54 protein-coding genes and 1 tRNA gene are annotated in these 55,347 nt (G+C 65.6%); 16 read left to right on the plus strand and 39 right to left on the minus strand.

The genetic code is table 11. The features are described from left to right. Positions 1-152: 152 nt before the first annotated feature. From WNM05_RS07525 to minC, 4 genes are read right to left on the minus strand one after another with little or no spacing between them, the layout of a single operon-like run. On the minus strand, positions 153-1,091 hold the full coding sequence (locus WNM05_RS07525; protein WP_434633856.1) for a LysR substrate-binding domain-containing protein: 939 nt from the start codon (positions 1,089-1,091) through the stop codon (positions 153-155). Positions 1,092-1,094: 3 nt separating this feature from the next. Then, positions 1,095-1,352 carry a cell division topological specificity factor MinE gene (minE, locus tag WNM05_RS07530; protein ID WP_043620835.1) on the minus strand — a complete coding sequence of 86 codons (258 nt, stop codon included), beginning with the start codon at positions 1,350-1,352 and terminating at the stop codon, positions 1,095-1,097. Positions 1,353-1,354: 2 nt separating this feature from the next. Next, on the minus strand, positions 1,355-2,167 hold the full coding sequence (minD, locus tag WNM05_RS07535; RefSeq protein WP_434633858.1) for a septum site-determining protein MinD: 813 nt from the start codon (positions 2,165-2,167) through the stop codon (positions 1,355-1,357). Positions 2,168-2,188: 21 nt separating this feature from the next. Next, a complete protein-coding gene (gene minC, locus WNM05_RS07540) occupies positions 2,189-2,908 on the minus strand; it encodes a septum site-determining protein MinC (RefSeq protein WP_434633859.1) in 720 nt (239 codons plus the stop codon). Positions 2,909-3,294: 386 nt separating this feature from the next. Here minC and WNM05_RS07545 point away from each other — a divergent pair, with 386 nt between their 5' ends. Then, complete coding sequence (locus WNM05_RS07545) at positions 3,295-3,861, plus strand: phasin family protein (protein ID WP_434633860.1); 567 nt, start codon at positions 3,295-3,297, stop codon at positions 3,859-3,861. A gap of 243 nt (positions 3,862-4,104) precedes the next feature. Here the strand turns inward: WNM05_RS07545 and WNM05_RS07550 are convergent, their stop codons facing one another. From WNM05_RS07550 to ppa, 3 genes are all read right to left on the minus strand, one after another. Beyond that, positions 4,105-5,640 carry a hypothetical protein gene (locus tag WNM05_RS07550; protein ID WP_434633861.1) on the minus strand — a complete coding sequence of 512 codons (1,536 nt, stop codon included), beginning with the start codon at positions 5,638-5,640 and terminating at the stop codon, positions 4,105-4,107. A 279-nt stretch (positions 5,641-5,919) separates the two neighbouring features. After that, positions 5,920-6,627, minus strand: a complete 708-nt coding sequence (locus tag WNM05_RS07555) for a hypothetical protein (protein WP_434633864.1) — start codon at positions 6,625-6,627, stop codon at positions 5,920-5,922. A 169-nt stretch (positions 6,628-6,796) separates the two neighbouring features. Next, positions 6,797-7,324 (minus strand): inorganic diphosphatase, encoded by a 528-nt coding sequence (ppa, locus tag WNM05_RS07560; protein WP_434633866.1) that lies wholly within the window; start codon positions 7,322-7,324, stop codon positions 6,797-6,799. 128 nt (positions 7,325-7,452) lie between these two features. Between ppa and coq7 the strand changes: the two genes are divergently transcribed. From coq7 to WNM05_RS07575, 3 genes are all read left to right on the plus strand, one after another. Next, a complete protein-coding gene (gene coq7, locus WNM05_RS07565) occupies positions 7,453-8,073 on the plus strand; it encodes a 2-polyprenyl-3-methyl-6-methoxy-1,4-benzoquinone monooxygenase (protein ID WP_434633868.1) in 621 nt (206 codons plus the stop codon). Positions 8,074-8,354: 281 nt separating this feature from the next. Further along, the gene (locus tag WNM05_RS07570) at positions 8,355-9,002 is read left to right on the plus strand and encodes a hypothetical protein (RefSeq protein ID WP_434633869.1); all 648 of its coding nucleotides are present in this window, start codon (positions 8,355-8,357) and stop codon (positions 9,000-9,002) included. A gap of 169 nt (positions 9,003-9,171) precedes the next feature. Beyond that, entirely contained in the window at positions 9,172-9,828 is a 657-nt protein-coding gene (locus tag WNM05_RS07575) for a hypothetical protein (RefSeq protein ID WP_434633871.1), read from the plus strand. Positions 9,829-9,897: 69 nt separating this feature from the next. Here WNM05_RS07575 and WNM05_RS07580 read toward each other — a convergent pair whose 3' ends face one another. From WNM05_RS07580 to WNM05_RS07590, 3 genes are all read right to left on the minus strand, one after another. Further along, positions 9,898-10,920 carry a DUF475 domain-containing protein gene (locus WNM05_RS07580; protein ID WP_434633873.1) on the minus strand — a complete coding sequence of 341 codons (1,023 nt, stop codon included), beginning with the start codon at positions 10,918-10,920 and terminating at the stop codon, positions 9,898-9,900. Positions 10,921-11,029: 109 nt separating this feature from the next. After that, on the minus strand, positions 11,030-12,238 hold the full coding sequence (locus WNM05_RS07585; protein ID WP_434633875.1) for a DUF1615 family protein: 1,209 nt from the start codon (positions 12,236-12,238) through the stop codon (positions 11,030-11,032). Positions 12,239-12,303: 65 nt separating this feature from the next. Continuing rightward, the gene (locus WNM05_RS07590) at positions 12,304-12,993 is read right to left on the minus strand and encodes a peptidoglycan DD-metalloendopeptidase family protein (protein WP_434633877.1); all 690 of its coding nucleotides are present in this window, start codon (positions 12,991-12,993) and stop codon (positions 12,304-12,306) included. A gap of 61 nt (positions 12,994-13,054) precedes the next feature. Here WNM05_RS07590 and WNM05_RS07595 point away from each other — a divergent pair, with 61 nt between their 5' ends. Beyond that, positions 13,055-13,792, plus strand: coding sequence for a substrate-binding periplasmic protein (locus WNM05_RS07595; RefSeq protein ID WP_434633878.1), 738 nt, complete (start codon positions 13,055-13,057; stop codon positions 13,790-13,792). 48 nt (positions 13,793-13,840) lie between these two features. On the opposite strand, the gene ettA is transcribed toward WNM05_RS07595, so the two are convergent. From ettA to gpmI, 9 genes are all read right to left on the minus strand, one after another. Continuing rightward, the gene (gene ettA, locus WNM05_RS07600; protein WP_434633880.1) at positions 13,841-15,508 is read right to left on the minus strand and encodes an energy-dependent translational throttle protein EttA; all 1,668 of its coding nucleotides are present in this window, start codon (positions 15,506-15,508) and stop codon (positions 13,841-13,843) included. A gap of 356 nt (positions 15,509-15,864) precedes the next feature. Beyond that, a complete protein-coding gene (locus tag WNM05_RS07605) occupies positions 15,865-16,290 on the minus strand; it encodes a BLUF domain-containing protein (RefSeq protein WP_434633882.1) in 426 nt (141 codons plus the stop codon). Between the two features lie 221 nt (positions 16,291-16,511). After that, positions 16,512-16,991 carry a DUF456 domain-containing protein gene (locus WNM05_RS07610; RefSeq protein ID WP_434635132.1) on the minus strand — a complete coding sequence of 160 codons (480 nt, stop codon included), beginning with the start codon at positions 16,989-16,991 and terminating at the stop codon, positions 16,512-16,514. Positions 16,992-16,993: 2 nt separating this feature from the next. Further along, positions 16,994-19,066 carry a polyphosphate kinase 1 gene (gene ppk1, locus WNM05_RS07615; protein WP_434633884.1) on the minus strand — a complete coding sequence of 691 codons (2,073 nt, stop codon included), beginning with the start codon at positions 19,064-19,066 and terminating at the stop codon, positions 16,994-16,996. A gap of 69 nt (positions 19,067-19,135) precedes the next feature. Beyond that, entirely contained in the window at positions 19,136-19,408 is a 273-nt protein-coding gene (locus tag WNM05_RS07620; protein WP_101707338.1) for an oxidative damage protection protein, read from the minus strand. Between the two features lie 97 nt (positions 19,409-19,505). Next, positions 19,506-20,813 carry an amino-acid N-acetyltransferase gene (gene argA, locus WNM05_RS07625; RefSeq protein ID WP_434633886.1) on the minus strand — a complete coding sequence of 436 codons (1,308 nt, stop codon included), beginning with the start codon at positions 20,811-20,813 and terminating at the stop codon, positions 19,506-19,508. Between the two features lie 143 nt (positions 20,814-20,956). After that, entirely contained in the window at positions 20,957-22,369 is a 1,413-nt protein-coding gene (locus WNM05_RS07630) for a S41 family peptidase (RefSeq protein WP_434635133.1), read from the minus strand. Between the two features lie 43 nt (positions 22,370-22,412). Next, complete coding sequence (locus WNM05_RS07635) at positions 22,413-23,750, minus strand: murein hydrolase activator EnvC family protein (RefSeq protein WP_434633888.1); 1,338 nt, start codon at positions 23,748-23,750, stop codon at positions 22,413-22,415. A gap of 72 nt (positions 23,751-23,822) precedes the next feature. Continuing rightward, the gene (gene gpmI / locus WNM05_RS07640) at positions 23,823-25,346 is read right to left on the minus strand and encodes a 2,3-bisphosphoglycerate-independent phosphoglycerate mutase (protein WP_434633890.1); all 1,524 of its coding nucleotides are present in this window, start codon (positions 25,344-25,346) and stop codon (positions 23,823-23,825) included. A gap of 106 nt (positions 25,347-25,452) precedes the next feature. Between gpmI and WNM05_RS07645 the strand changes: the two genes are divergently transcribed. Next, on the plus strand, positions 25,453-25,749 hold the full coding sequence (locus WNM05_RS07645; RefSeq protein ID WP_043574449.1) for an ArsR/SmtB family transcription factor: 297 nt from the start codon (positions 25,453-25,455) through the stop codon (positions 25,747-25,749). Positions 25,750-25,828: 79 nt separating this feature from the next. Here the strand turns inward: WNM05_RS07645 and WNM05_RS07650 are convergent, their stop codons facing one another. Continuing rightward, positions 25,829-26,287 (minus strand): DUF4442 domain-containing protein, encoded by a 459-nt coding sequence (locus WNM05_RS07650; RefSeq protein WP_434633892.1) that lies wholly within the window; start codon positions 26,285-26,287, stop codon positions 25,829-25,831. 278 nt (positions 26,288-26,565) lie between these two features. On the opposite strand from WNM05_RS07650, the gene WNM05_RS07655 reads away from it, so the two are divergent. The 7 genes from WNM05_RS07655 (at position 26,566) to trhA (ending at position 31,037) form a co-directional block, all read left to right on the plus strand. Then, on the plus strand, positions 26,566-27,180 hold the full coding sequence (locus WNM05_RS07655) for a MotA/TolQ/ExbB proton channel family protein (protein ID WP_434633895.1): 615 nt from the start codon (positions 26,566-26,568) through the stop codon (positions 27,178-27,180). 2 nt (positions 27,181-27,182) lie between these two features. Beyond that, entirely contained in the window at positions 27,183-27,596 is a 414-nt protein-coding gene (locus WNM05_RS07660) for an ExbD/TolR family protein (protein ID WP_434633898.1), read from the plus strand. Positions 27,597-27,616: 20 nt separating this feature from the next. Further along, on the plus strand, positions 27,617-28,636 hold the full coding sequence (lpxK, locus tag WNM05_RS07665) for a tetraacyldisaccharide 4'-kinase (protein ID WP_434633899.1): 1,020 nt from the start codon (positions 27,617-27,619) through the stop codon (positions 28,634-28,636). Continuing rightward, complete coding sequence (locus tag WNM05_RS07670; RefSeq protein ID WP_101707348.1) at positions 28,626-28,808, plus strand: Trm112 family protein; 183 nt, start codon at positions 28,626-28,628, stop codon at positions 28,806-28,808. Before lpxK ends, WNM05_RS07670 begins: the two co-directional genes overlap by 11 nt. Beyond that, positions 28,805-29,560 carry a 3-deoxy-manno-octulosonate cytidylyltransferase gene (gene kdsB / locus WNM05_RS07675; protein WP_434633900.1) on the plus strand — a complete coding sequence of 252 codons (756 nt, stop codon included), beginning with the start codon at positions 28,805-28,807 and terminating at the stop codon, positions 29,558-29,560. The genes WNM05_RS07670 and kdsB overlap by 4 nt, the downstream gene beginning before the upstream one ends. Before the next feature lie 57 nt (positions 29,561-29,617). Beyond that, positions 29,618-30,274 carry an adenylate kinase gene (adk, locus tag WNM05_RS07680; RefSeq protein WP_434633902.1) on the plus strand — a complete coding sequence of 219 codons (657 nt, stop codon included), beginning with the start codon at positions 29,618-29,620 and terminating at the stop codon, positions 30,272-30,274. A 145-nt stretch (positions 30,275-30,419) separates the two neighbouring features. Beyond that, entirely contained in the window at positions 30,420-31,037 is a 618-nt protein-coding gene (trhA, locus tag WNM05_RS07685; protein ID WP_434633903.1) for a PAQR family membrane homeostasis protein TrhA, read from the plus strand. A gap of 50 nt (positions 31,038-31,087) precedes the next feature. Here the strand turns inward: trhA and WNM05_RS07690 are convergent, their stop codons facing one another. The 15 genes from WNM05_RS07690 to WNM05_RS07760 all read right to left on the minus strand — a co-directional run bounded on the left by WNM05_RS07690 (position 31,088) and on the right by WNM05_RS07760 (position 45,117). After that, complete coding sequence (locus WNM05_RS07690) at positions 31,088-32,689, minus strand: DUF3369 domain-containing protein (RefSeq protein WP_434633906.1); 1,602 nt, start codon at positions 32,687-32,689, stop codon at positions 31,088-31,090. After that, positions 32,686-34,197: a sensor histidine kinase gene (locus tag WNM05_RS07695; RefSeq protein ID WP_434633908.1), complete on the minus strand. Its 1,512-nt coding sequence runs from the start codon at positions 34,195-34,197 to the stop codon at positions 32,686-32,688. The genes WNM05_RS07690 and WNM05_RS07695 overlap by 4 nt, the downstream gene beginning before the upstream one ends. Positions 34,198-34,342: 145 nt before the next feature. Then, positions 34,343-35,266: a DMT family transporter gene (locus tag WNM05_RS07700; RefSeq protein ID WP_434633910.1), complete on the minus strand. Its 924-nt coding sequence runs from the start codon at positions 35,264-35,266 to the stop codon at positions 34,343-34,345. A gap of 80 nt (positions 35,267-35,346) precedes the next feature. Then, complete coding sequence (locus WNM05_RS07705; protein WP_434633912.1) at positions 35,347-36,813, minus strand: NAD(P)H-hydrate dehydratase; 1,467 nt, start codon at positions 36,811-36,813, stop codon at positions 35,347-35,349. A gap of 1 nt (position 36,814) precedes the next feature. Further along, positions 36,815-37,423 (minus strand): flavin prenyltransferase UbiX, encoded by a 609-nt coding sequence (locus WNM05_RS07710; protein WP_434633914.1) that lies wholly within the window; start codon positions 37,421-37,423, stop codon positions 36,815-36,817. Positions 37,424-37,488: 65 nt separating this feature from the next. Beyond that, positions 37,489-38,331, minus strand: a complete 843-nt coding sequence (rapZ, locus tag WNM05_RS07715; RefSeq protein ID WP_434633916.1) for an RNase adapter RapZ — start codon at positions 38,329-38,331, stop codon at positions 37,489-37,491. After that, a complete protein-coding gene (gene hprK / locus WNM05_RS07720; protein ID WP_101707362.1) occupies positions 38,312-39,268 on the minus strand; it encodes an HPr(Ser) kinase/phosphatase in 957 nt (318 codons plus the stop codon). The genes rapZ and hprK overlap by 20 nt, the downstream gene beginning before the upstream one ends. Beyond that, positions 39,261-39,722, minus strand: a complete 462-nt coding sequence (gene ptsN / locus WNM05_RS07725; RefSeq protein ID WP_434633917.1) for a PTS IIA-like nitrogen regulatory protein PtsN — start codon at positions 39,720-39,722, stop codon at positions 39,261-39,263. Before ptsN ends, hprK begins: the two co-directional genes overlap by 8 nt. 122 nt (positions 39,723-39,844) lie before the next feature. After that, complete coding sequence (gene hpf / locus WNM05_RS07730) at positions 39,845-40,183, minus strand: ribosome hibernation-promoting factor, HPF/YfiA family (RefSeq protein WP_434633919.1); 339 nt, start codon at positions 40,181-40,183, stop codon at positions 39,845-39,847. Between the two features lie 137 nt (positions 40,184-40,320). Further along, a complete protein-coding gene (locus WNM05_RS07735; RefSeq protein WP_434633921.1) occupies positions 40,321-41,721 on the minus strand; it encodes an RNA polymerase factor sigma-54 in 1,401 nt (466 codons plus the stop codon). Positions 41,722-41,727: 6 nt separating this feature from the next. Further along, positions 41,728-42,456 carry an LPS export ABC transporter ATP-binding protein gene (gene lptB / locus WNM05_RS07740; RefSeq protein WP_434633922.1) on the minus strand — a complete coding sequence of 243 codons (729 nt, stop codon included), beginning with the start codon at positions 42,454-42,456 and terminating at the stop codon, positions 41,728-41,730. Beyond that, positions 42,453-43,013: a lipopolysaccharide transport periplasmic protein LptA gene (gene lptA / locus WNM05_RS07745; RefSeq protein WP_434633924.1), complete on the minus strand. Its 561-nt coding sequence runs from the start codon at positions 43,011-43,013 to the stop codon at positions 42,453-42,455. The genes lptB and lptA overlap by 4 nt, the downstream gene beginning before the upstream one ends. Then, positions 43,003-43,572, minus strand: coding sequence for an LPS export ABC transporter periplasmic protein LptC (gene lptC, locus WNM05_RS07750; RefSeq protein WP_434633925.1), 570 nt, complete (start codon positions 43,570-43,572; stop codon positions 43,003-43,005). Before lptC ends, lptA begins: the two co-directional genes overlap by 11 nt. After that, a complete protein-coding gene (locus WNM05_RS07755) occupies positions 43,569-44,093 on the minus strand; it encodes a KdsC family phosphatase (protein WP_434633928.1) in 525 nt (174 codons plus the stop codon). Before WNM05_RS07755 ends, lptC begins: the two co-directional genes overlap by 4 nt. A 43-nt stretch (positions 44,094-44,136) precedes the next feature. Beyond that, entirely contained in the window at positions 44,137-45,117 is a 981-nt protein-coding gene (locus WNM05_RS07760; RefSeq protein ID WP_434633930.1) for a KpsF/GutQ family sugar-phosphate isomerase, read from the minus strand. A gap of 122 nt (positions 45,118-45,239) precedes the next feature. Between WNM05_RS07760 and WNM05_RS07765 the strand changes: the two genes are divergently transcribed. Beyond that, positions 45,240-47,210: a cation:proton antiporter domain-containing protein gene (locus tag WNM05_RS07765; RefSeq protein ID WP_434633932.1), complete on the plus strand. Its 1,971-nt coding sequence runs from the start codon at positions 45,240-45,242 to the stop codon at positions 47,208-47,210. 201 nt (positions 47,211-47,411) lie between these two features. Here WNM05_RS07765 and WNM05_RS07770 read toward each other — a convergent pair whose 3' ends face one another. Continuing rightward, entirely contained in the window at positions 47,412-49,562 is a 2,151-nt protein-coding gene (locus WNM05_RS07770) for an AsmA family protein (RefSeq protein ID WP_434633934.1), read from the minus strand. Between the two features lie 55 nt (positions 49,563-49,617). After that, positions 49,618-49,691: transfer RNA gene (locus WNM05_RS07775), tRNA-Gly, on the minus strand. Between the two features lie 388 nt (positions 49,692-50,079). Here WNM05_RS07775 and WNM05_RS07780 point away from each other — a divergent pair. After that, positions 50,080-50,655 carry a hypothetical protein gene (locus WNM05_RS07780; RefSeq protein ID WP_434633936.1) on the plus strand — a complete coding sequence of 192 codons (576 nt, stop codon included), beginning with the start codon at positions 50,080-50,082 and terminating at the stop codon, positions 50,653-50,655. 12 nt (positions 50,656-50,667) lie between these two features. On the opposite strand, the gene sgrR is transcribed toward WNM05_RS07780, so the two are convergent. After that, the gene (gene sgrR, locus WNM05_RS07785; RefSeq protein WP_434633938.1) at positions 50,668-52,353 is read right to left on the minus strand and encodes an HTH-type transcriptional regulator SgrR; all 1,686 of its coding nucleotides are present in this window, start codon (positions 52,351-52,353) and stop codon (positions 50,668-50,670) included. A gap of 86 nt (positions 52,354-52,439) precedes the next feature. On the opposite strand from sgrR, the gene WNM05_RS07790 reads away from it, so the two are divergent. Next, positions 52,440-52,667, plus strand: a complete 228-nt coding sequence (locus WNM05_RS07790) for a hypothetical protein (protein ID WP_434633940.1) — start codon at positions 52,440-52,442, stop codon at positions 52,665-52,667. A gap of 4 nt (positions 52,668-52,671) precedes the next feature. Here WNM05_RS07790 and WNM05_RS07795 read toward each other — a convergent pair whose 3' ends face one another. After that, on the minus strand, positions 52,672-55,062 hold the full coding sequence (locus WNM05_RS07795) for a chitinase C-terminal domain-containing protein (protein ID WP_434633942.1): 2,391 nt from the start codon (positions 55,060-55,062) through the stop codon (positions 52,672-52,674). Between the last annotated feature and the right edge of the window lie 285 nt (positions 55,063-55,347).

Genomic DNA, 55,347 nt, shown 5'->3' on the forward strand with positions numbered 1-55,347 from the left:
GCTCGCCGATCTCGATCCGGCACTCGCCGGCGAGGCGGGCCGGGCTCCTGCCGGATGGAAAAAACCCGCTCGGCGGCGCCGGGCGGGCTATTGTCGCTGCGAGACGTTTTCCGCGTCCCGCATCCGGCAGCAAACGGCCGGCGCCGCAAAAGTCAGGCCAGTTTCGGTTCGCCTTCCAGCATCAGCACGCCGGGCAGGCCGGAGCGGAAGACGGCCTGCTGCAGCGTGTCTATCGCCTTCTTGCGGAAGAACTGCTTGCGGGTGACCAGCAGCACGCGGCGCCGCGGCGCCGGCTCGCTGAACGGCACCACCGACAGCAGCGTCTCGTCGCCGGGGCCGACCGAGGTGGTCGGCATCACGGTCACGCCCATGCCGCTGGCCACCATGTGGCGTATCGTGTTCAGCGAGCTGCCCTGCAGCGTGCCGGCCAGGCCGTTGCCATGGTTCTGGCGGCTGGACAGTTCGCTGCAGGCCTGCAGCACCTGGTCGCGGAAGCAGTTGCCCTGGGTCAGCAGCAGCACGCTTTCCTCGGCCAGCTGGCAGGCGGCGACCTGCCGTTGCTTTTCCCAAGGATGGCCCTTGGGCATCGCGACGACGAAGGGCTCGTCGTACAGCGGCCAGGCTTCGACGCCGGTCTCCTCGAACGGATCGGCGACGATGATGGCGTCGACCTCGCCGCGCTTCAGCATTTCCGCCAGCCGGGAGGTGTAGTTCTCCTCCAGTATCAGCGGCATGTCCGGCGCCAGGATGCGCAGCGCGGGGATCAGCTTCGGCAGCAGATAGGGACTGATGGTGAAGATCACGCCCAGCTTCAGCGGCCCGGCCAGCTCGTTCTGATGCTCGCCGGCCAGCCGTTTCACCGCCTCGGCCTCTTCCAGCACCCGCTGCGACTGCTCGATGATGCGCTCGCCGATTTCAGTGACCGCCACCTCCTGGCCGCCGCGTTCGAACAGGGTGATGCCCAGCTCGTCTTCCAGCTTCTTGATCGCGATCGACAGCGTCGGCTGGCTGACGAAGCAGCTTTGGGCGGCGCGGCCGAAGTGGCGCTCGCGCGCCACCGCCACGATATAGCGCAGTTCGGTCAGCGTCATGGCTTAGCGCTGTTGCTCCGGCAGTACGATGTTGACTTCCAGGACTTCGTAATCGTCCTGGCGCTCCACCTGCACCTTGATGTCGTCCAGATTGACCGACACGTATTTGGAAATCACTTCCATCAGTTCGCGTTGCAGGGCGGGCAGGTAGTCCGGCGCGTGGCGGCCGTTGCGCTCGTGCGCGAGGATGATCTGCAGGCGTTCGCGGGCGATGGCGGCGGATTTCTGCCGCTTGCCGAAAATCATATCGATCAATGACATGCTCAACCTCCAAACAGGCGCTTGAGGATACCGACCTTGGGCGCGTCCAGGAAGCGCATCGGCCGCTGTTCGCCGAGGAAGCGCGCCACCACGTCGGTGTAGGCCTCGGCGACGTCGGAACCTTTCAGGTGGATGGCCGGCGTGCCGGAGTTGGAGGCCTGCAATACGCTTTGCGATTCCGGAATGACGCCCAGCAGCGGCACCCGCAGGATTTCCTTGACGTCGTCGACCGACAGCATTTCGCCCTTGTCGACGCGGCCCGGCGCGTAGCGGGTGATCAGCAGATGCTCCTTCACCGGCTCGCGGCCTTCCTCGGCGCGCTTGGACTTCGAGGACAGAATGCCCAGGATGCGGTCGGAGTCGCGCACCGACGACACTTCCGGGTTGGTGACGATCAGCGCTTCGTCGGCGAAGTACAGCGCCATCAGCGCGCCTTTCTCGATGCCGGCCGGGGAATCGCAGACGATGTAGTCGAAACCGGCCTCAGCCAGGCTCTGCAGCACCTTCTCGACGCCTTCCAGCGTCAGCGCGTCCTTGTCGCGGGTCTGCGAGGCCGGGATGATGAACAGATTGTCGCAGTTCTTGTCCTTGATCAGCGCCTGGTTCAGCGTGGCCTCGCCATTGACGACGTTGATCAGGTCGTACACCACGCGGCGTTCGCAGCCCATGATCAGGTCGAGATTGCGCAGGCCGACGTCGAAGTCGATCACGGCAGTCTTGTGGCCGCGCAGTGCCAGGCCGGAGGCGAAGCTCGCGCTGGTGGTGGTTTTGCCTACGCCACCCTTGCCGGATGTCACAACGATGATTTTTGCCACGGGGCTTTCCTCTGGTATGTGTTACTCGCCGAGCGCTGTCATCACCAGACGCTCGTTCTCAAGATAAATCTGGGTCGGTTTGCCCAGGATGCTGTCCGGCAGTGCCTGTTCTATCGTCCGGTACACCCCGGCGATGGAGACCAGCTCGGCCTCCATGCTGCGGGTGAAGATGCGGGCGGCGTGGTTGCCGCGGGCGCCGGCCAGCGCCCGGCCGCGCAACGGCGCGTAGACGTGGATATTGCCGTCGGCGATGACCTCGGCGCCGGCGCTGACCATCGCCAGCACCACCAGATCGCCGCCCTTGGCGTAGATCTGCTGGCCGGCGCGCACCGGGCGGTCGATGATCATCGCGGCGGCCGGCGCGGAGGCAGCAGCTTCGACGGCCGGTTTGGCCGCCGGTTCCTGCACCGGCTGCACCGAGCGCGGCTGGGCGGCATTGTTGGCGAAGGCGAGGCCGAAGCGGCTGGCCACCGCCGCCAGCGCATTGTCAGGATGGCGCAGCGCCACCGCGCGGATGCCGCGGCGGCTGAGCAGCGGCAGCAGGCGGCCCAGATCCAGCTCGGCCGGATTGGGCAGCGCCTCCACATCGAGCACGAAAGCTTCGGCGGGGGCGTCGTTGGTGTTGCCGAAGCGCGCGTCCAGCGCCTGGCTCAGTTCGTCCAGGTTGTCGGTGCGCAACAGGATCGCCAGCAGGTCCAGGCTGGCGGATTTGATGTCGAATGCGTTGGCCACAGGGCTCATTGGGGTAGCTTTAATATGGATAGATTTCTTCTATGGACCGAGTTTACTGGCTTGAGGCCCGCGTTTCAATGGCGGTGACGGCGCGGCCGGAGTGCGGGCGGCCGCGGCCGTCCAATGGCCGCGTCCAGGCTGTTGCGATGCAAAAAATTTGGTCGGCAATCATGTCTGTGGGGACAGGTGCGGCATTGTCATGAATATGGAATGATGGGCTGGTAAAAAGCTTGGCGGAATAGCCGCTTAGTTTATTGTGCAATGCAACATTGTCTTGACCGGACTGAAACTTTCACGCTACAGTATGGTTGTTGCAGTGCAACATCATTCGCGGTACCAGTCTTGCTCGCTGTAACACTGAGTCGTTGTCTACCGACATTCTAGGAGCTGATTACATGTTTACCACCACCCAGGAACTCTCCGCGCTCGGCCAGTCGCAGTTTGACAAGGCTGTCCGCCTGTCGTCCATCGTCCTCGCCGGCGCCGAGCGTTTCGCCAGCCTGCAGCTGGACCTGTCGCGCAAACTGCTGAGCGACAACGCCGAAGCGTTCAAGGCGCTCAGCGAAGTGAAAGACGCCAAGGCGCTGGGCGAGCTGCAAAGCGGCCTGACTCAGCCGGCGCTGGACCAGGCCTTCTCGGCCGCCCGCAATGTCTACGATGCCGCGCTGGCTACCCAGAACGAGTTGTCCGCCTTCGTCGAAGAGCAGATCGCCGAAAACAACAAGGCGCTGCAAACCAGTCTGGACCGCCTGTCCAAGAGCGCGCCTGCCGGTTCCGACATCGCCGTCGCCGCGCTGAAGACGCTGCTGAACACGTCGACCGCCGCTTTCGAGAGCGTGTCCAAGACCGCCAAGAAGGTGGGCGCCGAGATCGCCGAAGCCGGCGTCGAAGCCGCCACCAACTCGGCCAAGGCCGCCAGCGCCGCCGTGACGCGCAAGAAGAACGCCACCGCCGCCGCCTGATTCCGTTCCGCGGTTTCGCAGATCCGACCCGCCCTGGTCCGCCAGCGGCGGGTTTTTTATCAGGCTTGTCGAGAGCCTCAGCCCGTTCTGCGAACTTGCTGCCTTGTCGGGCTCGGTTGGCATATTCATGCCATTCGATGATTCTGTCGCTTGATTTTGGTCGAGCCGGAAAACTTGCCCACGCCTTTCCGAGCCGGGGCAAGTTTCATAGGTTCATTCAGATGGCCATCCGAGATGCGGTGTCTAATTTCTGGTTTCTGGGCGTGACCATTTTTTAGGTTGATACAAGTTCCAAGCCGTTAGAGAGAAGACATATTCTTGCGAGACGGGTTTGCCCTGTAGATAGAACTGTACGTTTTCCTTTATCGATGTGCTTTCTTTGTTTCTATACAGCCATCTCAGCTCCGATGCGGTAATCGCCCTTCCATAATCGCCTTGCTTTTTTGCAATCTCAGGAATGCTATCTATCAGGTGATCAACACAAAACAGGACTTTCCCATTTCTCACTTGTGTTTGAAATTCAAGTCCTGCCTTACTTGTTCTAATCCAGCCTTGGTCTCTGCTGTCCTGAGTGCTTACTTTTCTTTCGGTAACATTGTATTTTTCATGATTGAGCAAAAAGTTTTTATACTGAATGGCTCTATCCGAATCCATCAGTTTTTGTCTGATTTCCTCATCGGAATTGAAATGTGTCGAGTCTCTTTCCCAAACTGCATTGGTTATGTCATTTTGGATGCGAATCTCCTTCTTGCTATCACCGCTTGTCGAGAATAGCATATTCAGAGCTGCTTGACGCGGTCGCGCCAGGCCGTAAATCAAATCCCCTGGTTTGAAATCTGCGGCGATGTCGGTGCTTCGACCATTTATTTTGATGTCTCTGCGCTCTTTTATTAAATTCGGATTGATTTCTATATCTGCAATATTGATATTCTTCAGGCTGTTGGGAATATCGTTGATGGCTATTTCCCACTTGACTCGCGAAGGCGCGACCATTGTAATGTCGCGGAGGTTTGGGGGGAGGTTGATGGGCAGCGCCAGACTTTTGCAATAATCAATCGTTAAAGTCTTCAGGCTGGATGGTAAGGGCTGTGGCAGCTCTTTAATAGTGTGATTGTACTGTATTTGCAGATGGGAAAGATTGTCTGGCAGGTTTGGCAAGGATGTGAAATTATTGCAATATGTAATTTTTAGCGTATCCAGATGGTTTGGCAGGCTTGGGATGGCGTGAATTCCATCTATCCCATGAAGCTCAAGAATCGATAATGTATTGGGGAGTTCCGGAGCGTGTTTGATTTTCACAGAGTCTAGCTTCAATTCCAATAGCTTGGAAGGCATTGGAGGTAGGTTCTCTAATTCACAACTGCATATCTCTAGTTTTTTCAAGTGCTCAGGCAATTTGGGAAAGGGGGCTTCGCATTGACGGATAAAGAGAGATTGCAAACCTTCGGGAAGTTCGGGAATAGGGCCGTTGTAGTTTTCTATTGCGAGGTGTTGCAAGCTTTTGGGCAGCGGGGGCAGCGCTCTCAAGTTTAAGTAAATATCTATCTCCAGTCTTTCCAAGCCCGCCGGAAGTGGAGGAAGGGAGCTTACCGATTCGTTAAAATGCAGGGACGTGCGATTGTATTTGATGGCGTCTCTGATTTTTTCTGCGAGCCGTGATCTATCGTAGCGTTCTCTTTCCGGTCCACTTTGCTCCCATTCGGTCAAGGCATCTGCTGCATGGGGATCCGTCTCCGCTAGCTTTATATGGTTGTTTGAGGAGTTTATGCTGTTTAACATTGGCGTGGTCTTTTTGAATGAGAGAAATGTATTGACTGGATTTGAATGAGTATGAGCTGTAATAGGCCTGCTGCGGGTATAAAATAATGCAGTAAAAGGCCATGCATATTGTTATGGCAGGATTTATTTTATTGAGTTTGAAGAAGGAATCTTTCAAAAACCGCTTAACGGCATCGGGCGAACTCATTCAATCGAGTTGCGTAGGCTGAACGGTAGCGGCTGCCTGGTCCGTCGTTGGAAGCGACTTGTCAGCGAAGCGGAATATATCGGGGCCGCGGCTCAGCCTCGCTGCTGCAGGACCGCGTCGATGCGCTCCGCCCATGCGCGCAGCGCGGCCTCCTCCGGCAGCGTCAGCAGGATGCCGCGCGCCAAATTGGCGGCGAAGTGCCGGACTTCGTCCGGCAATGGCGACGGATAGGGCGGAGGGTGTCCTATTTGAGACGACAGATAGTCTTCGGCCAATTGCCGCAGTTTCTCGGCTATCAGCCATTGCGTCTGCAGCATTTTTTCCCAGTCCAACGGATGAGGCGATCCATCCGGAGTCGGGAGGGCGGAGAGCCCCTGATGCTGCATCGCGGCGAAGACGCGCTGGCAGAAGCGCGCGCTGTGGGTCGGCCCGCAGTGCAGCCAGCAGCCCGGACGGGGAGCCAGCGCGTCGAGAACCCGCCAAGCGGCGCTGGCCGGCGCGGGCGCGTTGCCGACCAGCAGCATGAAGCCATGTTCGGCGGCCGGCTCCAGCCAGTCTCCGGCCAGTTCGACCAAATCCAGGCCGGTGTCGCGGCAATGCGCCATGCGCTCGGCCAGCGGCAGATCGCCGTCCCGGCCCAGATCCAGCCAACAGTCGGCCAGCTCGATGCCGACCCAGTCCGGCGGCAGCCGCGCCGGCGGGGCGCGATCGACCGGCGCGGCGAGTCCTTGCGCCTCGAGGCGGCGCAGGAACCAGGAAAGGTGGGGGGCTTGCCCCCCGATGCGGCGGGAAACGACCATGTCAGAGACCACCAGGCCGCCGTCGGGCGGTGTTTGCTATCGGACAGAGTGGCAGAAGATGCCGGCCACGGCAAACCATTATCCGGTGTAATGCTGAAATTGTGCAATGCAGCATCGTCGGGCGGTAAAAAAACCGGCCACTCGGCCGGTTCTTCGATTGGCGCGGCGTTTACTTGCCGAAACGCGCGATGCCTTCGACCAGTTCGGTCTTGGCGTCTTCCAGCGTGCCCCAGCCCTGGATCTTGACCCATTTGCCCTTTTCCAGATCCTTGTAGTGCTCGAAGAAGTGCACCATCTGGTTGCGCAGCAGTTCCGGCAGGTCTTCCAGCTTCTGGATGGACTTGTACATCGGGCACAGCTTTTCGACCGGCACGGCGACCAGCTTGGCGTCGACGCCGCCGTCGTCTTCCATCTTGATCAGGCCTAGCGCGCGGCAGCGCACCACCACGCCCGGCGGCAGCGGGAACGGGGTCACGACCAGCACGTCCACCGGATCGCCATCGCCGGCCAGGGTCTGCGGCACGAAGCCGTAGTTGGCCGGATACATCATGGAGGTGCCCATGAAGCGGTCCACCACCAGCGCGTTCCAGTCCTTGTCGTATTCGTACTTGATCGGAGCGGCGTTGGCGGAGATTTCGATGACGACGTTGAAGTCGCCCGGCATGTCTTTGCCCGGGCCGATGCTTGCGAGATCCATGGACGGAAATCCTTCAGGGTTCGTTGAACATTGTTGTTTGACCGGGCGATTATATCAGCAGCTGCCGGCGCTGTGCCGGCCGGGTATAATCGGCTGTTTGACGCCATTTACGCTAGGAAGAACGCGCGATGCTGGACAAGCTGATCACCGAACTGGACAAGGGCCTGCGCACGCTGTGCGCGCCGGCGCACAGCGCCCGCGCCCACCCGGACCAGGATATCGCCGAGGCCGGGCTCAGCGCGGCGGAGAAGAAGCACGCGCTCGGCCTGATGCGGGTCAACCATTGCGGCGAAGTCTGCGCGCAGGCCTTGTACCAGGGCCAGGCGCTGACCGCGCGCGACGCGTCGGCGCGCGAGGCGTTGCGCCAGGCGGCGCAGGAAGAGGTGGAGCATCTGGCCTGGACCGAGCGCCGCATCCGCGAGCTGGGCGGTCGGCCCAGCCTGTTCAATCCGCTGTGGTACACCGGCTCCCTGGCACTGGGCGTCGCGGCCGGCGTGTTCGGCGACAAATGGAATCTGGGCTTTCTGCAGGAGACCGAGCGCCAGGTCGGCGCCCATCTCGACAGCCATCTGAGCGCCCTGCCGGAAGGCGACGAGCGCAGCCGCGCCATCGTCAGCCAGATGCGCGACGACGAGCTGCAGCACGCCGAAATGGCGCGCGAGCTGGGCGCGGCCGAACTGCCGGGCCCGCTGAAGGCCGCGATGAAACTGTCGGCCAGGCTGATGACCGGCAGCAGCTACCGCATCTGACAGCCTGTTCAAATTTGCGGCGGCGGGCCGGCTCCGTGTCCGCTGCGGTTTTCACTTAGCGACGGCTTCCCCGCCTGCCATTTCGGCCATCGCTTGAATTTCCTCCCGTTTTTTCCTTGCCGCGCCCCGTTTTTTTCCACCTATAGTGGACGGGGCGCTATGCGTTTCTCATGGCTGGCGCCGCCGTTGGAGCTGTGTTTGTCATGAGCTGGTCGGCTGCGATCCGGGCGGATGCGCATGCCGAGGTGACAGGTCTCTGGGCGCGATGCAAGGAGAACGAGATGTCGCTAGGCGCAGTGGGCAGTTCCCTTCCCGTTTCTTACCTGCCGGCAGCGTCTGCCGGCGCCTTGTCCCAGGCGGGGCAGGGCGGCGTCCGCACGGCCGGCGCCTCCCGCAACGGCCGGGACGAGGGCCCCGGCAGCGGTTTCGGCCAGGAGGTCGTGCTGGCCCTGCAGCAGTCCGGCGTCAATGTGATCGGCGCCGCGGCCGGCGCAGGATCGGCGTCGGGCAAGGCCGGCGACCGCGACGCGGGCGGCATCGGCGCGGCCGGCGCGCCGTCGGCCGGCGGCAATGTGCAGCAGGCGCTGCATACCTTCGTCCACGCGGTCTACCAGGCGGTGCAGTCGGAGGGCCTGTCCGGAGGCGGCGCCGGCAACGGCCAGCAGGGAGCGGCCGCCGGCGGCTACGGCGATTTCCAGAGCAATCTGCAGCAGTTGCTGCAGGATGTCAGGGAAGGCACCCGGAACAACGCCACCTCGGGCCTGAGCGCCGCGTTCAAGAGCCTGCAGCAGGCGTTGGGCGGCGATACGCCGACCGGCGCGTCGACGCAGGCCTCGCTGCATACCTTTCTGCAGAACCTGGTGACGCTGCAGAACGGCCAGCAGCTGAATGCGGGCGGCGTCGGCTCCTTGGTCGACACCAGCGCCTGAGACGCGCGGCGTCTATACTGCGAACAGCGATGCCGCCGCGGGCTGGCGGCGAAAATATCCTGAATTAACAGAAATTTGCAGTCCGGCGCTTAGTCCGGGAGGCGCGGTGCCGATATATTCCCGTCAGCGCAAGCGGTGGCGGGTAGATCAGTTCGTGAAGGAGAGCATCATGTCAGTCGGGTCGCTGGGCAGCAGCTCCATCTCTTTGCAATACACGCAGATCGATATCCAGGAAACCCTGTCGGGCGATCAGGGCCAGCAGGACGGCGGCGGTGCCGTCCAGGGGGCCGGCGGCGGCCATCACCGCCACGGCGGCGGCGGGCAGTTCGCGCAGAGCGTGTTGCAGGCGCTGCAACAGTCCGGTCTGCTGCAGCCGTCGACGGGCGGTTCCGCCGCATCGTCGACTGATGGCGCCGACGGCGCCGACGACGGAACGGTCGCCGCGGCCGGAAGCAGCCAGCAGCAGGCGGTCCACGCCTTCATGCATTCGCTGTTCCAGGCCTTGCAGCAGGAGGGATCGTCGTCGACGGACGCGACGGGCGGCAGCGCCCAGGACGGCAGCTCCGGCGCTTACGGCGCCAGCGGCTTGCAGAACAATCTGCAGCAGCTGTTGCAGGATATCAGCAACGGGACCCAGAACGACGCCACTTCGGCGTTGCAGACTGCGTTCCAGAATCTGCAACAGGCGCTGGGCGTCGGCGGCAGCGGACAGGCGTCGCAGTCCTCGCTGCAAAGTTTTCTGCAGAATCTGAGCAATAATCTGCAGCAGCAGAGCCCGTTCGGCGCCAGCGCCGGCGTCGGCGCGCTGCTGAGTACTTCGGCCTGACGGCCGGTTGCCCCGTGCGGGGCGCCGGACGGCGGGACGGGCAGGGGCCGGGGCAACCCGGCCCCTGTTTCATTCGCGCGCGGGCAGGCTGGTCAGCAAGCCCAGGCCTATGATGGCGATGCTGAGCAGGCCGGCGGTCACCTCGCCGAGCTCGACGCCCAGCGCGGCGGCGAACATGACGGCCACCAGCGCGGCGATCGCCCAGAAGGCCGAGACTTCCAGATACTTGAACCGGCCCATCATGTCGCGCTCCACCAGGTAGAGGGTCAGCGAGCGGACGAAGAGCGCGCCGACGCCGAGCCCGGCGGCGATCAGCCAGAAATCGTTGGTGATGGCGAAGGCGGCGATCACGCCGTCCATCGAGAAGCTGGCGTCCAGCACCTCCAGGTAGACGAAGCCGATCAGGCCGTTCCTGGCTGCGGCGGTCTGGATGTCGACGCCGCCGAACAGCTGCTTGAACATGTGCAGCACCATGAAGGCCACATAGCCCCAGAAGCAGCTGCTGACGAAGGCCATCCTCTGGCCGGCCGGCAGCAGCGCGGCGACGATGGCCACCAGCAGCACGGTCACCAGCGACTGCGCGTTTTCGACGCTGTCGAGCCTGGCCAGCAGCGGTTCGACGACGGGCACCCAATGCTCGTCCCTCTCGTGCTGGACGAAGTATTCGATGACCACCATCAGCAGGAAGGTGGCGCCGAAACCCATGATCACCAGATGGCTGTCGTGCAGGATGCGCTGGTAGCGCTCGGGCTGTTCGGTGGCCACGTCGAAGGCGTCGGCCAGCGACACGCCGCCGGCGGTGGAGACGATGAGCAGCGGGAAGAGGATGCGCATGCCGAACACGGCCACGGCGATGCCGACGGTCATGAAGGCGCGGCGCCAGCGGGGGCTCATCGCCTTCAGCACGCCGGCGTTGACGACGGCGTTGTCGAAGGAGACGCTGATTTCCAGCGCCGCCAGCACCGCCGCGGTCAGCAGGAAGGCGCCGGCCTGTTCGACGCCGCCGCGCGCGTGCCCGTAGCAGGCGACGGCGGCCAGCGCGACGGCGCCTAAGGCCAGCGAGCCGCGAAAATAGGAAAAAGTGGAACGCATGGCTTAACCTGAGCGAGTGCGGCGTCGCCGCTGTTTTTTTTTGAATGCGGCGACGGCCGGAGAACCGGCCGTCGCGTCGGCATTATATGACGTTGTCAGCGGCCGCGCATCAGCCTGCGCCGGCGGCTCGGGCCAGGCAGCGGCGGTAGCGGCCGTCCACCCGGCCGGCGAACCATTCCGTGGTCAGCTTGCGGCTGATCTTGGGGCTCTTCAGGTCGATCTGCGGCATAGCCTCGCGCGGCAGCGCGCGGCCGGCCTGCCTGTCGGCCAGCGCGAACACCTGCCGGTACAGCGGGCTCTGGCCGAAGGCGGCGTTCTTTTCCTGCGCGAGATCGCGCTGGATGGCGGCGGCGCTCATGCCCAGCCGGCCGGCCAGCGACAGCGCCGCCTGTTGGCTGCCGGAGGCGGCCTTGCCCTGATAGTTCAACAGGTCGCCGTCCAGCGCCAGCCTGCGGCCGGAGAGCCGGGTCAGCGCGGCCTGGAAGGCGGCGTTGCGGCTGCTGTAGCGGCCGGCGTTGAAGTCGGCGAAGCGGTAGCGCATGTCCTGGTACGGCGCCGGGTATTGCAGCAGGATGGCGGCGCCGAAATAGACGCCGCCGCGGCGGCTGAACACCTCGTGGCGTATGCTTCCCTGCACCGGGTACGGATAGGGCCAGATCCTGGCGTGGGCCTCGGCGAACTCCACGCTGACCTGCATCGGCCCGCCGGTGCGTATCGGATTCTTCATGTCCAGCGGCAGGCCCAGCTTTTTCGCTTCACGCGACATGTCCTCGTACAGCAGGTTCATCTCGCGTTCGGTGCGCAGATTGTCTATCCGCGTCTTGTAGCTCTGGCCGTTCGGCGAGGTTTTCATCAGCGCGCCCTTCACCACGGCCAGCGGCACCAGGTAGCGGTGCGCGCGCTCCTCTATCTTGCCCCAGACGATTTGCGGCAGGCCCGGCACCACCGGATCGGCCTGCCAGCTCGACTCCTGCTCGATCACCGCCGCCAGCGCGCAGGCGTTTTCGGCGGTGGAGGGAATCCGCAGATGGCGGAAGGCGCCGGCGATGTCGGCGATCCAGCCCTGGCGGTCGCGCACGCCCGGCGGCACCGCCGCGGCGATGAAGGCGGCGGATGCCGGCCGTGGCGTGGGTGCGCTGGCCTGGGGCTGCGTCGCGGGCGCGGCCGGAGACGGTTCGACGATAGGCGCTTGGGGGAGGGGTTCCGACGGCGGCGGCGCGATATCCGGCAGCGGAGCCGGCGCCGAGGACGGAAGGGGGCGGGGGCCGGCGCAGGCGGCCAGCAGCGCGCACAACAGCAGCAGGCTGAATTTTCTCATTGTGTTTGGAGCGAGGGTGCGACAGCGGCGAGCTTAGGCCAAGCCGCCGTCGCGGGCAAGCGGCGTCAGCGCGGCGGCAGATAGGCGGCAGGATCGACCACCCGGGTGCCCAGCCGCAGCTCGAAATGCAGCATGACCCGGTCGGCGGCGGAATCGCCCATGGTGGCGATCTGCTGGCCGGCGGACACCTGCTGGCCTTCCTGCACCAGCAGTTTCTGATTGTGGGCGTAGACGGTCAGCGTGTTCTCGCTGTGCTTGACGATCAGCAGATTGCCGTAGGCGCGTATGCCCTTGCCGGCGTACACCACTTTGCCGGCTGCCGCCGCGCGCACCGGATCGCCGGCCTTGCCGGCCAGATCCAGCCCCTTGTTGCGGTTGCCGTCGAAGCCGGCGATCAGCGCGCCGTCGGCCGGCCATTGCAGCTTGACGTCCAGCCTGGCCGGAGGCGGCGCCGGCTTGGTCTCCGCCGGTTTGGACGCGGACGGCTTGCCGCCGGCCGGCGGCTTGGCCGCGCCGGCGGGCGGCTGTACCCGCAGCAACTGGCCGGCCTGGATGCTGGAGCGGTCGGCCAGCTGGTTCCAGCGCGCCAGGTTGGCGACGCTCTGCCTGTTCTGGCGGGCGATGCGGTACAAGGTGTCGCCCGGCTGGACGCGGTAATAGCCGGCGGGCGCCGGCGCGTTGGACGCGGATGGCGTGGCGCAGGCGGCCAGCCATAAGCTGCTACAAAGAATAAGGGTAAGGGTTCGCAAGGACATGACCATGATTCTAGCACCGTCCCGCCGCGGCCATGTCCGCGGGGGAGGCCGGAGGGCGGCGATGATGAAACGGGTTTGGCTGGCGTTGGGCTGTTTTGGTTCCGGCCTGCTGTGGGCAGCGCCGGCGCCGGCGCCGGTGACGGTCAGTCTGTACACCTTGGGCTATCCTCCGTTCGTGATCCGCGACGGGAGCGGACCGCCGCGCGGCATCGCGGTGGAGCTGGTCGAACTGGCGATGGAGCGCGCCGGCCTGCGCGGCCAGTTCGCCGAGCTGCCGTGGAAACGGGCGCAGATGCAGGTGCAGAGCGACGATGGCAGCTGCCTGATGCCGCTGACCCGCTCGCCGCGGCGCGAAGCGCAGTACCGCTGGGTCGGCCTGGTCGACGACAGCAGCCAGTCCTTGTTCGTCGTCGCCGGCAAGCCGCTACGCATCCATGCGCTGGCCGATCTGAAGGGCTTGCGCGTGGTGACGCTGCTGGGTTCGTCGATGGCCGACTGGCTGCGCGCGCACCAGGTGGCGTTTTCCGAGCTGGCAACCACCGAGGAGGCCTATCGCGAACTGAGCCTGGGTGTGGCCGACGCCTGGGCGGTGCACAGCCCGGTGGCGCGCTATCTGGTCAAGAAGCAGGGCGTCAGCGCGGTGCCCATCCGCGAGGCGATGCGCTTGCAGGAAACCGGCATCTATCTCGCCTGCGGCAAGCATATGCCGGACGAGGTGGCGCAGCGGCTGGGCGCGGCCATCCGCCAGTTGCAGGCGGACGGGACGGCCGCCCGGATCTCCGCGCGCTATCTGGAGTGAGCGGACGGCAAAAGCCCCCGCGGGGCGGGGGCTTGGGAGCGAAGCGGATCAGCGGGTGATCGGCTTGTAGCGGATGCGCTTGGGCTTGGCGCCTTCCTCGCCCAGGCGCTTCTTCTTGTCGGCCTCGTATTCCTGGTAGTTGCCGTCGAAGAAGGTCCATTGCGATTCGCCTTCGGCCGCCAGGATATGGGTGGCGATGCGGTCCAGGAACCAGCGGTCGTGCGAGATCACGAACACGGTGCCGGCGTATTCCAGCAAGGCGTCTTCCAGCGCGCGCAGCGTTTCGACGTCGAGGTCGTTCGACGGTTCGTCGAGCAGCAGCACGTTGCCGCCCTTCAGCAGCGTCTTGGCCAGGTGCAGGCGGCCGCGTTCGCCGCCGGACAGCATGCCGACCTTCTTCTGCTGGTCGGCGCCCTTGAAGTTGAAGCGGCCCAGGTAGGCGCGGCTGGACATCTCGAAGCGGCCGACGGTCAGGATGTCGGCGCCGGCGGCCACGTCCTCGAACACGGTCTTGTCGCCGTCCAGGCCTTCGCGGCTCTGCTCGACGAAGGCCATCTGCACGGTCTGGCCTATCTTCACCGTGCCGCTGTCCGGTTGTTCCTTGCCGGCTATCATCTTGAACAGCGTCGACTTGCCGGCGCCGTTGGGGCCGATGATGCCGACGATGGCGCCCGGCGGGGCCTTGAACGACAGGTTGTCGATCAGCAGGCGGTCGCCGAAGCCTTTGGACACGCCGTCGAACTCGATCACCTCATTGCCCAGGCGCTCGGCCACCGGGATGAAGATTTCCTGGGTCTCGTTGCGTTTCTGGGTCTCGAAACTGGACAGCTCCTCGAAGCGGGCGATACGCGCCTTGGACTTGGCCTGGCGGCCCTTGGGGTTCTGGCGCACCCATTCCAGCTCCTGCTTCATCGCCTTCATCCGGGCGCCCTCGCTCTTGGCTTCCTGCGCCAGGCGCTCTTCCTTCTGCTCCAGCCAGGACGAGTAGTTGCCCTTCCACGGGATGCCTTCGCCGCGGTCCAGTTCCAGGATCCATTCGGCGGCGTTGTCGAGGAAGTAGCGGTCGTGGGTAACGGCCACCACGGTGCCGGGGAAGCGCACCAGGAACTGCTCCAGCCATTCGACCGATTCGGCGTCCAGGTGGTTGGTCGGCTCGTCCAGCAGCAGCATGTCCGGCTTGGATAGCAGCAGCTTGCACAGCGCGACGCGGCGCTTCTCGCCGCCGGACAGCGGGCCGATCTTGGCGTCCCACGGCGGCAGGCGCAGCGCGTCGGCGGCCAGCTCCAGCTGCAGCGCCACATTGTCGCCTGCGCCGGCGGAGATGATGGCTTCCAGCTTGGCCTGCTCCTCGGCCAGCGCGTCGAAGTCGGCGTCCGGATCGGCGTAGGCGGCGTACACCTCCTCGAGGCGCTTCTGCGCGCCCATCACGTCGCCCATGCCGCTTTCCACTTCCTCGCGCACGGTCTTGTCATTGTCGAGCTTCGGCTCCTGCTCCAGATAGCCGATCTTGACGCCGGCCAGGTGCTGAACCTCGCCGTCGTATTCCTTGTCCACGTTGGCCATGATGCGCAGCACGGTGGATTTGCCCGCGCCGTTCAGGCCCAAGAGGCCGATCTTGGCGCCGGGGAAGAAGGACAGCGAAATGTCCTTGATGATTTGTCGCTTGGGCGGGACGATCTTGCTCACTCTGAGCATCGACATCACGTATTGGGCCATGGATTCGTTCACATTGGTTGGATGGGACTAGGGTCTGTTGACGTTTGGTGAGTGGATCGCGTTTGCGCCGATTTGGGACGGAAGCAAGGCGCACAGTCCGACGCATAGTCATTCTATGCAAGGGCTGGGCAACGCGGTTTCCGTGCCAAAGCGGCCAAACCCGCAGGGCCGGGCGCTTCTCGCGACGACTCTTCGTTGTTCCGCGCTGGCAGAGAATGACTATGCGGCGCGCGAAACGCCTCGATTCGCCGCAAAACGCATCCCGGCGCGACCGCTCAGCAAACATCAACAGACCCTAAGCGTCGATTATAACGAAATCCGCGGCCCTGCTGCGGCCGGGATGCGCGGGGCGGAGGTCAGCGGCAGTTGGCGCGGAAGCTCAGCAGGATGTTCATCGCCAGCGTCGGCCGCTCCGCCAGCCGTTGGGGCAGGAAATCCGGGCCGTAAACGTCGATGAAGCCCGGATGCTTGCGGATGGCTGCGTCATCCAGCCGGGTGAAGCCCATGCGCCAGTTGGCGAAGCTGCGCCGCTCGATGTCCTCGAGGAGGATCTCTATCAGATTGTAGTGGCGGGGGTCGTCTAGGATGCGCTGGTAGGTTTCGGCGACGGCGTCGGCCTCGCCTTCCAACACCTGGATGAAGTTGCCGGGGCCGTAGAGCAGCACGCCACTGATGTCGTTTTGCAGATTGTGGCGCACGCAGGATTCCAGCAGCGCTTCTTGTTCCGCGTGGCTAAGTTCCTTGCGGGCGGTGCTGACGTAGATCAGATGCTGCAGCGGCATGACGGATGTCCTCGCTGAAGGGCGGATGCGATCGATCGCCGAAGCATAACAAAATCCGCCTCGGCGATGCGCGGATGGCCACGCCGGCCATCCGCATGGCCAGGGCTTAGACCCGCTAACAAAACCCCTGATCCTGCGTTGCGCCTCCTTGTCGTACTACTTGTACTGCCTGCGTCGGCGCGCCTTGGCTCAGGTACGCTGCGCGGTTTTGTTAGCGGCTCTTAGAAGGCCAGCGCCAGCGCGGCGGTGGCCAGCATCGCGAAGGCGCAGGCCACCTTGGCCACCGCGCCGACGAGGAAGCCGACGAAGGTGCCTATGCCGACCTTGCCGGCCTGGAACGCGTCCTTGCGGGCGATGAATTCGCCGACGACGGCGCCGATCAGCGGGCCGAGGACGACGCCGGCGATGCCGAAGAACAGGCCGACCAGGCTGCCGATGAAGGCGCCCCACAGCGCTTGCTTGCTGGCGCCGGTGGCCTTGGCGCCTAAGAGGCCGGCGACGAAGTCTATCAGCAGGCCCAGCGCCGCCAGCACCGCCAGTACGGTCAGGCTGATCGCGCCCAGGTGCTGGAAGTTGTCCAGCCACGATGCCAGCAGCAGGCCGCCGAACAGTAGCGGCAGCCCGGGCAGCGCCGGCAGCACGGTGCCGGCCAGGCCGGCGACCACCATCAGCGCGGCGGCGAGATAGCCGAGCAGCGCCATGCTCATTCGGCGTCCTGGCCGGTGTACAGCGCCAGCAGCTCGCGTTGCGCGCAGTGCGGCTTGCCGCGGTTGGCGCGGCGCTTGTAGCCGCCGTCCTGCTGCATTTCCCAGCTGTTGACGTTGTCCTCCAGGTAGAGGCGCAGCGTCTCCTTGATGATGCGGCGCTTCAGCTTGCCGTCCAGCACCGGCACGCAGGTCTCGATGCGGCGGAAGAAGTTGCGGCTCATCCAGTCGGCGCTGGAGATCAGCAGGTCTTCCTTGTGGTCGTTGTAGAAGTAGAACACGCGCGGGTGCTCGAGGAAGCGGCCGACGATGGAGCGCACCGAGATATTGTCGGACAGGCCGGCGACGCCGGGTCGCAGCGCGCAGACGCCGCGGACGATCAGCTGTATCTTCACGCCGGCCTGGCTCGCGCGGTACAGCGCGTGTATCACCTGCGGCTCCAAAAGCGAGTTCATCTTGGCGATGATCTGCGCCGGCTTGCCGGCCTGGGCGTGCTCGACCTCGCGCTCTATCGCCTGCATGATCATGCTGTGCAGCGTGAACGGGCTCTGGTACAGCTGCTTCAGGCTGCCGGCGCGACCGAGGCCGGTCAGCTGGATGAAGATGTCGTTGACGTCGCTGGCGATTTCCTCGTTGCAGGTCATCAGGCCTAGGTCGGTGTAGAGCCGCGCGGTGCGCGGGTGGTAGTTGCCGGTGCCCAGGTGCACGTAGCGGTGCAGGCCGCGCTCCTCGCGCCGCACCACCATCAGCATCTTGGCGTGCACCTTGTAGCCGATGACGCCGTAGACGACGTGGGCGCCGGCGTCCTCCAGCCGGCTGGCCCAGCCGATATTGGCTTCCTCGTCGAAGCGCGCCATCAATTCCACCACCACCGTCACCTGCTTGCCGGCGCGGGCGGCGGCGATCAGCGATTCCATCAGCACTGAGTCGGTGCCGGTGCGGTAGACCGTCATCTTGATCGCCACCACGTGCGGGTCGGTCGCCGCCTGGGTCAGGAAGTCGATCACCGGCTGGAAGCTCTGGTACGGGTGGTGCAGCAGGATGTCGCCCTTGCGTATCGTCTCGAACAGCGAGGTGGATTTCTTCTGCAATGGCGGCGGAAGCGTCGGCGCGAACAGCGCGAACTTCAGGTCGGCGCGGTCCACCAGGTCCGGCACCTGCATCAGCCGCACCAGGTTCACCGGGCCGTTGACGCGATAGACGTCGCGCGGCTGCAGATTGAACTGGGTCAGCAGGAAGGCTTCCATGTGCTGCGGGCAGGTGTCGGCGATCTCCAGCCGCACGGCGTCGCCGAACTGGCGCTGGCGCAATTCGCCCTGCAGCGCGGTGCGCAGGTTCTTGAAGTCGTCGTCGTCGACGGACAGTTCGCTGTCGCGGGTGACGCGGAACTGGTAGCAGCCCTTGACCGTCATGCCGGGGAACAGCTCGTGAACGTGCGAGTGCAGTATCGACGACAGGAAGACGAAACAGTGCGGGCGGCCGTCGCAGACGTCGGCCGGCAGCTTGATCACCCGCGGCAGGATGCGCGGCGCCTGCACGATGGCGGTGCCGGACGCGCGGCCGAAGGCGTCCCGGCCCTCGAGCTCCACCGCGAAGTTCAGCGATTTGTTCAGCACCTTGGGGAAGGGGTGGGACGGATCGAGCCCGATCGGCGTCAGTATCGGCATCAGCTCGCGGAAGAAATAGCTCTTCACCCAGTCCTGCTGCTGCTCGGTCCACTCGCTGCGGCGCAGGAACACGATGCCCTGTTCGCGCAGCGCCGGGAACAGCACCTCGCTCATCACCGCGTATTGTTCGCGCACCAGCTGGTGGCTGGCCTGGGACACCTTGACCAGCGCCTGCTCCGGCGTGGAGCCGTCGGCCAGCACGCGGTCCGGCGTCGCGTGGGCGGCGTCCTGCAGCCAGGCGACGCGGACCTCGAAGAATTCGTCCAGATTGGAGGAGACGATGCAGAGAAAACGCAGGCGTTCCAACAGCGGCAGGTCCTGATCCTCCGCCTGCGCCAGCACGCGGCGGTTGAATTCTATCAGTCCCAGTTCACGGTTCAGCAGCAGGTCTTGCGGTTGTGACATAACGGTTTGCGAGCCAATTGACGGTGATCGGAAACAATAAAGCCCTCGCTTGGAGGGCTTGGCTACGGCTTAGTTCTGCGGCGGCGTGTAACCGGCCGGCGCGTCGGCGCCCTGGCCGAAGAAGTAGGCGTCGAGCTGGGCCGCCAGATACTGGCGCGCGCGGGCGTCGGCCAGGCTCAGGCGGTTCTCGTTGATCAGCATGGTCTGGTAACGCAGCCAGCCCTGCCAGGCCTCCTTGGAAACGCTTTCGTAGACGCGCTTGCCCAGTTCGCCCGGCAGCGGCGGGAAGTCCAGGCCTTCGGCTTCGCGGCCGAGCTTGATGCAGTTGACGGTTCGGCTCATCGCTTGAATCCTTGCTTGAATGCTTGTATTGGAATGCGGCTATTGTGTCACAGCGGCCGCGCCGTTCCAACCGTGGCGGCATCATCTCCGCTATTTGTTACAGCTTCTTTACGAAGACCTTGGATCGGCGTTGGTAATTGTAAAACTGCTGGCGCGCCAGCGGCAGCGAACTCTTGTCGGCCTCGGCGAAGCCGCGTTCGACGAACCAGTGCGAGGTCTGGGTGGTCAGCACGAACAGCGATTGCAGGCCGCGGGTGCGCGCCTGGTATTCGACGTGCCTGAGCAGCATCTCGCCGAAACCGCCGTCGCGCTTGTCCGGCGACACCGCCAGGCAGGCCAGCTCGGCGGTCTCCGCCTCGGCGAACGGGTGCATCGCCACGCAGCCGTAGATCTTGCCGTCGTGCTCCAGCACCGAGTATTCGCCGATCTCCACTTCCAGCCGTTCGCGGCTGCGCCGCACCAGGATGCCCTGTTCCTCAAGCGGGCGGATCAGCGCCAGGATGTCGCCGACGTCGTCTATGCTGGCGTTGCGAACCCGGACCAGCGGGTCGCGGGCGATCATCGTGCCGTTGCCGCCGCGGGTGAAGTGCTCCAGCAGCAGCGCGCCGTCCTGGTGGCGGCTGATCAAGTGGGCGCGCGGGATGCCGTCGCGGGTCGCGCGTATGCAATAGGGCAGGTAGGCGGCGACGTCCTCGGGCAGGCTGCCGGACTGCAGCATCTGCTCGGCCTGGTGGGCGGTCAGCGAGCTGACCAGCTCGCCGTCATGCTCGACGACGCCGCGGCCCTCGACGACATAGATCAGCTTCTCGGCCTTCAGCGCGATGGCGGCGTGGGCGGCCAGTTCCTCCATCGTCAGATTGAAGCTCTCGCCGGTCAGCGAATAGCCCACCGGGGTCAGCAGCACCAGTTCGCCGGCGTCCAGCCGCTGGCGGATCGCCGCGGCGTCGACGCGCCGCACCTGGCCGGTGTATTGCATGTCCATGCCGTCCAGCACGCCCAGCGGCTGGGCGGTGACGAAGTTGCCGCCGGCCACCCTCAGGTGGGAGCCGTGCATGGGCGAGTGCGGCATGCCCATCGACAGCCTGGCCTCGACGTCGTGCCGGGTGGCGCCGGCCGCCTGCTTGACGATGTCCATCGTCGCGGCGTCGGTGACGCGGCGGCCGAGGTGGAACTGCGGGGGTATGCCCTGGCGCAGCAGCAGCGTCTCGATCTGCGGCCGGATGCCGTGGACCAGCACGATGCGCACGCCCAGGCTGACCAGCAGGTTGATGTCCTGCGCCATGCTGGAGAAGTCGCCGTCGAGCAGGCTTTCGCCGCCCATGGCCAGCACGAAGGTCTTGCCGCGGTAGGCGTTGATATAGGGCGCGGCTTCGCGGAAGGTGAGGACGAACTCGCGGGTCAGCATGGCGGCGGGCTCCGGGCAGGGCAGGTTGCGACAGCCGGAAAGCATATCAGGATTGCCGGGGGCGTGTGTTTCGGAACGTAAGCGAGGCGCGGCAATGAAAAAAGCCGCCCGGCGGCGGGCGGCTTCATCGGCGGGGAACGGCCTCAGTTGGCGCGCTTTTGCAGGATCTGCTGCACCTTCAGCACGTTCAGCGCCTGCGACAGCTGGTAGTCGTTCTTCGGGTTCGGATCGCGCGGGCCGAAACCGGTCTCGTCGGCGCCTGCCGGCTCCTTGCCCCTCTCCTGAGGCGGCGCGATCAGCTTCGGCGCCGGCCGGGCTTCGGGCTTGGCGGCCGGTTTGTCGTCGCCGTTCGGATTGGCCAGGTGGTTTTCCAGGTCGACTTCGCGCACGCGCAGCGCCTGGTCGGCGGCGGTCAGCGTCGCGTCCTCGACCACCACGTCCGGCGTGATGCCCTTGGCCTGGATCGAGCGGCCGCTCGGCGTGAAGTAGCGGGCGGTGGTCAGCTTGATGCCGCCCTGGCTGCCCAGCGGCAGGATGGACTGCACCGAGCCCTTGCCGAAGGTCTGGGTGCCGACCAGCACCGCGCGCTTCTGGTCCTGCAGCGCGCCGGCGACGATTTCCGACGCCGAGGCCGAGCCGCCGTTGACCAGCACCGCCATCGGCACATTGCGCGCCTCGGCCGGCAGCTTGGCCAGCGGGTCGGAGCCGTTCGGGCGGGCGTAGTTCTGCAGCGTGGCGGTCAGCCGCATCTTGGCGTCCGGCGTCCGGCCCTCGGTGTAGACCACCAGCTTGTCCTTGGGCAGGAAGGCGGCGGCGACGCCGACGGCGCCGTTCAGCAGGCCGCCCGGATCGTCGCGCAGATCGAGAACCAGGCCCTTCAGCGGCTGCTTGTTGTCCTTGTAAAGCTTTTGCAGGCCGGCGGCCAGGTCCTCGGCGGTGTGTTCCTGGAACTGGGCGATGCGCACATAGCCGTAGCCGGACTCCAGCATCTTGTACTTGACGCTCTTGGTCTTGATGACGGCGCGCGCCAGCGTGAAGACCAGCGGCTTGGCCTCGTTCTTGCGGGCGACGGTCAGCGTGACCTTGCTGCCCGGCTTGCCGCGCATCTTCTTGACCGCGTCGTTCAGCGACAGGCCGCGCACCGGCGTGTCGTCGATCTTGATGATCAGGTCGCCGCTCTTGATGCCCGCCTTCTGCGCCGGCGTGTCCTCGATAGGCGACACCACCTTGACCAGGCCGTCCTCGGCGCCGATCTCGATGCCGAGACCGCCGAACTCGCCCTGGGTGCCTTCGCGCAATTCCTTGAATTCCTCGGCATCCATGTAGTCGGAGTGCGGGTCGAGGCCGGTCAGCATGCCCTTGATCGCTTCGTCGATCAGCTTCTTGTCCTCGACCGGTTCGACATAGCTCTGCTTGATCAGGCTGAACACCTCGGCGAAGGTGCGCAGCTCGCTCAGGGGCAGCGGCGAGGCCTCGTTGTCGGCCAGGGCCTGCATGCTGAGTGTCAGGACGCCGCCGGCCATGGCTCCGGCCACCAACCAGGCGATTTTCTTCATTCTTTGGCTGCTCATGCTGTGCTGATTCTCCGTACCCGGCACCTTAGCGTGTCCAGGCCTGCGGGTTGAGGGGGCGACCGAGATGCCGGATTTCAAAGTACAGTCCGGCATCCCCGTTGTCCAGTGTTCCTGTGTTGCCGAGTGTGTCACCGGCCTTGACGCTGCTGCCGGACGACTTGGCGATGGCGGACAGGCCGGTATAGACCGTCATGTAGTTGCCGCCGTGGTCAATGATCACCGCCTTGCCGAATCCGCGCAACTCATCGGCATAAACCACGGTGCCGTCGGCGACGCTGCGCACCGGCTGGCCGACGGCGGCGCGGATGAACAGGCCTTTCCAGGTGGTGCCTTCGCGGCGCGGCTTGCCGTAGGCGCCGGCGATCTGGCCGGACACCGGCAGCTTCATCCTGCCCTGCAGGCTGGCGAAGGCGCGGCCGGAGGCGCTGCCGTCGGCGACGTCGTCGACCTGCTCGGCCGGTTCTTCCTTGACGACGACCGGCTTCTTCGCCTCCTCCGGCACCGGCCTGCCCTGTTTCTTCGCCTGTTCGGCCAGCTTGCGGCGGCGCTCGTTCTCCTTGCGCGCGGCTTCGCGGGCGGCCGCCAGCTTGGCCTTGCGGGCTTCGGCGGCCTTGCGCGCGGCCTCGGCGCGGCGGCGCTGGATTTCGCGGTTGATCTGGGCGATCACATTGCTCAGATGCTTCTCGTCCTCCTGCAGCCGGGTCAGCTTGCTCTGGCCCTGCTTGATCTCGCCGGACACCTGGCTCAACTGCTGCTGCTGCTGGGACTTGTCTTTTTCGAGCGCGCTCTTTTCCTGGGATTTGCGGTCGGACAGGCTGTTCAGCCGGGCCAGCTCCGCCTCGAGTTGCTCCGACAGCGCCTCCAGCTGCCGCTGCTGGCCGACCAGCTTCTGCACCAGCTGCTGTTCGGCGCGGGCGATGTGCTGGTAGTAGGCGAGGTCGCGGGCGTTCTGGTTCGGGTCGTCGGCGTTCAGCATCAGCTTCATCGCGTCGTGCTGGCCGTTCTTGTACTGGCGCAGCAGCATCTGGCCGACGCGCTGGCGCGTGCCGGCGAGCGAGTGGCGGGTCTGTTCTATCTTGGCGCGCAGCTCGGCCAGCTGCTGTTCCGAGCGGTTCTGCTTCTGTTCCAGCGTGGCCAGCGCCTGCCGGGTCTGGCTGATCGCGTGTTCCGACTCCTGGATCGCCGATTGCGCCTCTTTCTGCACCGACTGCTTCTGCGCCAAGTCCTTCTTCAGGCTGTCGATTTCCTTGCGCACGTTTTTCAGATCCTGCTGGTGCGGAGCCGTCGACAGCGCGGACGAGGAATTGGTGTTGGCGGCCTGGGCGGCGCCGGCCAGCAGGGCCATCAGGAGGTAGCGTTTCATTCGCTGGTTTTCTTCTGCTCTGGTCAAAACGGCGGCGGCCGCGCCGGGGCGCGGGCCGCCGCCGTTGCGGGTTTACTGGAGGTCGATCAGCGATTGACCGGTCATCTCCGCCGGTTGTTCCAGGCCCATCATCGCCAGCAGCGACGGCGAGATGTCGCGCAGCGAACCGCCGGCGCGGATTTTCGCCGGCCGGCCCACGTACAGGAAGGGCACCTGGTTGGTGGTGTGCTGGGTGTGCGGCTGGTGGTGTTCGCCGTCGTACATCTGCTCGCAATTGCCGTGGTCGGCGGTGATCAGCACTTCGCCGCCGGCGGCCAGCATCGCCTCGACGCAGCGTTCGACGCAGCCGTCCAGCGTTTCCACCGCCTTGACTGCGGCGTCGAAGATGCCGCTGTGGCCGACCATGTCGCCATTGGCGTAGTTGCAGAAGATGGCCTGGTACTGGCCGGAGGCGATCGCTTCGACGATCTTGTCGGTGACTTCGCCGGCGCTCATCTCCGGCTGCAGGTCGTAGGTGGCGACCTTGGGCGACGGCACCAGGATGCGGTCCTCGCCGGGATAGACCTGTTCCTCGCCGCCGTTGAAGAAATAGGTGACGTGCGGATATTTCTCGGTCTCGGCGATCCTCAACTGCTTCAGGCCGAGCGACGACAGGTACTCGCCCATGCCGTTGCGTATCTTCTGCGGCGCGTAGGCCACCGGCAGCGCCGAATAGGCTTCGCCATAGCTGGTCAGCGTCGCGTAGTAGCCGAAGCTGGGCTGGCGGGCCGGGAAGCCGTCGAAGGCCGGATCGGTCAGCGCGGTGGTCAGCTGGCGGGCGCGGTCGGCGCGGAAGTTCATGAAGATCAGCGCGTCGCCGTCCTGCATCTTCACCGGCGCGCCGATGCCGGTGGCCTTGACGAATTCGTCGTTCTCGTCGCGCTCGTAGGCCGCCTTCAGCGCCGCCAGGCCGGTTTCGGCGTGGAACAGGCCCTCGCCGTCGACCAGCAGCCGGTAGGCGGGCTCCACGCGCTCCCAGCGCTTGTCGCGGTCCATCGCCCAGTAGCGGCCGGTCACCGAGACCAGGCGGGCGTTCGGGCATTCGGCCAGCACCGCGTCCAGTCGCTTCAGATACGTCTCGGCGCTTCTGGGCGGCGTGTCGCGGCCGTCGAGGAAGGCGTGGACGTAAATCCTGGGCACGCCGGCGGCCTGGGCGGCGCGGATCAGCGCATGGATGTGATTCTCGTGGCTGTGCACGCCGCCGTCGGACAGCAGGCCCAGGATGTGCAGCGCCGAGCCTTGAGCTTTGCTCATGGCTTGTTGCAGTGTGTCATTCGATGCGAAACGGCCGTCCTCGATGTCGCAATCTATGCGGCTGATGTCCTGCTGCACGATGCGTCCGGCGCCGATGTTCAGGTGGCCCACCTCGGAGTTGCCGAATTGGCCGGAGGGAAGCCCGACAAAGTTTTCCGACGCGTTGATGGTGCCGTAGGCGTACTGCTGGCGCAGGCGGTTCCAGTTGGGCATGTCGGCGTGCAGGATGGCGTTGTCGTCGCCTTCCATGCGGTGGCCGAAGCCGTCGAGGATTAATAGCAACACCGGGGTGATTGATTTCATGGCATTCGCATTCAGAATATTAGAAAACCTTGATAGTATCGAATTTTGCCGATACTATTGTCCCGCAGTCAAATCAATAAAATGACGCTACATTAGGAGAAAAGCTTTGCTGTTCAACGACGACCAGATCGAACAGACCTCGCGGGCGATGAAGGCCATGTCGCACCCGCTGCGTCTGAAGATCATATCGGTGCTGGAAGACCGGGAGGTGAGCGTGCAAGACATTGTCGAGCAGGTTGGCACCTCTCAGAGCAATATCTCCCAGCACCTCGCCATTATGCGGGACAAGGGAGTTTTGCGCACGCGCAAGGATGCCAACCGAGTCTACTACCGGGTGGGGGACATCCGCACGCTGGAAGTGCTGCGGATGATGCGCGAAGTGTTCTGTGGATTCGGCGAGTAAGCATCGCCGACGGATCCGCCCGGAAAAGCCGCCTTTCGCGGCTTTTTCCATATGGGGCCGGGTTCCGCGCGGCGGGCGCTCAGCGCTTGCCGGGCTTGCGCCGCACATACAGCGTCTTGTACACGACGGCCACCCGCTCGCCGGCGTCGTCGACGATGTCCACCGTCATCTCCGGCAGGTATTTCTCGCCGCCGGCGGTATGGGCGCGGATGTCGTCCAGCATCTCGTCCGTCAGGTGGAAATGCGCGCGCACCGTGCCGCGGCCCGGCTTCAGGTATTCGATGCGGCCGGCCTGGTCCCAGACGTAGTGGTCGTTGCCCAGCTGGCGCAGCACCATCAGCATGTAGAACGGGTCCGTCATCGCGTACAGGCTGCCGCCGAAATGGGTGCCGACGTAGTTGCGGTTGCCGAATCCCAGCTTCAGCCCGACCTCCGCCTTGCGGAAGTCGGCTGACAGTTTGCGCACGCGTATGCCGGCGCCGAGAAAGGGCGGCCACAGATTGAACAGCAGTTTGATCAGCCAGGTGGGCAGGTTCATGTATTGATTCAAACAAGTGTTTGGATTACGGCATCGTCGACAAAGCTTTGAGCGATGTCAATGCCGGCGGCGCGATACGCTGCCGCGGCGACGGATTTTATCCACAGCAATCGCGGAATAACCTTGTGGATAACTTGCGGCCGGCGCCGGTGGCATCGGCTTTCGGCAGTCCTTGCCCAAAAAAGCGGCAATCGCCCGGATTTTTGCCGCCCGGTGCTTGTCTAGCCGCGGCCCAGGTAATAAAGTCTGTCGTTTGCATCGATTACGGAGAATGCTTCGTGTGGGCTATCGTTGAAGCGGCCGGCTGGCCGATCTGGACCATCATCGCGGCTTCTGTGGTATCGCTGGCCATCATCCTGGAGCGGCTGTTCACCCTCAGGCGCGGCGCGGTGGTGCCGTCCGGCCTGCTGGCGCAGACGCTGCAGGAATATCGCCGCGTCGGCGACAAGGACGAGCTGCTGCAGCGGCTGCAGGGCCATTCGCCGCTGGGCCGGCTGTTCGCGGCCGGCTTGCGCAATGTACACGGCAGCCGCGAGGTGATGAAGGAGTCGATAGAGGACGAGGGCCGTCAGGTCGCCCACCAGCTGGAGCGGCTGCTGACCTCGCTGGGCACCATCGCGGCGATGGCGCCGCTATTGGGCCTGCTGGGCACGGTGATAGGCATGATAGAGATCTTCGGCTCGCAGAACGCCAGCGGCGCCAATCCGCAGCAACTGGCGCACGGCATTTCGGTCGCGCTGTACAACACCGCCTTCGGCCTGATCGTCGCCATTCCCAGCATGATGTTCTACCGCTATTTCCGCTCCAAGGTCGACGGCCTGCTGGTGGAGATGGAGGCGCAGGCGGTCAAGCTGGTCGAAGTGGCGCACGGCGAGCGCAAGAACGGGAGCTGAGCATGGACTTTCGTCGCGGCCGCGGCCGGGAAGAGCCCGAGATCAATTTCATACCGCTGATCGACGTGCTGCTGGTGATCCTGATCTTTCTGATGGTCACCACCAGCTACTCGCACTTCTCCGAGCTGAAGATCAATCTGCCGACCGCCCAGGGCGAGCAGCAGAAGAACAAGACCGCCGAGATCAAGGTCTCGGTGGCGGCAGACGGCGCGATGGCCGTCGACGACGTCCGCCTGGCCGGCGCCGCCGATTTGCTGCCGCGGCTGAAGGCGGCCGCCGCCGGCAAGAGCGACGTGGTGGTCGTCGTCAACGCCGACGCCAAGTCCACCCACCAGTCGGTGGTCGCGGTGATGGAGGCGGCGCGCGAGGCCGGCCTGTCGCAGCTGACTTTCGCCACGCAGCATACCCAACCCTGAGCGGAGCGCACCGTCCCCGAATGAGCTTGATCGAGAGACACTGGTACCGGCCGCGAGGCTGGCTGACAGCCCTTCTGGCGCCCCCGGAAGGGCTTTTTGCGCTGCTGGCGGCCTTGCGCCGTCTGGCGTTCCGCCGCGGCTGGGCGACGAGGGAGAGGCTCCCGGTTCCGGTGGTGGTGATAGGCAACATCAATGTCGGCGGCGTCGGCAAGACGCCGCTGACCCAGGCCCTGCTGCGCGAGTTCGCCGCGCGCGGCGTCAGGGTAGGCGTGATCAGCCGAGGCTACGGCGGCAGCGCGCGCGAGGCGACCGAGGCGAGGCCGGACGGCGATCCGGCCGTGGTCGGCGACGAGCCGCTGCTGCTGGCCGCCGCCGGCGCGCCGGTGGTGGTCGGGCGCGACCGCGTCGCCGCCGGCCGCCATCTGCTGGCGCGGCATCCCGATGTGCGGCTGATCCTCAGCGACGACGGCCTGCAGCACTACCGGCTGGCGCGCGATCTGGAGATCGCGGTGCTTGACGGCCGGCGCGGCCTCGGGAACGGCAGGCTGCTGCCGAACGGCCCGCTGCGCGAGCCGCCGTCGCGGTTGAAGACGGTCGATGCCGTGGTCGTCAACGGCGACGGCGCGGCGCTGGACCTGCCGGCCGCGCTGCCGCGCTTCGCGATGACGCTGAGGCCGGGCGCCTGCCACGCGCTGGACGATCCGTCGAACACGCGGGACGCGGCCGGTTTCGCCGGCTTGAACGTCGTCGCGATGGCCGGCATCGGCCACCCGCAGCGCTTCTTCGACACGCTGGCAGGGCAGGGGGTGGCCGCCGGCCGGCATCTGTCCTTTCCCGATCACCACGCCTTCGCGCCCGGCGACATCCCGGCCGACGCCGACGCGGTCATCGTCACCAGCAAGGACGCGGTCAAGCTCGCGCGCGCGCTTCATGACGCGGCGCAGCGTGCTAGACTATGGGTTTTGCCGGTTCAGGCCACGCTGGCGCCTGATCTGTGCGAATGGATACTAGCCCGCTTGAAGATGGAACATGGACGCTAAATTTCTGGAAATCCTGGTGTGCCCGCTGTGCAAAGGGCCGCTGCTGTTCGACAAGAGCAAGGACGAGCTGGTTTGCAAGGGCGACCGCCTGGCCTTTCCGATCAAGGACGGCATTCCGATGATGCTGGAAGCCGAGGCGCGCGAGCTGGCCGCGGAAGAAGAAGTCAAATGAGCGGCTTCATCGCGGTGATTCCGGCGCGGATGGCCTCCAGCCGACTGCCCGGCAAGCCGCTGGCCGACATCTCCGGCAAACCGATGGTGGTGCGCGTGGCCGAGCAGGCGGCGAAGAGCCGCGCTTCCCGCGTCATCGTCGCCACCGACCACGCCGATGTGCTGGCCGCCTGCGCCGCGCACGGCGTCGAGGCGGTCGCGACGCGCGAGGACCACGCCAGCGGCACCGACAGGCTGGCCGAGGTCGCCGCCAAGCTGGCGCTGCCGGCCGAGGCGCTGGTGATCAACGTGCAGGGCGACGAGCCGCTGATCGCGCCGGCGCTGATAGACAGTCTGGCCGAATTGCTGGCCGGAACCGACGCGCCGGTGGCGACGCTGGCCCACGCGATCCACGACGCGACCGATCATTTCAATCCCAATGTGGTCAAGGTGGCGCTGGACAAGCGCGGCCGCGCGCTCTATTTCAGCCGGGCGCCGATTCCGTACGCCCGCGACGCCTACGCCGTCGACCGTTCGGCGCTGCCGGCCGGCCTGCCGGTCTACCGCCACATCGGCATGTACGGCTACCGCGCCGGCTTCCTGGCCGCCTACGCCGGCCTCGAACCGGGGCCGCTGGAACAGCACGAGGCGCTGGAACAATTGCGCGTGCTCTGGCATGGTTACAGCATCGCGGTGGCATTGGCGGACGAGGCGCCGGCCGCCGGGGTCGACACGCCGGAAGACCTGGAACGGGTGCGCCGGCTGTTCGCCTGAGGGGCAAGAAGCGCTCCATTGAAGAATTCATAAATCTAACAGACTGGAGTCATACGAATGCGATTGATCCTGTTGGGCGCTCCGGGCGCCGGTAAGGGCACCCAGGCCAACTACATCCGCGAGAAGTTCGGCATTCCGCAGATCTCCACCGGCGACATGCTGCGCGCCGCGGTCAAGGCCGGCACGCCGCTGGGCCTGGAAGCCAAGTCCATCATGGATGCCGGCGGTCTGGTCCGCGACGACATCATCATCGGCCTGGTCAAGGAGCGCATCGCCGAGGCCGACTGTGCCAACGGCTTCCTGTTCGACGGCTTCCCGCGCACGATTCCGCAGGCCGAGGCGATGATCGCCGCCGGCGTCGACATCGATTACGTGGTCGAAATCGACGTGCCGGACGCCGCCATCGTCGAACGGATGGCCGGCCGCCGCGTGCACCTGGCCTCCGGCCGCACCTACCATGTCACTTTCAATCCGCCGAAAGTGGCCGGCAAGGACGACGTCACCGGCGAGGAGCTGATCCAGCGCGACGACGACCGCGAAGAGACCGTCAAGAAGCGCCTGGCTGTCTACCACGAGCAGACCGAGGTGCTGGTGGGCTTCTACGGCAAGCTGGCCGAGAGCGGCAGCGCCAAGGCGCCGAAATATGTGAAGATAGACGGCACCCGCGCGGTGGAGACGGTGCGCGACGAGGTGCTGAAGGCGCTCGGCGCCTGAGCACGGCGATGCGGTTTTGACGAAAGCGGGCCCAGGCCCGCTTTTTGTTTGCGCAAAATGCTGGCCCTGTGCCGGCGACGGGCGCAAAATAAGGGGAAGATTGGCATCAACACGCCGGCGGCGACGCCGGGCGGGGAAGAACAATATGTATCACGGGGAACGTTTCAACGGCTATTCCCATTTGGCCGGCACCTTGCTGGCGATAGCCGGACTGGTGGTGCTGGTGGTCGAGGCGGCCATGCAGCGGGATCCATGGAAGATCGTCAGCTTCAGCCTGTACGGCGGCACGCTGGTGACGTTGTATCTGATTTCCACGCTGTACCACAGCTTCCGCGGCAAGGCCAAGGCGGTGCTGCAGAAGTGCGACCACTCGGCCATCTATCTGCTGATCGCCGGCAGCTACACGCCGTTCGCGCTGGTGACACTGCGCGGCGCCTGGGGCTGGACGCTGTTCGGCGTCAGCTGGGGGCTGGCCTTGTTCGGCATCGTCCAGGAGCTGACGCTGGGCCGGCGCACCCGGCTGTTGTCGATGATACTGTACGTGGTGATGGGTTGGCTGGTGCTGATAGCGATCAAGCCGCTGATCGAGGCGCTGGAGCCGGGCGGCCTGTTCTGGCTGGGCCTGGGCGGCCTGCTGTACAGCATAGGCATCTACTGGTTCCTGAACGACGAGAAGATACGCCACGGCCACGGCATCTGGCATCTGTTCGTGCTCGGCGGCAGCATCTGCCAGTATCTGTGCGTGCTGAACTACGTCGCCTGACGGCGCAATGAGAAACGGCAGCCTGCAGGCTGCCGTTTCTTCATCCGGGCTCACTCGCCGAACTGCACCGGCAGCCTGTCTTCCTCGACCAGCTTGGCCAGCGCCTTCACCACCAGCGGATCGAACTGGCTGCCGGCGCGGCTGTTGATGTACTTCATCGTGTCCTCCATGCTCCACGGTTCCTTGTACGGCCGCTTGTTCAGCAGCGCGTCGAACACGTCTATCACCGCGACGATGCGCGCCGACAGCGGAATGTCCTGGCCCTTCAGCTTGCGCGGATAGCCGTTGCCGTCGAAGTGCTCGTGATGGCCGCCGGCGATTTCCGAACCGAGCGACAGATAGCTGGTGCCCTCGACCATCTTCGCCGACTTGTCCAGGATCTGCGAGCCGATGGAGGCGTGCTGCTCCATCACCGTCCGCTCCTCGGGGTCCAGCTTGCCGGGCTTCAGCAGGATGCTGTCGGGAATGGCCACCTTGCCGATGTCGTGCAGGATGCTGGCCATGCCGACCATGTCCATGAATTCCCGGGTCATCTGTTCCGGATAGTGGTTCTGGTTGAGCATTTCGCCGGCGATGGCGTCGGCCAGCTTCTGCACCCTGAGCACGTGGTCGCCGGTGTCGGTGTCGCGGAATTCGGCCAGGTCGGCCAGCGCCACCACCGTCGCCTCCTGCGCGCTGCGCAGCTGGTTGTACAGATAGAGGTTGTCGTAGGCGGCGGAAATCCGCTGACAGAACACGTCCAGCAGGTCGCGTTCAACGCCGTCCAGCGGCCATTGCGGCATGAAGTGGACGGCGAATTCGCGCCGGTTGCGCGAGGTGATGTAGAGCACGTCGTACGGGTGCTGGTAGATGCTGCGCTTTTCCTGGAACACCTGCTGGAACACCGCCGCCAGGTGCGGCTCGTTGGCCAGGTCGCCGGCCTCGGCCAGGTATTCGTAGGCGCCGGACACCGCGAGGATTTCCAGCTCGGGACGGCCGCTGTGATGATTCTCGTTGCGCACGCACAGTATGCCGTCGGTGCCGATGTCGAGCAGCGCGCTGATCTGGCGCAGCACGCCGGAGGCGAACTCGCGCAGCGAGTGCAGCTGGTACAGGTCGGACGCGCTCTCCAGTATCTTGGCCAGCCCCTGGCGGTTCTTTTCCAGCGACACCAGGTTTTCATAGGCGCGCAGCGACGCGATGGTGGTGGTGAACAGCTTCTGCGTGGTCAGCTCGGTCTTGGTCTTGTAGTCGTTGATGTCGTAGTTGAGGATGACTTCCTGCTCCGGCGCCTGGCCGGGCTGGCCGGTGCGCAACACGATGCGCACCACGCCGTTGCCGAGCTCGCCGCGGATGCGGTGCACCAGCCGGAGCCCGGCGTCCTCGCTCTCCATCACCACGTCGAGCATGATCAGCGCGATGTCCGAATGCCGCTGCAGCTCGGTGAAGGCCTCGGCGCCGCTGTAGGCGCTGATCAGCTCCAGCGGCCGCTCCTTGTAGCTGATGCCGCGCAGCGCGATGCGGGTGGCGGTGTGGACGTCCTTTTCGTCGTCGACGATCAGCACCTTCCACGGCTTGCGCAGCTCGGAAGGCCGCTGCACCGCGTCGCCGTCCGCGTCGCTGTCGTCCAGCAGCCAGTTGTCTTCGTCGGGAGGCAATGTCTCGGTGCTCATGCCACGTTCTCCTTATGCTGGACTGTGGGGGCGATGCAGGGCATGTCCAGTTTGAAGCGGGTGCCTTGCCCCACTTCGCTGTGAGCTTCGATATTGCCGCCCAGCCTTTGCCGCACGATGTTGTAGACGATGTTGAGGCCCAGGCCGCTGCCGCCGCTGCCTCGGCGGGTGGTGAAGAACGGGTCGAAGATCCGTCCCAGGTTCTCCGGCGCGATGCCCTTGCCGCTGTCGCTGATGCTCAGCGATACGTGCTGGGCGTCGTTGCGGTGGGCTTCGATGACGATGGTGCCAGCGATCTCGCCGCTTTCATAGCCGTGTATCAGCGCGTTGACCACCAGATTGGTCAGCACCTGGGCCAGCGCGCCGGGGTAGCTGTCCAGCAGGATGTCTTCCTCGCACTGGATGTCTATCGCCACCTTGGTGTGTTTGAAGCGCGGCTTCAGGCTGGTGATCACCTCGTTCAGGTAGTCGTGCAGATGGAAACTGCGCCTCGCCTCGCTGGTCTGGTCGACCGCCACCTGCTTGAAGCTGTGGATCAGGTTGGCGGCGCGCTCGGAGTTGGCCAGGATCAGTTCGCAGCATTCCTGCGCGGTTTCCAGATAGCTCTGGAAGTCGCTCTTCTTGATGTTGCCGCTGTCCAGCTTTCCGGTGATGTGCGAGGTCGCGGTGCCCAGGTGGGAGGCGGCGGTCAGCGTGATGCCCACCGGGGTGTTGATCTCGTGGGCGACGCCGGCCACCAGGCTGCCGAGCGAGGCCATCTTTTCCGCCTCCACCAGCGTTTCCTGCGTCGCCATCAGCTGGCTGTACGCCTGCTGAGCCTTTTCCTTCTCCTCGCGGGCGGTGGCTTCGGCCGCCGTCCGTTTCACCAGATCGGCCGCGGTGCGCGCGACGATGCGGTTGAAGCCGTTGACGATGCCGCCGATCTCGTCGTCGGCCAGATGGGTGATCTGGGCGCCGGTGGCGTCGGGCGCGCGTATCGCCGTGTTCAGCGCCTGCTGCAGCTTGGCCAGAGGCTGGAAGATGAAGCGCTGCAGATTGAAGGACATGATGAAGAAGATCATGCCGTCCAGCAGCACGATCTGGGCGATGATGGTGATCAGGTGCTGATCCTCGCGGGCGCGCAGCGCGTCGTGCGACAGATAGACGGTGGCGGTGCCGAGGTGCTCCTTGCCCTGGTAGATGATGGGGATCTTCATCATGTCGTCCACCTTGGGACGCTCGTTCGGCAGCATGTCGCGCAGCGTGCCGTTGCCATCTCGGGTGCGGCCGAGATTGAGGCCGCTTTCGCCCTTGACGTTGATGGCGATCACCGATGGCCAGCTCAACTCGCTGTCCAGCGCCAGACGGACGTTTTCGTCGTCCAGCTGCCAGATGCCGTGAGGCAGGGACAACGACAGTCTGGATTGCACCGCGGCTCGCTGGGTCTGGAAGTCGCTCTGGTCTATGCCGTAATCATGAAGATAGAAATACAGCCCGGTGCTGCCCAGAATGGTGGTGATCCATGCCATCAGCCATAACATTAACCTTGTCTTGATGCTTTTCATGGCGCCTGTTTAATTCGTACCCTCAGAGTGAATCGTAGGCAGATCGGGCGCGAATTTCCATGCCCGATCAAATACCGTGTGCGGAGACGCCGCGCCGGGCCCGCCGCGCTCAGCCCGAACCGTCGGCCGCCGGCAGCGCCGAAGTCCGGCGCAGCGGCAGTTTCTGCGTCGCCAGACCGCCGAGGATCAGCGCCAGACCAAACAGCGTCGACGGCAGAATGGGCTCGCCGACGATCAGGTGGATCAGCAACAGCGAGAGCAGCGGCGACAGGAAAATCAGGTTGGCGATGCTGGCGGTGTTGCGCGTCAGCTTCATCGCCGACAGCCACAGCACGAAGGTGAAGCCCATCTCCAGCGCGCCGACGTAGGCTGCGCCGGCCAGCCCCTGCCAGGACGGCGGGACCAGCTGGCCGTGCCAGGCGCACCAGGCCAGGCTGAGCGGCAGGCTGAAGGCGAAGTTCAGCGTCAGTCCCAGCACCGGCTCGCGCGAGTCGCGGGTGTTGAAGATCCAGTAGCCGGCCCACAGCAGCGTCGAGGCCAGCGCCAGCATCACGCCCAGGCGGTTGGAGAAGTGCAGCGCCAGCAATTGGCCGCGGGTGCCGATCACCAGCACGCCCAGGTAGCAGACCAGCGCGGCGACGGCGTCCTGGGCGCGCAGCCTCTGCTTCAGCAGCGGCACCGCCAGCAGCGTCATCGTCAGCGCCCAAGTGTAGTTGATCGCCTGCGCCTCCTGGGCCGGCAACAGCGAGTAGGCCTGGAACAACACCAGGTAGTAGACGAAGGGGTTGACGGCGCCGAACAGCAGCGAGGCCTTCCAGTGGCGGCGGCAGGCGGCGGCCAGCTCCGGCAGCCGCCGCTGCCAGGCCAGGATGGACAGCAGCGCCAGCAGCGAGGCGGCGCTGGCGTACAGCACCAGTTGCATCGGGCTCTGATGCTGCAGGCTGAGTTTGAACGCGCTGGCGACGGTGGACCAGGCCAGCACGGCGCCGAGGCCGAAGGCGTAGGCTTTTTTCTGCTCGGGTACGGACGACAAAACGGCTCTCCGGTGTGATGGGCTTGCCGATCGATGTTAACCACAAACGGCCGCCGCCGGAAAAAGATCGTGAACCGGCCCTAGCCCCCCGCCAGCAGGCGATTCAGCTCGAGGCGGATGCGCTCCGTCGTGGCGGAGGCGGTCAGGCCGATCGGACCGCCGGCCTCGCGCCGGTAGCCGTCGCCGGCCAGGCCGTGCAGCCGCACCGCCAGCGAGGCGGCGTCGAAAGCCGGCAGGTCCTGGGCCAGCAGCGCGGCGATCAGGCCGGTCAGCACGTCGCCCTGGCCGGCGGCGGCCAGTTCCGGTCCGCCGCTGGTGTTCAGCCGGTAGTAGCCGTCGGGGCGGACGATCAGGCTGCCGGCGCCTTTCAGCACGACGACGCAGTTGAAATGGACGGCCAGCCGGCGGGCGTGCTGGACGCGGTCGGCCTGGACGGCGGCGGTGTCCAGCCGCAGCAGCCTGGCCGCCTCGGCCGGATGCGGCGTCAGCACGGTCGGTGCCCGGCGCGCGGCGGCGGCGGCGGCCAGACCGCGGTCGGCGGCGATCAGGTTCAGCGCGTCGGCGTCCAGCACCAGCGGGCAGGGGGCGGCGATGGCCAGCTCCAGCAGCCGCTCTGCCAATTCCTGCTGTCCGAGGCCGGGGCCGACGGCCAGCACGTCGGCGGCGGGCAGGGCGGCAATCTGGTCCGCCGGCCGTATCATCAGTTCCGGGGCGGCCGGGTCCACCGGCAGCCTGTCGTCCAGCGGGCATAGATAGACCTTGCCGGCACCGCCTGCCAGCGCGCTGCGGCCGGCCAGCAGCGCGGCGCCCAGCATGCCGGGGGCGCCGCCTATGATGGACACGGCGCCGTAGCTGCCCTTGTGGCTGTCGCGCGGCCGGGCGAGCGTGGCCGCCGACGCGCGGTTGAGCTCGCCCTGGGCCTGCGGGTAGCGTTCGGCGGGGCAGTCCAGCGTCGCCAGCTCCACCCGGCCTGCGAGATCGGCGCCGGGGCCGCCGAACAGGCCGGGCTTGTGGCAGAGGAAGGTCAGCGTGTGGTCGGCGCGGATCGCCGCGCCCAGCGGCTGGCCGGTATAGGCGTCCAGTCCGCTGGGGCAGTCCAGCGCCAGCTTGGGGCAGTCCAGCCGGTTCAGCCGGGCTATCCGCGCCTGCCAGGCAGGGTCCAGCGGCCGCGTCAGGCCGATGCCGAACAGCCCGTCTATCAGCAGCGCCGGCGACGGCATGTCGGCCGGCAGCTCGGTCAAAATGGCGAGACCGGCGTCTTCCGCCTGGCGGCGGGCCGCCCGGCATTCGGCGCTGCCGGGCGGCGTCGGCTGCAGCACGCTGACCGTATGGCCGCGGCGCTGCAGTTCCAGCGCCGCGTACAGCGCGTCGCCGCCGTTGTTGCCGGGGCCGGCGCAGACCAGCAGCGGCGCGTCGGCCGGGCAATGGCGCGCGACCCAGTCGGCGGCGGCCAGCGCGGCGCGGCGCATCAGCTTGAGGCCGTCGCCGGCGGCGGCCTGCTCCAGCCGGCGCAGCGCTTCCAGGCTCAGGATGGGGCCGCCGTCCATTTCATTCCCCCCAGCGAGGCGTCAGCGTCTGCGCGACGCCCAGTTGATCGAGAATGCGGGAGACGACGAAGTCCACCATATCGTCCACGCTCTCGGGGTGGGTATAGAAGCCGGGGGAGGGCGGCAGGATCACCACGCCCAGCCGGGCCAGGTCCAGCATGTTCTCCAGATGGATGGCGGACAGCGGCGTTTCGCGCGGCACCAGCACCAGCGTGCGCCGCTCCTTGATGCAGACGTCGGCGGCGCGTTCGATCAGATTGTCGCTCATGCCGTGGCGTATCGCGGCCAGCGTGCCCATCGAGCACGGACACACCACCATCGCATCCGGCGGATTGGAACCGGATGCCGCCGGTGCGAACCATTCCTCGCGGCCGTACACTTCGAGCAGCTCGGGCGGGGCGGGGTAGCGTTCCAGCAGCCAGGCCTTCATCTCGGCCGGACGCGACGGCAGCGTCAGCTGCATTTCCTGCTTGGCCACCACCTGGGCGGCTTGCGAATAGAGCACCCATACCCTGACGCCGGCGGCGAGCAGGGTTTCGATCAGGCGCAGGCCGTAGGGCAGGCCGGAGGCGCCGGTCAGGGCGACGGTGACGGTTTTGCGGCGGGACATCGGGGTTCTCCAGCCGGCGCGGCGGGCGGCGCCGGCGCAGGGCGGACGGAAGCCGTCCGCCGGACTCAGTTTTCGCGGTACAGTTGGCGGTGGCGCACCAGCACCTGCCGGTCGGCGAAGGCGCGGGCCAGGCTTTCGGTGATGAAGACCGAGCGGTGCTGGCCGCCGGTGCAGCCGACGGCCACCGTCAGGTAGCTGCGGTTTTCCTTGCCGTAGCAGGGCAGCCATTTGGCGATCAGCGCCTGGATGTCGGCTATCATCTCGGCCACCTCCTTGTGGCCGGCGAAGAAGTCGATGACGGGCTGGTCGCGGCCGGTCAGCGGTCGCAACTGCGGATCGTAGTAGGGATTGGGCAGGCAGCGGGCGTCGAAGACGAAATCGGCGTCCTGCGGCAGGCCGTGCTTGAAGCCGAACGATTCGAAGATCAGCGTCGGCCCGCTGCCGTCGGCGTCGACCAGTTCGCGCACCCAGCTTCTGAGCGCGTTGGCGGACAGCTCGCTGGTGTCGATGCGGGTGCCGAGTTCCGGGATGTCGGCCAGCATCTCCTGCTCCAGCCGTATGCTTTCCTCCACCGTGATGCCGGCGCCGGACAGCGGGTGGCGGCGGCGGGTTTCGGAAAAGCGCTTGACCAGCGTTTCCCGTCTGGCCTCGAGAAACAGCAGCCGCACGTCCATGCCCTGGCCGCGCAGGCGGCCGACCACGGCGGGCAGCGCGCTCAGCGACGGGCCGGAGCGGGTGTCGACGCTGATGGCGATCTGTTCGTAGCCGAAGTCGGCGTACAGCGCCATCGCCTCCGGCAGCATCGTCGCCGGCAGGTTGTCGACGCAGTAGAAGCCGGAGTCCTCCAGCGCGCGCAGCGCCACCGACTTGCCGGAGCCGGACAGGCCGCTAATCAATATCAGGCGCATTTTCCTGGTCCCGTAGGAAGTTGGTGTGGCGTTCGATGAATTCGCGGGTGCTGTCTATGCCCCTGAGCTGCAGGATGTAGTTGCGCACGGCGGCCTCGACCAGCACCGCCAGGTTGCGGCCGGCGGCCACAGGCAGCACCACCTTGCGCACGGTGACGCCTATGATGTCCTGGGTCTCGGACTGGATGTTCAGCCGGTCCAGGGCCTGCATCGCCTGGTCGTTTGCCTTGACCAGGTGGATGATCAGCTTCAGCACCTTCTTCGGCCGGACCGCGGTCTCGCCGAAGATGGTGCGGATATTGAGGATGCCGAGGCCGCGCACTTCGAGGAAGTCGCGCAACAGCGGCGGGCAGCGGCCCTCCAGCGTGTCCGGGCCGATGCGGTACAGTTCGACGGCGTCGTCGGCGACCATGCCGTGGCCGCGCGAGATCAGTTCCAGCGCCAGCTCGCTCTTGCCCATCGCCGAGTCGCCCATGATCAGCACGCCGATCTCGAACACGTCGAGGAAGACGCCGTGCAGCACGGTGGACACCGCCAGCGCGCGGGCGAGGTAGATCCGCAGCACGTCCATCAGGTACGGACTTTCCAGCGTGCTGCACATCAAGGGCACGTTGTGGCTGTGGCAGTAGTCGCGCAGCAGCCGCGGCACCGGCTGGTTGTTGGCCACCATCACCACCGACATGCTCTTGTGGAACAACTGGTCCAGCGCGGTCTTGGCCGCCGACTGCTCCAGCTTGTTCAGATAATCGACTTCGGCCAGGCCCAGCACCTGCACCCGGTTAGGGTGGATGAAGTTCAGGTGGCCGACCAGCGCCAGCGTCGGGCGCTGGTCGTCGTTGCCGATCACATTGTCGGAGCCGCCGGTGCCGGCCACCCAGGTCAGATTGAGTTTCTGCTGATTTTCCTGGTACAGCCTGCGTACGGTGATGCTAGGCATTGGGGGTCCATTCGCTGAGCAGCTGGTAGAGTTCGTCGCGCTTGGCGATGCCCAGCATCTTCTCACGCATCTGGCGGCTGGAGAACATCTGCGCCAGTTCGGACAAGACCTGCAGGTGCAGGTCGGTGGCATGTTCGGGCACCAGCAGCACGAACAGGCATTGCACCGGCTTGCCGTCCGGCGCGTCGAACGGGATCGGCGCCTTCAGCCGGATGAACACGCCGGTGGCCTCCTTCAGGCCGCGGGCGCGGCCGTGTGGAATGGCGACGCCCTGTCCCAGTCCGGTGGAGCCCAGTTTTTCGCGGCTGAACAGGCTGTCGAAAATCTCGCTGCGGGCGATGCCGCGGGTGTTTTCCACCAACAGGCCCACCTGTTCGAACACCCGCTTCTTGCTGGAGACGTCCAGATCGAGCAGCACATGGTCCGGAGTCAGGATTTTGCCGATGAGATTCATATTGGGTTATGCATGCGGCTCTTGGAGAAACCCGGAATTCTACGTTGCCTTGATAGTACTGAAAACCGGCAAGCGCAAAGAAAAACGGGAACCGTCCGGTTCCCGTTGCCTTCAGAGTCGCGTCACAGCGAGGCTTGCGCCGCTTCGCCGGAGCTTTGGCCGGTGCCCTGCGCGCGATGCTCGGTCAGCTTTTCCTTGTACTTCAGCACCTGGCGGTCCAGCTTGTCCATCAGCAGATCGATGGCGGCGTAGAGGTCGGCCTCGGACGCCTCGATGTGGATGTCCTTGCCGGACAGGTGCACGTTGACTTCCGCTTTTTGAACCAGTTTGTCCACCGAGAGAGTAACGGAGATGTCGATCACATGGTCGACGTGGCGGGTGATGCGCTCCAGTTTGTTTTCGATGTATTCACGCAGCGACGGGGTGACTTCCAGGTGCAGACCAGTTACTTTGAGGTTCATACCCTAGCTCCTTCTGGTGTTGACCACCCGGTCGGGTTGCCGGGCGGCATTGTATTTCTTAGAACCTGCTTACGATCCGCTGCTTCTGTGTCGTACCGCTTTGGCCCGCGCGTTCGTAAACCGGTCCTCAAGGCCTGTCACAGTGCCTTGCGCAGATTCACCGCCGGAATCTGCATGGCTTCACGATACTTGGCTACGGTGCGTCTGGCAACCTGTATTCCCCGGCGGGCCAGCGCGTCGGCGATGGCGCTGTCCGACAGCGGTTTCGCGCTGTCCTCGCCGTCTATCATGCCGCGTATGTGAGCCTTGATGGCGGTGGCGGAGCATTCTCCTCCGCCGTCGGTTTCCAGCGAACTGCCGAAGAAGTACTTGAGCTCGAACAGGCCGCGGGGGCAGAGCAGGTACTTCTGGCTGGTCGAGCGGGAAACGGTGGATTCGTGCAGGCCGATCTCGTCCGCGATGTCGCGCAGGATCAGCGGCCGCATCGCCACCTCGCCATGTTCAAAGAACGATTGCTGCCGTTCAACGATAGCTTCCGCCACTTTCAGAATAGTGTCAAATCGCTGCTGGATGTTCTTCACCAGCCAGCGCGCCTCCTGCAGCGGGCCGGCCAGTTCGCCGGCGCCGCGCTTGTCGGCCAGCAGCCGCTCGTACAGCCGGTTGACGCGCAGCCGCGGCATCGCCGAGCGGTTCAGCTCCGCGACCCAGCGGCCGCGCAGCTTCCTGACCGCGATGTCCGGAATCACGTAGTGGATGTCGCCGTGGCCGTAGCCGCTGGCGGGGTAGGGGTTCAGCCGGGAGATCAGCGCCTGCGCCTGGCGCAGCGCCGCGTCGTGGCAGCCGAGCAGCTTCTTCAGCTTCGCGTAGTCGCGCGCGCCCAGCAGCTCCAGGTGTTCGCGCGCGATGTCCAGCGCCAGCGCGCGGCCCGGTTCGTCGGCCGGTCGCCGCAGGAGCTGCAGTTGCAGCGATTCGGCCAGCGAGCGCGCGCCGACGCCGGCCGGATCGAACTGCTGCAGCAGCTTCAGGCCGACGGCCAGCTCGTCGCTGTCCAGCTGCAGCTCCAGCGGCAGATTGCCGGCCAGCTCGTCGAGGTCCAGCGGCAGGTAGCCGTCGTCGTCCAGTTCCTCTATCAGCAGGCTGGCGACCGCCCGGTCGCGGTCGCTCAGCGCGATTTCCCCCAGCTGGGCCAGCAGGTGCTCGCGCAGGCTGGGCTGGCTGGGCACGTTGAGCATCGGATCGTAGTCGTCGTCGCCGCCCTGGCGGCCGCCGGCGCCCCAGTCCAGCAGTTCGCCGACGCCGGCGCCGTCGTCGCGGCCGTCGGCATCCTGCGTTTCTCCGGCGCCATGGTCGGCGCCGTCGGGGGCGGCTTCGCCGTCGTGCGGCTCGTCGCCGCGTTCCAGCAGCGGATTGTCGAGCAGGAAGCGATCCACCTCGGCTTGCAGGTCCAGCGTGGACAGCTGCAGCAGCTTGATCGATTGCTGTAGCTGCGGCGTCAGCGTCAGCTGTTGCGAGACCTTGAGCTGAAGGGCCTGTTTCATCGCCGCTTACAGATGGAAGTGCTCGCCGAGGTAGACCTCGCGCACCCTGTCGTTGTTGACCAGTTCCTCGGGCTGGCCGGAGGCCAGCACCGAGCCGTCGCTGATGATGTAGGCGCGGTCGCAGATGCGCAGCGTCTCGCGGACGTTGTGGTCGGTGATCAGCACGCCTATGCCGCGTTCCTTCAGGAAGGAGATGATCTTCTGGATGTCTATCACCGCGATCGGGTCGACGCCGGCGAACGGTTCGTCCAGCAGGATGAAGCGCGGCCGCGTGGCCAGCACGCGGGCGATTTCGACCCGGCGCCGTTCGCCGCCGGACAGCGACAGCGCGTTGCTGTCGCGCAGATGGCCGATGTTCAGGTCGTCCAGCAGCAGATCCAGTTCCTTTTCCAGCTCCTTGCCCTTGCGTCCGGAGATTTCCAGGATGGCGGCGATGTTTTCCTCCACCGTCATCCGGCGGAAGATCGACGCCTCCTGCGGCAGGTAGCCGAGGCCGAGCTGGGCGCGCTGGTGTATCGGATAGCGGGTGATGGAGGCGTCGTCGAGCCGGATGTCGCCGTCGTCGGCGCCAATCAGGCCGACGATCATGTAGAAGCTGGTGGTCTTGCCGGCGCCGTTGGGGCCGAGCAGGCCGACGACCTCGCCGCTCTGTATGCTCAGCGAGACGTCCTTGACCACGGTGCGCTTCTTGAAGCGCTTCTTCAGGTGGGATACGGTCAGTATGCTGGGGTTCATCGCTGATCCGCTCCGGCGGGCTTGGCTGCCGCGGGCTGCGAGGCGGTGTTCTTCGGTTGCAGGATCACCGTGGTGCGGCCGCCCTTGCCGGCCGCCGCGCCGCTGCCGCCGCCGAGCACCTGGTAGGTCTCGTTCTGGGTGTCGTAGGTGATCACGGTGCCTATCGCCAGGTCGCCGTTGCGCTTGACGCGGGCGTTGCCGGTCAGCACCGCGCTGTGGGCGGCGCTGTTGTAGTCGAGCTTGCTGGACTGGCCCTCGACCCAGCCGCCGTTATTGTCCATCTTCTGGCGGAAGGTGACGATGCGGCCGGTGGCCTGCAAGGTCTGGTTGCCCTGCTTGTCCTGGGTGGCCACCACCTTGTCGGCGTTCAGACGCAGCGTGCCCTGCACCACGACCACATTGCCGGTGCAGACGGAAACGCCTTTGATCTGGTCCATGGTGCAGCCGTTGTCGCTGGTGATTTCCAGCGGCTTGTTGCGGTCGGCCTGCTCGGCCTGCGCGAGCGCGGAGGCGGCCAGCAGCAGGCTGGCCAGTGCGATTCGGGACTTATTTGGCATAGGTGATCTTGGTTGTGGACAGCAGATTGAGCAGGCCCAGCGGCTCCTGGTAGGTGAAGCCTATCGAGTTGGCCACCGAGTTGCCGTGGTGGATCACCGACGGCGCTTTCGAGCTGGCGTAGCGCTTGCCGGTGTCGACGAACATCGCGCTGCTTTCCAGCCGGGTTTCCGGTTGCTTGCTGTCTGCGGGTTTGATCAAAACGACTTTCTTGTCGAAGAAAGCCTGCTGGTTCTTGTTGTTGTAGCGGCCGGTCTCGCCGATGACGCGGTATTGCAGCGCCCCCTGCTGGTACTGGTACAGGTCGGGATTCTCGAAATAGGCGTCCGGCTTGCCCGGATATTGCCACATCCGGCTGGCGATCAGCTTGTCCAGCAGCTTGCCCTGCATGTCGTAGCGGGTGGCGACCATGTTTTCCGCGACGTACTCCGGCTTGTCCGGGTCCAGGTCGCGGCGATGGCTGTCCCAGCGCGAGATCTGGTCCAGCCATACGGTCAGCAGCGCGGTCAGGCCGATCAGCAATACCGGGAACAGCCGGTGCGAGCGCAATAGCTTCATCATGCCAGATACCCGGCGACGACGGCGTCGAAAGTGCCCTGCGCCTGCATGATCAGCTCGGCCAGTTCGCGCACCGCGCCGTGGCCGCCCGGATTGCCGGTGACGTAATGGCAATGCTGGCGCACCTGCGGCGGGGCCTCGGGCACCGCCACCGCCAGGCCGACGCGGGTCAGGATCGGCAGGTCGATCAGGTCGTCGCCGATGAAGGCGCAGGCGTCGACGGAGAGGCCGGTCTTTTCCAGCAGGTCGGCCAGCGCGACCTTCTTGTCGTGCACGCCGCCGTAGTAGTGGTCTATCTTCAGCGCGCGCGCGCGATGCTCGACGCAGCGGTCGGCGCGGCCGGAGATGATGGCCAGCTGCACGCCGGTGCCTTGCAGCAGCCGCAGGCCGAGTCCGTCCTGCACATAGAACGATTTGCTTTCCTCGCCCTGGGCGTTGTAGTAGATGCGGCCGTCGGTCATCACGCCGTCCACATCCATGATCAGCAGCTTCACCTTGCGGGCCTGCTCGGAAATCATGCGCATTGCTTGGTCCTTGCGGCCGTCCGCGGAACGCGGGACGGCGGAATCAAAATACGCCTGCTCGCAGCAGGTCGTGCATGTGCAGCACGCCGGCCAGCTTGCCGGCCTCGTCGACGACTACCAGGCTGGTGATCTGGTGCTGCTTCATCAGGAAGCCGGCCTCGGCCGCCAGCTTGTCGGCGGCTATGGTGCGCGGCGAGCGGCCCATCACTTCGTCAATCTGCAGGCGGTAGACATCGACGCCCCTTTCCAGCGTGCGGCGCAGGTCGCCGTCGGTGTAGATGCCGTGAAGCGCGCCGGCGGCGTCGCATACCGTCACCATGCCCAGCCGTTTCTGCGACATCTCCAGCAGCGCGTCCTTCAGCAGCGTGCCCGGCGCGACGCGCGGCAGCTCGTCGCCGGCGTGCATCAGGTCGCGCACGTGCACCAGCAGCCGCCGGCCCAGGCTGCCGCCGGGATGGGACAGCGCGAAATCGCTCTTGCCGAAGCCGCGGACTTCCATCAGCGTGACCGCCAGCGCGTCGCCGAGCGCGATCTGCGCGGTGGTGCTGGTGGTCGGCGCCAGGTTCAGCGGGCAGGCCTCCTTCTCGACGTGCGAGTGCAGCAGGATGTCCGCTTCGCCGGCCAGCGTCGAGTCGGCCCGGCTGGTCATCGCGATCAGCCGTATGCCTTTCAGCTTCAGCGCCGGCAACAGCGACACGACCTCGCCGGATTCGCCGGAGTTGGACAGCGCGATCACGATGTCGTCGCCGGTGATCATGCCGAGGTCGCCGTGGGCCGCCTCGGCCGGATGGACGAAGAAGGCCGGCGTGCCGGTGCTGGCCAGCGTAGCGGCGATCTTGCGGCCGACATGGCCGGACTTGCCCATGCCGGTGACGATGACGCGGCCGGAGCAGGCCAGTATGGCCTCGACCGCGTCCAGAAATTCGCCGTCCAGGCGCTCGGCCAGCGTGTTCAGCGCGGCCGCTTCGGTATGCAGCACCTCGCGCGCCGTTTCCAGGCGGCTGACGGATTGTGTTTTTTCCATAAGGCAAAAGTATATCAAAGGTTATAATCGATTGACGCGCGTGCTGGTGCAACTTTTGCTTGGCCGTCGCTTTTTCCCCGTTTTTCCCCCTCCGAAACCTTCCCCGGGAGACCCGACCGCCGATGCATTCCCTGGCCCCCATCGTCCTCGTTTTGTTGTCCGCCGTGCTGGCGGTCACCCTGTGCCGCAGCCTGAGGGTGCCGGCGATGCTCGGCTACCTGGTGGTCGGCTTCGCGGCGGGGCCTGGCGCGATGAGCCTGATCCCGCAGGGGGAGGAGACCGCCTTTCTCGGCGAAATCGGCATCGTGTTCATGATGTTCACCATCGGCCTGGAGTTTTCGCTGCCCAAGCTGAAGGCGATGCGCCGGCTGGTGTTCGGCGTCGGCTTCGCCCAGGTGGCGCTGACCATGCTGCTGGTCGCGGCCGCCATCGCTCATCTGACCGGCAGTCCGCTGACTGGTTTCGCGATAGGCGGCGCCCTGGCGATGTCGTCGACCGCCATCGTCAGTAAGCTACTGGCCGAACGGCTGGAGTTGAACCAGCCGCATGGCCAGTTGGCGATAGGGGTGCTGTTGTTCCAGGACATCGCGGTGGTGCCGCTGCTGATCATGCTGCCGGCCTTCGCCGGCGGCAGCGAGACGCTGTGGCTGGATCTGGGCAAGGCCGGCGGCAAGGTCGTGGTGGTGCTGGCGCTGCTGTTGTTCTTCGGCCAGCGTCTGGTCCGGCCGTGGTTCCACCTGGTGGCGCGGCAGCGCTCCGGCGAGCTGTTCATGATCAATGTGCTGCTGGTGACGCTGGGCGTGGCCTGGCTGACCGAATTGTCGGGCCTGAGCCTGGCGCTCGGCGCCTTCGTCGCCGGCATGCTGATCTCGGAGACCGAATACCGCTACCAGGTGGAGGAGGACATCAAGCCGTTCCGCGACATCCTGCTCGGCTTCTTTTTCATCACGGTCGGCATGCGGCTGGAGTTCTCGGTGCTGTTCGACCGTTTCGGCGAGGTGCTGCTGATGCTGGCGCTGCTGCTGCCGTTGAAGCTGGCGGTGGTGTTCGGTCTGGGACGGCTGTTCGGCCACCGCGCCAACGATTCGATGCGCGCGGCGCTGGCGCTGGCGCAGGGCGGCGAGTTCGGCTTCGTGCTGCTGGCCTTGTCGCTGAATCTGAAGCTGGTGTCGACGCCGACGGCGCAGGCGGCCATCGCCGCGATACTGATCTCGATGCTGGCCGCGCCCTTCCTGATCCTGTACGGCGAGCGCATCACCCGCCGGCTGATCAAGCAGGACTGGATGCTGCAGTCGCTGGACCTGCACCAGATGCTGGTGGCCGGCATGAGCAAGAGCGAGCACGTGCTGATCTGCGGCTACGGCCGCAGCGGCCAGGCGCTGGCGCGGCTGCTGGAGGCCGAGAACATCAATCTGTTCGCGCTGGACATGGATCCGGAGCGGGTGCGCGAGGCCGGCGAGGCCGGCGACCAGGTGGTGTTCGGCGACGCCGGCAAGAAGGAGGTGCTGATCGCCGCCGGCCTGATGCGCGCGCGGGTCGTCGTGGTGACCTTCGCCGACACCCACGCGGCGCTGCGCATCCTGCACGCGGTGCGTGAAGTGAGGCCGGAGCTGCCGGTGATCGTGCGGACGATAGACGACAGCGAGATGGACATGCTGCGCGGCGCCGGCGCCGACGAGGTGGTGGCCGAGGTGATGGAGGGCAGCCTGATGCTGGCCTCGCAGGCGCTGCTGGAGGCCGGTGTGCCGCCGAGCCGGGTGCTGCGCCGCATCCGGGCGGTGCGCGAGGAGCGCTACGACCTGTTCCGCGGCTTTTTCCGCGGCAGCAGCGACGAGATCGAAAGCCTGGACGACGAACTGGTGCCGCGGATGCTCAGCGTGCAGGTCTGCGGCGGCGCCGCCTCCATCGGCCAGCCGCTGGGGGCGCTGGAGTTGGAGGAGTTGGGGGTGGAGGTGAAGGCGATACGCCGGCAACGGGTGCGCCGCACCGACTTCGACGCCAGCTTCGAAATCGGCGCCGACGACGTGCTGGTGCTGCTCGGCACGCCGCAGCAGCTGGCGCTGGCGGAGTCCAGGATATTGCAGGGCGATTGAGCACGCGCGGTGCGTCGCCCCGAAGGCGATGCACGATAAATCGATCTCGCCGGATCCATATTTGGGCGAATGGCGAACACGCGGTACGTCGCCCCGTTGGGATGACGCACCCTACGAATCACGTCTTTCCCAACGCACCGGCGCGACCAGCCATCGGTAGGGTGCGTCACCCCGAAGGGGCGACGCACCGTTGGGCGACGCTCAGGGCAGTATCGTCGTGATCTGCTTCTGCAGCTGCTGCTTCAGCGCCTGCTTCTTCTCGCCCTCGGTCTTCTTGCCCTTGACCATCGCGTTGAAGTCCAGCGCGTACACCGGCGCGTTGATCGGGCCGGTGATCTTCAGCGGCACATTGACGCCCTTCAGCCGGGAGAATTCCTGCGGATTGGCCTGCACGTCCAGCGTGTAGTCGACGATGTTCTGCTTCAGGTCTATCTTGCCGCCGCCGGCGACGTTGACCAGCTGCGACGCCAGCTTCAGGTCCTGGCTGCGGGCGACGCCCTTGTCCAGCTTGAGGCTGGTCGACAGCGTCGAGAACGTGGTCCGTTGGTCGTTCTGCGCGGCGCCGTTCCATTCCTTCAGTTCGGCCGGCAGGTTCTTCAGCGCCGCGACCAGGTCTATGCCGGTCAAGGCGCCGTTGTTCAGGCTGAACGAGGCGTCGCCGCTGAGCGTGCTGCGCAGTTCGGCGAACGATTTGCCGTCGGCGTTGACGTCTATCTTGCCGTTGCCCTTGCCGTCCAGCCGGGAGAAGTTGAACAGGTCCACCAGCAGCGGACGTATCTTCATGCCCTGCAGCGTCTGCTTGACCTGCAGATGCGGCACGTCGCGGCGGCTCAGCGAGGCGTCCCCCTGCAGCCGGCCGTCGTAGATGTCGGCCGACATCTGGTCCAGCTCGAAGGCGCGCGGATTGATGCGCACATTGCTGTTGATGTGGTTGATGCGGAAGCGGCCCATCGCCAGCTCGCCTATCGCCACCTTGCCGTTCAGGTCGAAGAAATCCAGCCAGTCCAGCGGAATCTCGTTGGTGTTCTGGAAGATGGCCACCGGGTCGCCCTGGGTTTCCGGCAGATAGCGGTTCAGGTCCAGCTTGCCTATGTTCAGCGTGGCCTCGTGGCGCGGCTTGATCAGGCCGTACTGGCTCAGCGTGGCGGAAACGTCGGAGCCGTCCAGCTTGCCGGCGACGCGCAGATTGAAGCGCGGCTCGTCGACGTCGCCGTCCAGCGCGCCTTCCATGCTGGCCACCAGTCGGCCGCGCGGCAGCGCCGGCGTGGTGATGGTGCTGGTCAGCTTCAGCGGCTCCATCCTCAGCTGGTTCATCGCCGCCAGCGAGAACGGCGCGTTCAGCTTGACGTTGACGCGGGTATCGCCGGCCAGCCAGTTGAACTCGCCGTCCAGCTTGTCGGCGTACAGGCCGCCTTCGCTGAGTTTCAGGTTGTCCAGCGCCGCCTGCAGCTGGTACTGGCTGCGGGCGTAGCTGAGCCTGGCGCTGACGGTGCCGGACGGCATCGTCAGCTCGCGCAGGCTGGCGTTGATCTGCGGCAGCGCCAGCTTGACTTCGCTGCTCGGGCGCTCGCTGCTGAAGCTGACGGTCACGTCGCTGCCGGTGGCCTGCAGCGAGGCGAAGTTCAGCTTGTACTGGCCGGCTACGGTCAGCTTGGTCTCGCCCAGGCCCTGGATGTTGCTGATCGCCACCGCCTCCAGCTGCGGCAGGCTGACCTGGTCGTCCTGTATGGCCAGCGGCGTGTTCAGCGCCAGCCGCACCGGCCGCTTGTCGTCGTCGAGGATGGCGCCGGCGCTGACGCTGGCGGTGCCGAGCAGGCCGTCGGCGTCCAGGCTGATGCTGGAGACGCGCTTGTCGGTGTGCGTCGGCTGGTCGGACAGCAGCAGCGTGCCTTCGCGTATGCGCAATTGGTCCAGCTTGACGCTGTAGCCTTCCGGGCTGCGGCGCTGGAACAGGTCGGCGATATTGAGCCGGCCGTCCAGGCCGCGGCTGAGGTTGACGCTGGGGCCGTACAGTTCGACCGCCTTGATCTCGCGGGTGCCGAACAATAGCGGCATCCAGGCCAGCGACACCCGCAGCAGCTCGACGCGGGCGAACACGTCCGGCTTGCCGGCTTCGCTGACGCTGACTTTTTCTATGTCGATGCCGGGGGAGGGAAAGACCGCCGGCGTGATGCGGCCGTCGATGTGGATGACGCGACCGCTGTCCTGCAGCGCGTGGACCAGGCTGCCGCGCACGGCGGCCTCGTCGAATTGCCAGTAGATCAGGGCGCGGATCAATACCAGCAGCAAGACCACGGCCAAGGTGCCGTAGGTCGCGATTCTTAGCCACAGCCGGCCTGAGTTCAATTTCATCTGATATCGCTCGGAGAGGCCATGCATGAAGGATTTACGGGGGCGGGAAGACTGATGGAGCGGGTGAAGGGAATCGAACCCTCGTCGTAAGCTTGGGAAGCTTCTGCTCTACCATTGAGCTACACCCGCGCGCTTCGCTAGAGCGGGAGAATGTAGCCGGTTTCGCCGGGCTTGGCAAGGTTTTGCGATGCAGCAAAAACGCCGGGCCGGCGGGGCTTTGCCGGCCGCCGCCGCCATGATCCGGCTAAGTGACTGAACGGGAAAGAAAGTCTCGCGCAGGCGTGTCGAAAACATTTTTACCAGGGCATTCGTGATGACATTGGGCTGTCATCGGCTTATGCTAGCGGTCCTGCCGTGTGGAAACGGCGGGCGGCGGGACGCGTGGGGCGCGTGCCGTACCAATAAAGAACCGCGCGAAAGAACCGCGCGCCGGAGCGGACCGGCGGCGATGGCGGCTTGAGGAATGAGGGGGAAGCGACCAGGGGGTCGACAATCTTGTTTCGGGATCATGCTGAAAATGCGCAAGTTATTGCAAGAAGTGTTGTTGTGCCTGGCTTTGGCCGCCTCGTGGATCGGCGCCGCCGGCGCCGCCGAGGCCATCCGGCCCTATCAGGGGCCGTTGAAGTGCCAGGCCGGTTCTGTCGATGAAGTCTGGATAGACCAGCGGCTGGGCTGTCTGCAGCCGGGCCAGGCCTTCATCGTCAACGCGGTCGGCGCGGCCGGCTCCGCCCAGGATGTCGCCTATGTCGTCAACGAAGCGGTGTACAACCCCGATTTCGATCTGATCAATGAGCGCAAGGTGCGTTACTTCCAGTCCTTCCTCTGCGTGCGCAACGCGCCGCGCGACATCCGGCCGCTGTTCCTGTCGGGCGATCTGGCGACGGCGCTGAAGCTGAGCAATGTGGACCGCAAGCCCGACGGCGTCGGTCCGACCCCGGTCAACCTGTCCGGCGGCGATCGCGCTGGCTGGCAGCCAGCCAGTTGCGATCCGGCCCGGCATCCGCTGATCGTCGATTACCGCAGCGGCCGGGTGGAGTCGGTCAATCCGCTGGCGCTGAGGCAGCTGGACATCTACGAATTGCCGTACAAGTGAGCGCGCGGCGCGCTACATCTCCTCCGGCCGCAGCCAGGCCGTTTTGAAATCGAACCAGCCCATGCTGTTCAGGCGGAAATCCTCGATCTGACCCGGCCCCTTCAGCCGCAGCCAGTTGTGGAACAGCGGCAGCAGCCAGTGCCGCGCCACCGTCTGTTCGGCCATGTCGTGGGCGTGGGCGCGGCCGGCGCGCCAATCGCCGAGCCAGCGCTGGAGCGGCAGCGCCGGCTCGCAGCAGCGCCGCAGCAGCGGCGTCCCCAGCAGCCAGGCCGGCACCGCGTAGTCGATGTCGCTGCTGAAGTTGACCGTTCCCAGCCACAGATCGGCCTCGCCTAAGCCTTGCTCCCAGTCGCCGTAGCTGTATTCCCGGCACCGCAGCGCGATGCCGTGCGCCGCCAGGCATTCGGCGACGGCGGCGGCGATCTGCCGGTATTCCGGATGTTGTTCGTAATAGGCCAGCCGCAGCTCGCTCAGCGCCGGCGCGGCCGGCGCCGGTTCCGGCCGGCCGTGGTGCCAGCGCGGCAGCAGGCCGGAGGCCGCCACCCAGTATTGCCGCGTGGCCGGCTCGGTCCGCTGCATCACGGCCAGCGGCGCCAGCGCCTGAGCCAGCCAGCGCCGGACGGCATCGTCGCGCATAGACTCGGAGCGACCGTCGCAGAGCAGGAAATAGACGCCGGCCTCCAGCGACATCTCGGTCCGGGATTCGATGGGTCTCGGGTTGATTTCCACCGTCAGGTCGCAACTGCCGCGGGCGTCCAGTTCCAGCTGATCGCCGAGGTCCGGCACCATCCAGATGTCGACCTGGTCGAGCAGCGCGCGGTAGCCGAAATAGTCGTCGAAGGCCTGTAGCGACAGCCGATGCGCGTCGTTGGCCGCGACCCGGTACGGGCCGGTGCCGACGGGGTGGGAGGCGAAGTCGGGGCGGTCGGCGTGGCCGGCCGGCAGTATCATCGCTGCCGGGTCGGCCAATAGCCTGGGCAGCCAGCGGTCCGGCTCGGACAATTCCAAGGCCAGGCTGCGCGGCGACAGCCGGCGCACGGCAGCCAGATGGGCGAACAGCGGCTGTTCGCCCAGCCGCCTGACGCTGGCGGCGATGTCGTCCTGGCTCAGTTCGCCGCCGTCGTGCCAGCGCACGCCGGGGCGCAGGTGGAAGTGCCATTCCGTTTCCGAATGCTGTTGCCAGTGATGGGCCAGATCGCCTTCGATTTCCCCGTTTTCCTCGTTTAGCCGGGTCAGACCGTTGAAGATCTGGCTGACCAGGTGGCGTTCTGAGCGCCTGAGCGGCGTGCCGGGATGCAGATTGGGCATCGGCCGGTAATAGGGCACGCCCAGCACCTGGCGGTTTTCGCTCCAGCGCCGCCCGAGCCTGGACAGCAGCACCGGCGCCAGTTGGCGCGGGTCGTCGCCGAGCAGGCTGGCGGCCTGCTCGACGCGGCCCTGCTCGAGCAGCCGCTCGGCCTGCCGGCGCTGCAGCTGGCCGACGTCGCCGAGGAAGCGCAGGTCCGAGCGCTGGCCGCGTCCGGCGCGGGGATGCCAGGCCAGCCAGCCCAGCGCCTGCATCTGGACCAGCAGGCCGCGCATGTGGCGGCGGGTGCAGCACAGGAGGTCGGCCAGCTGCTGCAGCGACACGGCGCTGTCGCGGCCTTCCAGTTGCCGGTGCAGGCGGCTGTAGTGTTGCAACAGTCGTTTATGGCTCATAAAGAGGAACAATGTAGGAAAAAGTCAGCAATTTTTTGTTCACCTTATCAGCGTGACAATAAGGCCTCCAGCACAAGGAGTCCAGTATGAAACCCGATTCGCTATCCCTTTTCTTTCAACGCTATCTGGGCAGGCAGCGCCGACGGTGCGGCATCGATCCGGCCGAGGCGCTGGCGAGGTTGAACGAGGTGATGCAATGGCAGGCGGAGACGGAGGCGCCGACGCCGGCGAAAAAAACGGCCGGGCGCGAGGCCCGGCCGGAAGAAGGGATGCAAGAGAAGAAATCCGTCGGCCCGCGGCTGCGGGCCGGATGAGGCCTTATTGCAGATAGGGCAGGTAGGGCGCCTCGTCGCGTATCGCGTAGGTCTTGCCGTTCAGTCCCACCGTGTAGTGGCTGGGGCCGGAGATCGGCAGGTAGTACACCACGCTCAGCGTCACGCTCTGTCCGGCGCCCAGGCTCTGCCAGCTCGGCAGCTTGACCGAAACGCGGTTGAAGTCGCCTTTCAGGCCGCCGACGTTGCTGCCGCTGTGGCCGGTGCTGATCACCTTCAGTCCGAAGCCGGACTGGTCGGCGATATTGGCCGGCGCCGAGGTCGGCACGTCGAACTGGAACTCGGTGCCGCCGGGCAGCGTGGTCTTCGAGCGGTTGACGATGGTCAGCTTCGGATTGATCGGATAGTTCTGATCGCCGAGCGCGAAGCCGCTCAGGCTGAAGCCGACGTCTATCGCCGCGGTCGGCGCCGGCGCGGCGTCGGCGCGGCGCACGCTGACCTTGGCCGGCTGGCTGAAAGTGCCGTACAGCAGGTTGGTCAGCGTGTTGCCGATGAAGTACTCGCCCTTGCCGTTATTGCGCTGGGCGTTCCAGTCGTAGTCGCCGGCCAGCTCCCAGAACATCACGCCGCCGATATTGTTGGCGTCTATCCAGGCGGCCTTCTGCGCGATCGACTGCTCGTCCTCGGTCGACAGGAACACCTTCTTGCTGGCGTTCCACAGCCATGGCGCGGCCAGCGCGCTGCTGTAGTTGCGCTGGTAGCTGCCGCTGAGCTGGTTGATCGGCAGCGTCGGATCGATGCCGTAGGCGGCCAGATAGCTGCCGGCCAGGCCTTTCTCCAGGTTCTTGGCGTGCCACATCGGGTTGGAGCCGCCCGGGATCTCCTTGCCGTTGTCGTCCAGATCGTGCCAGATATTGTCTATGCCCACCGCGCCGTCGCCGCATTCGGTCAGGCCGGTCGGGCAGTTGCTGCCGACCGAGCTGCCCCACAGGCCGTTGTTGCCGCCGGTGACGTTCTTCCAGCCGCGGGTGTAGTAGGGCACGCCCATATTGACGCGCGAGGCCGGCAGGCCGCCGCGGTAGTAATGGTAGGACCAGTCGGTGTTCAGGTAGCCGATATTGCCGTACTGCGGCGTGCTGTACACATTCCAGAACGCCAGTTCCGCGTCCTTGCCGTCGTCGAACAGCGCGGCGTTCGGGCCGACGAAGCGGTTCCAGGCGCCGTGCAGGTCGTAGGACATCACATTGACGAAGTCCAGATACTTCAGGCCCTGGAAGGTTTCCATGCCGCGCAGCAGATAGCCGGACGCCGGCACCGCGGCGGTGATCTGGTAGTAGCGGCCGTCCTGGGCGGCGGCGCGGTCCAGCCGGTCGCGCAGCGTCTGCAGCAGCGCGACGTAGCCCTTGGTCAGGGAGCCCAGGCGGGCGTTGGAGAAGCTCCAGTCCAGCGGGTTGCCGGCATTGTTCATCGAGGTCGGGTATTCGAAGTCGATGTCGACGCCGTCGAAGCCGTATTTGCGCAGGAAGGCGACGGCGGAGTCGGAGAAGGCGTTGATGCCGGCCTGGTTGACGCTGCCGTCGGCGTTGACGGTCATGCTGTAGAAGCCGCCGCTGGCGACGCGCTTGCCGCTGGCGTCGAAGTAGCCGCCGGTTTCGGCCCAGCCGCCGACCGAGATCAGCGTCTTCACGCCGGGGAATTTGCGCTTGTACTGGGTCAGCAGATTGAAGTGGCCCTTGTACGGCAGGCTGGCGTCCATTTCGGCGCCGGCCACGCCCGGCCAGCTCATGTCGGTGGCAGGGTTGCCCGGCGCGGTCTCGTTGACCGACAGCTTGTTGTTGCCGTCGACGTGGGCGAAGGCGTAGTTGATGTGGGTGAGCTTGTTCCAGGGGATGTCGCTGGCCAGGTAGGCCGGGCTGCCGTCCTTGCCGGTGCGCCAGCTGGTGAAGTAGCCGATGATGCGGCGGCGGCTGCCGTTGGCGAGTTGCTCGGCGCCGCCCTGCTTGTAGACGGCGCAGTAGGGCACGTCGACGCCGGCGGTCTGCGCCAGCGCTTCCGGACGGCACAGCGCGTTGCCGGTCGGCGCCGGCACCTGTACCAGCGGCGGGTCCACCGGCGGCGGATTGTTGCCGCCACCGCACTGTCCCACCAATTGCCAGGGACTCGAATCGCCGGCCGACGGGGTATTGCCCTGGGTCCACCACTTGGCCTGCCAGGTCTGGTTCTGGTAGCTGACGCGCTGGCCGCCGGTATAAACGGCGGTGGCGTTCCAGGCCGGATCGGTGCAGCTGCTGTCGGCGGTCTTCACCAGCCCGGCCGGCAGCGACTGCGGCCAGGGGGACGCGCCTGTGCCGACCGCGGCGTGGCCGGCCAGCAGCGCGGCGCCGCCGACGGCGCCGGCCGCCAGCCCGCCCTTCAGTAACATCAGGGTTTTGCTCACTCTGTTCTCTCCCGTTGTCGTGGTTGTTGCAGAAACAAGCGTCGTTAGTTGTATTTAAGTGGTATTAACAAATGGAATGTAGCGGTACGAATGAAAAATGATCCTGTACTTTTTGTCAGGCATGACTGGCGAAGGGGGGCGACGAGGGGCTAGCGGCATGGTGCCGGGACAGGGGAAGCGACGGATGGAGGACGGCCGGCGATCGTACTGGGCAAGGCTTGCGGGTGTTGGCAGCCGGGGGTTTCAACGCGCGCGTCGATCCGGTCGGCACATGATTTTATTGCG

Origin of the sequence: Chromobacterium sp. CV08 (assembly GCF_051129845.1) — a bacterium.
Lineage (GTDB): Bacteria > Pseudomonadota > Gammaproteobacteria > Burkholderiales > Chromobacteriaceae > Chromobacterium.

Coding starts and splice junctions, on each gene's coding strand:
- WNM05_RS07525 (WP_434633856.1), bottom strand. CDS start 1,091: ATGACGCTGACCGAACTGCGCTATATCGTGGCGGTGGCGCGCGAGCGC.
- minE (WP_043620835.1), bottom strand. CDS start 1,352: ATGTCATTGATCGATATGATTTTCGGCAAGCGGCAGAAATCCGCCGCC.
- minC (WP_434633859.1), bottom strand. CDS start 2,908: ATGAGCCCTGTGGCCAACGCATTCGACATCAAATCCGCCAGCCTGGAC.
- WNM05_RS07545 (WP_434633860.1), top strand. CDS start 3,295: ATGTTTACCACCACCCAGGAACTCTCCGCGCTCGGCCAGTCGCAGTTT.
- WNM05_RS07550 (WP_434633861.1), bottom strand. CDS start 5,640: ATGTTAAACAGCATAAACTCCTCAAACAACCATATAAAGCTAGCGGAG.
- WNM05_RS07555 (WP_434633864.1), bottom strand. CDS start 6,627: ATGGTCGTTTCCCGCCGCATCGGGGGGCAAGCCCCCCACCTTTCCTGG.
- ppa (WP_434633866.1), bottom strand. CDS start 7,324: ATGGATCTCGCAAGCATCGGCCCGGGCAAAGACATGCCGGGCGACTTC.
- coq7 (WP_434633868.1), top strand. CDS start 7,453: ATGCTGGACAAGCTGATCACCGAACTGGACAAGGGCCTGCGCACGCTG.
- WNM05_RS07570 (WP_434633869.1), top strand. CDS start 8,355: ATGTCGCTAGGCGCAGTGGGCAGTTCCCTTCCCGTTTCTTACCTGCCG.
- WNM05_RS07575 (WP_434633871.1), top strand. CDS start 9,172: ATGTCAGTCGGGTCGCTGGGCAGCAGCTCCATCTCTTTGCAATACACG.
- WNM05_RS07580 (WP_434633873.1), bottom strand. CDS start 10,920: ATGCGTTCCACTTTTTCCTATTTTCGCGGCTCGCTGGCCTTAGGCGCC.
- WNM05_RS07585 (WP_434633875.1), bottom strand. CDS start 12,238: ATGAGAAAATTCAGCCTGCTGCTGTTGTGCGCGCTGCTGGCCGCCTGC.
- WNM05_RS07590 (WP_434633877.1), bottom strand. CDS start 12,993: ATGTCCTTGCGAACCCTTACCCTTATTCTTTGTAGCAGCTTATGGCTG.
- WNM05_RS07595 (WP_434633878.1), top strand. CDS start 13,055: ATGATGAAACGGGTTTGGCTGGCGTTGGGCTGTTTTGGTTCCGGCCTG.
- ettA (WP_434633880.1), bottom strand. CDS start 15,508: ATGGCCCAATACGTGATGTCGATGCTCAGAGTGAGCAAGATCGTCCCG.
- WNM05_RS07605 (WP_434633882.1), bottom strand. CDS start 16,290: ATGCCGCTGCAGCATCTGATCTACGTCAGCACCGCCCGCAAGGAACTT.
- WNM05_RS07610 (WP_434635132.1), bottom strand. CDS start 16,991: ATGGCGCTGCTCGGCTATCTCGCCGCCGCGCTGATGGTGGTCGCCGGC.
- ppk1 (WP_434633884.1), bottom strand. CDS start 19,066: ATGTCACAACCGCAAGACCTGCTGCTGAACCGTGAACTGGGACTGATA.
- WNM05_RS07620 (WP_101707338.1), bottom strand. CDS start 19,408: ATGAGCCGAACCGTCAACTGCATCAAGCTCGGCCGCGAAGCCGAAGGC.
- argA (WP_434633886.1), bottom strand. CDS start 20,813: ATGCTGACCCGCGAGTTCGTCCTCACCTTCCGCGAAGCCGCGCCCTAT.
- WNM05_RS07630 (WP_434635133.1), bottom strand. CDS start 22,369: ATGAAGAAAATCGCCTGGTTGGTGGCCGGAGCCATGGCCGGCGGCGTC.
- WNM05_RS07635 (WP_434633888.1), bottom strand. CDS start 23,750: ATGAAACGCTACCTCCTGATGGCCCTGCTGGCCGGCGCCGCCCAGGCC.
- gpmI (WP_434633890.1), bottom strand. CDS start 25,346: ATGAAATCAATCACCCCGGTGTTGCTATTAATCCTCGACGGCTTCGGC.
- WNM05_RS07650 (WP_434633892.1), bottom strand. CDS start 26,287: ATGAACCTGCCCACCTGGCTGATCAAACTGCTGTTCAATCTGTGGCCG.
- WNM05_RS07660 (WP_434633898.1), top strand. CDS start 27,183: ATGGACTTTCGTCGCGGCCGCGGCCGGGAAGAGCCCGAGATCAATTTC.
- lpxK (WP_434633899.1), top strand. CDS start 27,617: ATGAGCTTGATCGAGAGACACTGGTACCGGCCGCGAGGCTGGCTGACA.
- WNM05_RS07670 (WP_101707348.1), top strand. CDS start 28,626: ATGGACGCTAAATTTCTGGAAATCCTGGTGTGCCCGCTGTGCAAAGGG.
- kdsB (WP_434633900.1), top strand. CDS start 28,805: ATGAGCGGCTTCATCGCGGTGATTCCGGCGCGGATGGCCTCCAGCCGA.
- adk (WP_434633902.1), top strand. CDS start 29,618: ATGCGATTGATCCTGTTGGGCGCTCCGGGCGCCGGTAAGGGCACCCAG.
- trhA (WP_434633903.1), top strand. CDS start 30,420: ATGTATCACGGGGAACGTTTCAACGGCTATTCCCATTTGGCCGGCACC.
- WNM05_RS07690 (WP_434633906.1), bottom strand. CDS start 32,689: ATGAGCACCGAGACATTGCCTCCCGACGAAGACAACTGGCTGCTGGAC.
- WNM05_RS07695 (WP_434633908.1), bottom strand. CDS start 34,197: ATGGCATGGATCACCACCATTCTGGGCAGCACCGGGCTGTATTTCTAT.
- WNM05_RS07705 (WP_434633912.1), bottom strand. CDS start 36,813: ATGGACGGCGGCCCCATCCTGAGCCTGGAAGCGCTGCGCCGGCTGGAG.
- WNM05_RS07710 (WP_434633914.1), bottom strand. CDS start 37,423: ATGTCCCGCCGCAAAACCGTCACCGTCGCCCTGACCGGCGCCTCCGGC.
- rapZ (WP_434633916.1), bottom strand. CDS start 38,331: ATGCGCCTGATATTGATTAGCGGCCTGTCCGGCTCCGGCAAGTCGGTG.
- hprK (WP_101707362.1), bottom strand. CDS start 39,268: ATGCCTAGCATCACCGTACGCAGGCTGTACCAGGAAAATCAGCAGAAA.
- ptsN (WP_434633917.1), bottom strand. CDS start 39,722: ATGAATCTCATCGGCAAAATCCTGACTCCGGACCATGTGCTGCTCGAT.
- hpf (WP_434633919.1), bottom strand. CDS start 40,183: ATGAACCTCAAAGTAACTGGTCTGCACCTGGAAGTCACCCCGTCGCTG.
- WNM05_RS07735 (WP_434633921.1), bottom strand. CDS start 41,721: ATGAAACAGGCCCTTCAGCTCAAGGTCTCGCAACAGCTGACGCTGACG.
- lptB (WP_434633922.1), bottom strand. CDS start 42,456: ATGAACCCCAGCATACTGACCGTATCCCACCTGAAGAAGCGCTTCAAG.
- lptA (WP_434633924.1), bottom strand. CDS start 43,013: ATGCCAAATAAGTCCCGAATCGCACTGGCCAGCCTGCTGCTGGCCGCC.
- lptC (WP_434633925.1), bottom strand. CDS start 43,572: ATGATGAAGCTATTGCGCTCGCACCGGCTGTTCCCGGTATTGCTGATC.
- WNM05_RS07755 (WP_434633928.1), bottom strand. CDS start 44,093: ATGCGCATGATTTCCGAGCAGGCCCGCAAGGTGAAGCTGCTGATCATG.
- WNM05_RS07760 (WP_434633930.1), bottom strand. CDS start 45,117: ATGGAAAAAACACAATCCGTCAGCCGCCTGGAAACGGCGCGCGAGGTG.
- WNM05_RS07765 (WP_434633932.1), top strand. CDS start 45,240: ATGCATTCCCTGGCCCCCATCGTCCTCGTTTTGTTGTCCGCCGTGCTG.
- WNM05_RS07770 (WP_434633934.1), bottom strand. CDS start 49,562: ATGAAATTGAACTCAGGCCGGCTGTGGCTAAGAATCGCGACCTACGGC.
- WNM05_RS07780 (WP_434633936.1), top strand. CDS start 50,080: ATGCGCAAGTTATTGCAAGAAGTGTTGTTGTGCCTGGCTTTGGCCGCC.
- sgrR (WP_434633938.1), bottom strand. CDS start 52,353: ATGAGCCATAAACGACTGTTGCAACACTACAGCCGCCTGCACCGGCAA.
- WNM05_RS07790 (WP_434633940.1), top strand. CDS start 52,440: ATGAAACCCGATTCGCTATCCCTTTTCTTTCAACGCTATCTGGGCAGG.